This is a genomic window from Streptomyces sp. NPDC050263 (genome assembly GCF_040655955.1).
Lineage (GTDB): Bacteria > Actinomycetota > Actinomycetes > Streptomycetales > Streptomycetaceae > Streptomyces.
This window is the reverse complement of sequence record NZ_JBFAKW010000035.1, coordinates 1-43771: the sequence shown is the minus strand read 5'-3', so window position 1 is coordinate 43771 and position 43771 is coordinate 1. Positions and strand designations below refer to the sequence as shown.

37 protein-coding genes and 2 pseudogenes are annotated in these 43771 nt (G+C 71.2%); 16 read left to right on the top strand and 23 right to left on the bottom strand.

The genetic code is table 11. The features are described from left to right. Positions 1-93 precede the first annotated feature (93 nt). From AB0J04_RS18290 to glgX, 3 genes are all read right to left on the bottom strand, one after another. Positions 94-1344 (bottom strand): M14 family zinc carboxypeptidase, encoded by a 1251-nt coding sequence (locus AB0J04_RS18290; RefSeq protein WP_363169485.1) that lies wholly within the window; start codon positions 1342-1344, stop codon positions 94-96. A 167-nt stretch (positions 1345-1511) separates the two neighbouring features. Then, positions 1512-3941 carry a malto-oligosyltrehalose synthase gene (gene treY, locus AB0J04_RS18285; RefSeq protein ID WP_363169484.1) on the bottom strand — a complete coding sequence of 810 codons (2430 nt, stop codon included), beginning with the start codon at positions 3939-3941 and terminating at the stop codon, positions 1512-1514. Positions 3942-4012: 71 nt separating this feature from the next. Continuing rightward, positions 4013-6121 carry a glycogen debranching protein GlgX gene (glgX, locus tag AB0J04_RS18280; RefSeq protein ID WP_363169483.1) on the bottom strand — a complete coding sequence of 703 codons (2109 nt, stop codon included), beginning with the start codon at positions 6119-6121 and terminating at the stop codon, positions 4013-4015. Positions 6122-6325: 204 nt separating this feature from the next. Here glgX and AB0J04_RS18275 point away from each other — a divergent pair, with 204 nt between their 5' ends. From AB0J04_RS18275 to AB0J04_RS18260, 4 genes are all read left to right on the top strand, one after another. Next, positions 6326-7144, top strand: coding sequence for a Tat pathway signal sequence domain protein (locus tag AB0J04_RS18275; RefSeq protein WP_363169482.1), 819 nt, complete (start codon positions 6326-6328; stop codon positions 7142-7144). Between the two features lie 76 nt (positions 7145-7220). Further along, positions 7221-8552, top strand: a complete 1332-nt coding sequence (locus AB0J04_RS18270) for a copper amine oxidase (protein WP_363169481.1) — start codon at positions 7221-7223, stop codon at positions 8550-8552. A 102-nt stretch (positions 8553-8654) separates the two neighbouring features. After that, positions 8655-9893 (top strand): SAV2148 family HEPN domain-containing protein, encoded by a 1239-nt coding sequence (locus AB0J04_RS18265; RefSeq protein ID WP_363169480.1) that lies wholly within the window; start codon positions 8655-8657, stop codon positions 9891-9893. Between the two features lie 190 nt (positions 9894-10083). Next, the gene (locus tag AB0J04_RS18260) at positions 10084-10806 is read left to right on the top strand and encodes a 3'-5' exonuclease (RefSeq protein ID WP_363169479.1); all 723 of its coding nucleotides are present in this window, start codon (positions 10084-10086) and stop codon (positions 10804-10806) included. A gap of 100 nt (positions 10807-10906) precedes the next feature. Here AB0J04_RS18260 and AB0J04_RS18255 read toward each other — a convergent pair whose 3' ends face one another. Continuing rightward, complete coding sequence (locus tag AB0J04_RS18255; RefSeq protein ID WP_363169478.1) at positions 10907-11770, bottom strand: aminoglycoside phosphotransferase family protein; 864 nt, start codon at positions 11768-11770, stop codon at positions 10907-10909. A gap of 176 nt (positions 11771-11946) precedes the next feature. Between AB0J04_RS18255 and AB0J04_RS18250 the strand changes: the two genes are divergently transcribed. From AB0J04_RS18250 to AB0J04_RS18240, 3 genes are read left to right on the top strand one after another with little or no spacing between them, the layout of a single operon-like run. Then, positions 11947-12882, top strand: a complete 936-nt coding sequence (locus AB0J04_RS18250) for a sugar ABC transporter permease (protein WP_363169477.1) — start codon at positions 11947-11949, stop codon at positions 12880-12882. Next, entirely contained in the window at positions 12879-13712 is an 834-nt protein-coding gene (locus AB0J04_RS18245) for a carbohydrate ABC transporter permease (protein ID WP_363169476.1), read from the top strand. Before AB0J04_RS18250 ends, AB0J04_RS18245 begins: the two co-directional genes overlap by 4 nt. After that, on the top strand, positions 13712-14986 hold the full coding sequence (locus AB0J04_RS18240; RefSeq protein WP_363169475.1) for a sugar ABC transporter substrate-binding protein: 1275 nt from the start codon (positions 13712-13714) through the stop codon (positions 14984-14986). Before AB0J04_RS18245 ends, AB0J04_RS18240 begins: the two co-directional genes overlap by 1 nt. A 103-nt stretch (positions 14987-15089) precedes the next feature. Here the strand turns inward: AB0J04_RS18240 and AB0J04_RS18235 are convergent, their stop codons facing one another. Continuing rightward, positions 15090-16061, bottom strand: coding sequence for a DUF3152 domain-containing protein (locus tag AB0J04_RS18235; RefSeq protein ID WP_363169474.1), 972 nt, complete (start codon positions 16059-16061; stop codon positions 15090-15092). 140 nt (positions 16062-16201) lie between these two features. On the opposite strand from AB0J04_RS18235, the gene AB0J04_RS18230 reads away from it, so the two are divergent. From AB0J04_RS18230 to mgt, 4 genes and pseudogenes are all read left to right on the top strand, one after another. Then, entirely contained in the window at positions 16202-16894 is a 693-nt protein-coding gene (locus AB0J04_RS18230) for a response regulator transcription factor (protein ID WP_363169473.1), read from the top strand. Between the two features lie 47 nt (positions 16895-16941). Continuing rightward, positions 16942-18390, top strand: coding sequence for an ATP-binding protein (locus tag AB0J04_RS18225; RefSeq protein WP_363169472.1), 1449 nt, complete (start codon positions 16942-16944; stop codon positions 18388-18390). A gap of 89 nt (positions 18391-18479) precedes the next feature. After that, the gene (locus AB0J04_RS18220) at positions 18480-19103 is read left to right on the top strand and encodes a hypothetical protein (RefSeq protein ID WP_363169470.1); all 624 of its coding nucleotides are present in this window, start codon (positions 18480-18482) and stop codon (positions 19101-19103) included. A gap of 10 nt (positions 19104-19113) precedes the next feature. After that, a pseudogene (gene mgt / locus AB0J04_RS18215) lies at positions 19114-20353 on the top strand (macrolide-inactivating glycosyltransferase). 152 nt (positions 20354-20505) lie between these two features. Here mgt and AB0J04_RS18210 read toward each other — a convergent pair. Beyond that, a complete protein-coding gene (locus AB0J04_RS18210; protein WP_363169469.1) occupies positions 20506-22797 on the bottom strand; it encodes an MMPL family transporter in 2292 nt (763 codons plus the stop codon). A 338-nt stretch (positions 22798-23135) separates the two neighbouring features. On the opposite strand from AB0J04_RS18210, the gene AB0J04_RS18205 reads away from it, so the two are divergent. The 3 genes from AB0J04_RS18205 to AB0J04_RS18195 all read left to right on the top strand — a co-directional run bounded on the left by AB0J04_RS18205 (position 23136) and on the right by AB0J04_RS18195 (position 25423). Then, entirely contained in the window at positions 23136-23684 is a 549-nt protein-coding gene (locus AB0J04_RS18205; RefSeq protein ID WP_363169468.1) for a DUF1697 domain-containing protein, read from the top strand. A 72-nt stretch (positions 23685-23756) separates the two neighbouring features. Further along, the gene (locus AB0J04_RS18200; RefSeq protein ID WP_363169467.1) at positions 23757-24788 is read left to right on the top strand and encodes a 2-dehydropantoate 2-reductase N-terminal domain-containing protein; all 1032 of its coding nucleotides are present in this window, start codon (positions 23757-23759) and stop codon (positions 24786-24788) included. A gap of 26 nt (positions 24789-24814) precedes the next feature. Beyond that, complete coding sequence (locus AB0J04_RS18195) at positions 24815-25423, top strand: TIGR03086 family metal-binding protein (protein WP_363169466.1); 609 nt, start codon at positions 24815-24817, stop codon at positions 25421-25423. A gap of 267 nt (positions 25424-25690) precedes the next feature. On the opposite strand, the gene AB0J04_RS18190 is transcribed toward AB0J04_RS18195, so the two are convergent. From AB0J04_RS18190 to AB0J04_RS18115, 16 genes are all read right to left on the bottom strand, one after another. Next, positions 25691-26443: a sirohydrochlorin chelatase gene (locus AB0J04_RS18190; protein ID WP_363169465.1), complete on the bottom strand. Its 753-nt coding sequence runs from the start codon at positions 26441-26443 to the stop codon at positions 25691-25693. Positions 26444-26450: 7 nt separating this feature from the next. Then, a complete protein-coding gene (locus tag AB0J04_RS18185; RefSeq protein WP_363169464.1) occupies positions 26451-27365 on the bottom strand; it encodes an ABC transporter permease in 915 nt (304 codons plus the stop codon). Next, positions 27352-28164, bottom strand: coding sequence for an ABC transporter ATP-binding protein (locus AB0J04_RS18180; protein WP_363169463.1), 813 nt, complete (start codon positions 28162-28164; stop codon positions 27352-27354). The genes AB0J04_RS18185 and AB0J04_RS18180 overlap by 14 nt, the downstream gene beginning before the upstream one ends. 11 nt (positions 28165-28175) lie before the next feature. Then, entirely contained in the window at positions 28176-29297 is a 1122-nt protein-coding gene (locus AB0J04_RS18175) for an aliphatic sulfonate ABC transporter substrate-binding protein (RefSeq protein WP_363169462.1), read from the bottom strand. Between the two features lie 235 nt (positions 29298-29532). Beyond that, a complete protein-coding gene (locus AB0J04_RS18170; RefSeq protein WP_363169461.1) occupies positions 29533-30867 on the bottom strand; it encodes a GTP-binding protein in 1335 nt (444 codons plus the stop codon). Between the two features lie 2 nt (positions 30868-30869). Beyond that, positions 30870-31811: a sulfate adenylyltransferase subunit CysD gene (gene cysD, locus AB0J04_RS18165; RefSeq protein ID WP_363169460.1), complete on the bottom strand. Its 942-nt coding sequence runs from the start codon at positions 31809-31811 to the stop codon at positions 30870-30872. Further along, the gene (gene cysC / locus AB0J04_RS18160; RefSeq protein ID WP_363169517.1) at positions 31808-32344 is read right to left on the bottom strand and encodes an adenylyl-sulfate kinase; all 537 of its coding nucleotides are present in this window, start codon (positions 32342-32344) and stop codon (positions 31808-31810) included. Before cysC ends, cysD begins: the two co-directional genes overlap by 4 nt. Before the next feature lie 68 nt (positions 32345-32412). Continuing rightward, entirely contained in the window at positions 32413-33123 is a 711-nt protein-coding gene (locus AB0J04_RS18155) for a phosphoadenylyl-sulfate reductase (protein WP_363169459.1), read from the bottom strand. Beyond that, complete coding sequence (locus tag AB0J04_RS18150; protein ID WP_351909278.1) at positions 33120-33299, bottom strand: hypothetical protein; 180 nt, start codon at positions 33297-33299, stop codon at positions 33120-33122. The genes AB0J04_RS18155 and AB0J04_RS18150 overlap by 4 nt, the downstream gene beginning before the upstream one ends. Continuing rightward, positions 33296-34993: a nitrite/sulfite reductase gene (locus AB0J04_RS18145; RefSeq protein ID WP_363169458.1), complete on the bottom strand. Its 1698-nt coding sequence runs from the start codon at positions 34991-34993 to the stop codon at positions 33296-33298. Before AB0J04_RS18145 ends, AB0J04_RS18150 begins: the two co-directional genes overlap by 4 nt. 127 nt (positions 34994-35120) lie before the next feature. After that, on the bottom strand, positions 35121-35204 hold the full coding sequence (locus tag AB0J04_RS18140) for a putative leader peptide (protein ID WP_309486338.1): 84 nt from the start codon (positions 35202-35204) through the stop codon (positions 35121-35123). A 149-nt stretch (positions 35205-35353) separates the two neighbouring features. After that, on the bottom strand, positions 35354-35926 hold the full coding sequence (locus AB0J04_RS18135) for a GNAT family N-acetyltransferase (protein WP_363169457.1): 573 nt from the start codon (positions 35924-35926) through the stop codon (positions 35354-35356). A gap of 17 nt (positions 35927-35943) precedes the next feature. Next, positions 35944-37272: a hypothetical protein gene (locus AB0J04_RS18130; protein WP_363169456.1), complete on the bottom strand. Its 1329-nt coding sequence runs from the start codon at positions 37270-37272 to the stop codon at positions 35944-35946. A gap of 166 nt (positions 37273-37438) precedes the next feature. Then, positions 37439-38731 carry a GAF domain-containing protein gene (locus tag AB0J04_RS18125; RefSeq protein ID WP_363169455.1) on the bottom strand — a complete coding sequence of 431 codons (1293 nt, stop codon included), beginning with the start codon at positions 38729-38731 and terminating at the stop codon, positions 37439-37441. Next, positions 38725-38850, bottom strand: a complete 126-nt coding sequence (locus AB0J04_RS18120; RefSeq protein WP_363169454.1) for a hypothetical protein — start codon at positions 38848-38850, stop codon at positions 38725-38727. The genes AB0J04_RS18125 and AB0J04_RS18120 overlap by 7 nt, the downstream gene beginning before the upstream one ends. 211 nt (positions 38851-39061) lie before the next feature. After that, positions 39062-40711 carry an acyl-CoA dehydrogenase family protein gene (locus tag AB0J04_RS18115; RefSeq protein WP_363169453.1) on the bottom strand — a complete coding sequence of 550 codons (1650 nt, stop codon included), beginning with the start codon at positions 40709-40711 and terminating at the stop codon, positions 39062-39064. Between the two features lie 123 nt (positions 40712-40834). On the opposite strand from AB0J04_RS18115, the gene AB0J04_RS18110 reads away from it, so the two are divergent. Next, positions 40835-42007: a YihY/virulence factor BrkB family protein gene (locus AB0J04_RS18110; RefSeq protein WP_363169452.1), complete on the top strand. Its 1173-nt coding sequence runs from the start codon at positions 40835-40837 to the stop codon at positions 42005-42007. A 109-nt stretch (positions 42008-42116) separates the two neighbouring features. On the opposite strand, the pseudogene AB0J04_RS18105 reads toward AB0J04_RS18110, so the two are convergent. Beyond that, positions 42117-42861, bottom strand: a pseudogene (locus tag AB0J04_RS18105) (NmrA family transcriptional regulator); the annotation flags it as partial. Positions 42862-42995: 134 nt separating this feature from the next. Here AB0J04_RS18105 and AB0J04_RS18100 point away from each other — a divergent pair. After that, on the top strand, positions 42996-43682 hold the full coding sequence (locus tag AB0J04_RS18100) for a helix-turn-helix domain-containing protein (RefSeq protein ID WP_363169451.1): 687 nt from the start codon (positions 42996-42998) through the stop codon (positions 43680-43682). The last annotated feature ends 89 nt before the right edge of the window (positions 43683-43771 follow it).

Genomic DNA, 43771 nt, shown 5'->3' with positions numbered 1-43771 from the left:
CCTCGGCCCGGGGGCCGGTGTCCGGCCGGCCCCCGGGGCCGGGGGCCCCGCGCGGGGCCCCGCAGCCGCCGTCCCGGTGGTCGCCGTCCGGCGTCACGCCGCCCGTTCGCGGGCGTGCAGGGCCGCCGCCACGACCGTGCGGGACTGGTGCTCGACCTGGTGCTCCAGGGGCACCCAGCGGGCCCGGAAACGGTCGGCGAAGGCGTCGCTCCAGGTCTCCACGAGCTGCTCCAGGCGCGGGGCCGCGTGGTCGTCGCTCTCCTGGAGGACCCGCCACAGCATCGCGGCCGCCCGCAGCGGCAGCCGGCGCGCGAAGGCGTCCACACTGCCGACGTACGCCATCGTGGTGCCGGCCGGGGGAGTGTGGGTCCAGTCCGAGGCCAGCCCCGGCACCAGCTCCAGCGCCCATCTGGCCGCCCGCAGCAGAGGACCGTCGACGCCCTCCAGCCGCGGCAGCGCCTCGACGAGCACCCGCTCCACCTCCGTGGTGTCCCGCAACAGCCGCCGCGCCAGCCGCTGGATCGCCGCGGCCGGCGCGGGATGCGGGGCGGGGTCGTCCACCATGTCGCTCGCCCACATCGGCACCTCCACGACGGCCGTCAGACCGCCGTAGCGATGGGCGTGGTACCAGGTGCTGTGCCGCGCGTCGTCCGGCATGCTCGGGTAGGCCGCGTCCGCTCCGGCGGCCGGCATCACGTGCACGCCGGGCCCGGAGGCCGGCCAGCCCGCCGCGTCGGAGGCGCCCGTCTCCACCGGGATGTGCAACTGGGCCGCGGACTTGGCGAACGGCTCGGCGAGACCCGGGATGTCCTTCGTCAACTGCACCCAGCTGCCGCCGAGGTCGGTGCCGTGCAGGGTCACCTGGAGGTAGGGCCGCAGCTCGTCGATGACCCGGGTCAGCGCGCGCGTCTCGGGCGGCAGCCGGTCCGGCGGCAGCACGGCGGGGGACCACTCGGGCTGCTCCGGACCGGCGGGCCGGAAGAAGCCGAGGTGGTACTCCAGCAGGCTGCGCGGCGCCGGGGTCACGTGCAGACTCGCCCCGTCGGGGTCCGCGCACAGCAGGAAGTGCCAGGATGTGCCGTCGCGCAACTCCCGCTCGTACAGCACCCGTTCGGCGAGGGCCAGCAGTGTGGAGCCACCGGTCGGCTCGTTCGCGTGGGCTCCCGCGACGACGAGCACGGCCCGCGGGGCGTGTCCCACGGAGAGCAGGTGCAGGGGCCGGCCCGCACGGGAGACCCCTACCTGCCGCAGCGCGCACACGCCCGGTTGATGCGTGGCCAACGCCCGGGCAAAGGAGGTCAATTCGGTAACCGTCGGGTAGCGCAGCTCCGGCAGGAGACTCACCCCCGTATTCGTCCGCCCGGCCTTCGCATCCGCAGTACCCCACGGTCTCTGTGAACTGTCAAGGAGGCCTTGGGGGAGGCTCCCGGGGGCGCTCGGATGCGCGCGCCGGCGGTGGGGTAGGGCCGTTCACCCCTCGGTTCTTCAAGTCCTGCGGACAGCAACGGAGTTCAGCAGTCGGCGCCCTCGGTCCGCTCCAGCAGCGCCACCGGCAGGCGCGCGAAGAGTTCCGCCACGCGCGCGTGCCCCGTGAACTCCCGCTCCGGAGCCAGCACGTCGGTCCACCGCCCCGGCGGCAGCGCGAGCCGGGTCCCGCGCCAGCCGCCCGCCTCCGCCAGCCGCAGCGACAGCCGCGTCACAGCCGTCACGACCCGGCCCGAACGGGCGAACGCCAGACAGTGCTCCGCGGCCTCTCCCCCGGCGGGCAGCGGCTGGTACGTCGCCGCGTCCCCGAACACCTCCGGCAGCCGCCGGCGCAGTCGCAGCGCGGCCGCGGTCACCGTGTCCTTGGCGCCGGGGCGCTCCGGCGGGAACCGCACCGGGCGCCGGTTGTCGGGGTCCACCAGCACCCGGTACTCGCTCTCCGTGCCCTGGTAGAGGTCCGGCACCCCCGGCATCGTCAGCTGCGCCAGCGCCGCGCCCAGCACGTTCGCCCGGATGTACGGCTCCAGCTCGTCGCGCAGGGCGGCGATCCGCTCTCCCGGCGGCCCGCACGGCCCGGCCGCCACGAACGCTGCCACCGCCTCCTCGTACGGCGGCTCCTGCTCCGTCCAGCTCGTGTACAGCCCCGCCTCGCGCACGTGCTTGAGCAGCGCCTCCTGGACGCGCTCCGGGTCCGCCGGGCCGAGGCCGAAGACCGTCTGCCAGGCCGCCCACGCCAGCTGACCGTCCGGCACCTCCTGCTCGCCTTGGCCCTCGCCCTGGCCCTCGTCCTCGTACTCGTACTCGTTCTTCGCGCGCGTGACCTCCTCCAGGACGTCCGACCAGCGCTGCGGGCACTCGGTGAGCACGGCGAGCGCGGCGCGCACATCGGCGCTGCGCTTGGTGTCGTGCGTCGACAGGACCGTCCCGCCGGCCGGCCAGTCGCGCTGCACGCGCGCGCAGTACGCGTGGAAGTCGGCCGGGGACCCGCCCGGGGCGCCCGGGTCGCCGCCCACCTCGTTCGCCGCCAGCAGCGGCACGTACCGGTAGAACGCCGTGTCCTCCACGGACTTGGCCCGCAGCGCGGACGCCGTCTGCGCGAACCGCGCGCGGAACTCCGCCCCCGCCGCGCCCTCCCCGCCGAGCACCAGGCCCCGCACCACGTCGACCGCGCCCGCCTCCTCGGGCACGACGAACGCCTGCCGCGCCTCCAGGGCCGCCGCCTCGGTGACGACGGCCGCCGGGTCGCCCGAGGTGTACGGCCGGTAGACCTCCAGCCGGACGAGCAGCTCCTCCAGGGCCGTGCGCAGCGCCCAGGGCGCCCGGTCGCGCAGCGCGGGATCGGCCGACGCGGCGCACACCCGGGACGCGACCCGGGTCAGCCGGTCCGTCTCGGCCGCCAGCTCGTGGCCGAGCACCCCGTAGGCCGCCCGCCGCACGGTCGCCGCCCAGTCGCCGCCCCGGTCCGTCTGCGGGGCCGCGAAGCGCCGGTAGCGGGCCCGGAGCTCCCCGGCCCCCGAGGGGTCCGTGAAGAGGCCGTCGACGCGGCGCAGGGCGTCGTAGCCGGTGGTGCCGGCGACCGGCCAGGAGTCCGGCAGCCGCTCCCGGTCCGCCAGGATCTTCTCGACGACCGTCCAGCGGCCGCCGCTCGCCTCGTGCAGCCGCTCCAGGTAGCCGTCGGGGTCGGCGAGGCCGTCGGGGTGGTCGACGCGCAGCCCGTCGACCACGCCCTCGTGCAGCAGCCGCAGGATCGTGCCGTGGGTGGCCTCGAACACCTCCGGGTCCTCCACCCGCACCCCGATGAGCTCCGAGATGCTGAAGAAGCGCCGGTAGTTCAGCTCGGTGCGGGCCAGCCGCCACCACACCGGCCGGTACCACTGGGCGTCCAGCAGCTGCGGCAGCGGCAGCCCCTCGGTGCCTTCGCGCAGCGGAAAGGCGTGGTCGTGGTAGCGCAGAACGTCGCCGTCCACCCGCAGGTGCGCCAGCTCCGACCCGACGGGTCCGCCGAGCACCGGGAGCAGCAGTCGTCCGCCCTGCGCCGCCCAGTCGATGTCGAACCAGCGCGCGTACGGCGACTCCGGGCCCTCCTTCAGCACGTCCCACAGGGCGCGGTTGTGGCGCGGGGCCATCGCCATGTGGTTGGGCACGATGTCCACGACCAGCCCGAGCCCGTGCTCCCGCGCGGTGCGCGCCAGCGCCCGAAGACCCTCCTCCCCGCCCAGCTCCCCGCGTACGCGCGTGGGGTCCACGACGTCATACCCGTGCAGGGAGCCGGGGACGGCCTCCAGGACCGGGGACAGGTGCAGATGCGAGACGCCGAGCGAGTCCAGGTACGGCACGGCCGCCGCCGCGGCCCGGAACGGGAACGCCGGCTGCAGCTGCAGCCGGTAGGTCGCCGTGGGCGTCACGGGGACAGGGGCGTCACGTCGCTCGGGGCCGTCATGTCGCGCAGAGGTCATGACCACCTACGTACCCGCCCGGCCGCGTTTCGTGTCATACCTCCCTCCGCCGCCCCGGTGCCCGCTCCCGGCTAGGTGGGCCGTTGCAGCACGGTCATGCTCCGGTCCACCAACGTGAGCCGGGCTCCGGCCTGCACCTTCGTGTCCGCGCCCGGCGCCACCGCTGCCGGGTTCGCCGTGTCCACGACCACCTGCCACTGCCGCCCGTGGTCGACCGGGACCACGAACTCCAGGGTCTTGGCGGAGGCGTTGAACATCAGCAGGAACGAGTCGTCCCTGATCCGCTCGCCGCGCGAGCCCGGCTCGGAGATCGCGTTGCCGTTGAGGAACACCGACAGCGCGGACGCCTGCGCGCGATCCCAGTCCCGCTGGGCCATCTCCGTCCCCTCGGGCGTGAACCAGGCGATGTCCGACAGCTCGTCGTGGGTCCCCTCCACCGGCCGGCCGTGGAAGAAGCGCCGCCGCCGGAAGACGGGGTGCTCCTTGCGCAGCCACACCAACGCGCGCGTGAACTCCAGCAGCTCGTTGTCCTCCTCGGGCCACTCCACCCAGGCCAGCTCGCTGTCCTGGCAGTAGGCGTTGTTGTTGCCCTTCTGGGTGCGACCGAACTCATCCCCGTGGCTGATCATCGGCACGCCCTGGGACAGCATCAGCGTGGCGACGAAGTTCCGCATCTGGCGGGCGCGCAGCGCCAGCACCTCGGGGTCGTCGCTCTCGCCCTCCACGCCGCAGTTCCAGGACCGGTTGTGGCTCTCGCCGTCCCTGTTGTCCTCCCCGTTGGCCTGGTTGTGCTTCTGGTCGTAGGACACCAGGTCGTGCAGGGTGAACCCGTCGTGGCAGGTCACGAAGTTGATGGAGGCCAGCGGCCGGCGTCCGTCGTCCTGGTAGAGGTCCGAGGAGCCGGTCAGCCGGGAGGCGAACTCGCCGACCGCGCGCGGCTCGCCCCGCCACACGTCCCGCACGGTGTCGCGGTACTTGCCGTTCCACTCGGTCCACAGGGGAGGGAAGTTCCCCACCTGGTAGCCGCCCTCGCCCACGTCCCACGGCTCCGCGATCAGCTTCACCTGGGACACCACCGGATCCTGCTGCACCAGGTCGAAGAACGACGACAGCCGGTCCACCTCGTGGAACTGGCGGGCCAGGGTCGCCGCGAGGTCGAAGCGGAACCCGTCGACATGCATCTCCAGGACCCAGTACCGCAACGAGTCCATGATCATCTGTAGTACGTGCGGGGACCGCATGAGCAGCGAGTTCCCGGTCCCCGTGGTGTCCATGTAGTACCGGCGGTCGTTCGTCAGCCGGTAGTAGGACCGGTTGTCGATGCCCCGGAAGGACAGCGTCGGCCCCAGGTGGTTGCCCTCGGCGGTGTGGTTGTAGACCACGTCGAGGATGACCTCGATGCCCGCCTCGTGCAGCGCCCGCACCGCCGACTTGAACTCCAGCACCTGCTGGCCGCGGTCGCCCCAGGAGGCGTACGCGTTGTGCGGGGCGAAGAACCCGATCGTGTTGTAGCCCCAGTAGTTGTTCAGGCCCATGTCGACCAGCCGGTTGTCGTTGACGAACTGGTGCACCGGCATCAGCTCCAGGGCCGTCGCCCCGAGCTCCGTCAGATGTTCGAGGACCGCCGGGTGCGCCAGCGCCGCGTACGTCCCGCGGAGCTCCTCCGGCAGCCCCGGGTGGCGCATCGTGAGGCCCTTCACATGGGCCTCGTAGATCACCGTGTGGTGGTACTCGGTGCGCGGCCTGCGGTCGTCGCCCCAGTCGAAGTAGGGGTTCACCACCACCGACGTCATGGTGTGCGGCGCCGAGTCCAGGTCGTTGCGCCGCTCGGGGGCGTCGAAGTGGTAGCCGTACACCTCCTCGCCCCACCCGATCGAGCCGCTGATCGCCTTCGCGTACGGGTCGAGCAGCAGCTTCGCCGAGTTGCAGCGCAGCCCGCGCGCGGGGTCGTACGGGCCGTGCATCCGGAACCCGTAGCGCTGCCCCGGCATGATGCCGGGCACGTACGCGTGCCGGACGAAGGCGTCGCTCTCGCGCAGTTCCACCGCCGTCTCCGAGCCGTCGTCGTGCAGCAGACACAGCTCTACTCGGTCCGCGGCCTCCGTGAAGACCGCGAAGTTCGTGCCGGCGCCGTCGTACGTGGCACCGAGGGGATACGCCTCTCCAGGCCAGACCTGCATGGACACGACTCTTTCAGGTGTGCCGCCCCGCCGGGGGCGCCTTGGCTTCGAGTCTCCCGGAAAGTGAGGGAACCACCTGTGACTTACGCCCCTCTTACCAAATGACCAGTGCAGACGACGTCATGCGTCCTACGCCATGCGTCGTGTGCCGAATCTGTGGGGCAGACACGTACTCCCGGGCAACAGGGGGAGTAGGGGGAAGATGTGCGCACGACAGTGCGTCGCCACCTGGGCAAGGTGGTGGCGGGTACGGCCATCGCGGTGGCCGCGACGGCCATGATGGTCGGGATCACCCTGCCGGGCACGGCGGGGGCGGACGACACGGGAGGCGGCAAGGCCGGGCAGACCGGCCGACAGGCCGCCGGACAGCAGCAGGGGGACACGACGGCGGTGCAGCCCGGTGTCGTCGAGAAGGCGCCCGCCGAGGGCGAGAAGGGCGTGGGCCGCGATCCGCTGACCGACGACGAGATCGCGCGCGTGGAGCAGATCGCGCTCAGCCGGCAGCAGTTCAACGCGAGCGAGGACGTGGACGGCGACCGCGGCCCGCAGAGTCTCGGCGTCGACCTCGCCGAGCCCGCGGCCGACGAGGTGGACGACGCCCGGGCGCCCCGGCGCGCGGAGGTGTCGTTCTACGACTACAAGACCGACACGCTGCTCACGAAGACCGTCAACCTCGACACCGGCAAGGTCGAGGGCACCGGCGCCCAGAAGGGCGTCCAGCCGCCGCTCAGCTCGGCCGAACAGAGCGAGGCCGCGCGCCTGCTGATCGCCGACCCGCTGGGCGCGGACCTGAAGGCCGACTTCAAGGACGCCACCGGCAAGGCGCTCACCTCCCCGGACCAGCTGCAGCTCGCCGGCATGGTGTACCGGGCGGCGCCGGGCGCGCAGAGCGCCGTCCTCGACAAGTGCGGGGAACACCGCTGCGTCCGGCTGCTGACGAAGGTCAGGAACGGCCCCTGGATCGACACCCGGTCCTTGGTCGTCGACCTCAGCACCCGCAAGGTCGCCCGGCTCGCCGGCTGAACCGACCGCAGGCCCGTCCCTCCGTCCGTTTTCCAGCTTGCCTCCCGCACAGGGATGCAAAGGGAGTCATGTCGTCATGCGCGTTCCGAAACTGATCAGCGGCCACCGCGCCCGTACGGGGGCGGCCGTCGGCCTCTCCGTGGCAGCGCTGGCCACGGGTGCGGCCGCCGGAGCCGGCCCGGCCGCCGCCCAGCCCAAGGCGGCCCCCGCGGCGGCGGCCGCCGACTGCAGCGCCGCCTACCGCATCGAACAGAAGCTCTCCACCGGCACGACCTGGCGCATGTGCTGGCGCTTCGAGGCCAAGTCGGGCCTGATCCTGGAGAAGGTCTCCTACCAGCCGCCCGGCGAGACCAAGCCGATCCGCGTCCTCAACAGCGCCAAGATCGCCCAGATCCATGTGCCCTACGACGACGGCTCGAACGAGTACAACGACATCACCGACTACAACTTCGGCTCCGGCCTGGTGAACATGGGCCCCGCCGAGTGCCCCGGCGGCACCATCAAAACGGTGAAGGTCCCCGACCCGTTCAACGGCGAGAACGCGAACGTCAAGGGCCTGTGCACCACGACCCGTTCGCGCGGCCACGCCTACCGTCTGCAGTCCGACCCGACCAAGGCCTTCCAGGCGCAGGGCAAGGACCTGCTGATCTACACCGTCAACAAGGTCGGCTGGTACGAGTACATCACCGAGTGGCGCTTCTCCGACGACGGCGCGATCAACATGAACGTCGGCGCCACCGGCAGCCTCTCGCCCTTCGACTACGACGCAGGCGACGGCCGCGGCTGGCCCATCGGCAAGGGCGCCAAGTCCTACGCCACCAGCCACAGCCACAACGTGTTCTGGCGGCTCGACTTCGGCCTCGACGGCTCCTCCAACACCAAGGTGGAGCAGTACGACTCGGTGGTCAGCCCGCCCGTCGGCGGACAGCAGGGCCCGACCAACAAGACCACCCGCACCGCCGTCACCAAGGAACTCGCGGGCGACGCCGCGAACATGCGCTGGTGGCGCGTGGTCAGCGCGACCGGCAAGAACAAGGACGGCCACGCGCGCTCCTACGAGTTGGTCCCCGGCGCGACCACGAAGTACTCCGGGCGCCCCTTCACCAAGCACGACGTCTACTTCACGCAGTACAACAGCTGCGAGCAGTACGCCAGCAACAACGTCCGCATCTGCGGCAGTCCACTGCACGGCGCCTCCGTCGACAAGTGGGTGAACGGACAGACCCTCACCCACCCCGTGGCCTGGGTGAACGTGGGCTTCCACCACATCGCCCGGGACGAGGACCAGGAGCCCATGCCGGTCCACTGGCAGGGCTTCTCCCTGGCCCCCAGGGACGTCACCGCTATGAATCCGCTCACTCCGCCCGCCCTGGCCGGACAGAACGGACACTCGAACAGCGGTAGTTGAGAAACGACCTGTCCATCCGGCTGCACCGCCGACCGCTCCCGGAGTACCCTTCCTTGATCGTTGGGACGGGGAGTGCTCGGGGGAGCGGAAGGCGGTGCGCGGGTGGGCTCGGGAGGGCTGGAGCTGCCCCCTGGTGACGAGGGTCACGAGGGAGGCTCCACAGACGTCCCGCCCGGCACGGTGTCCCTGGCCCGGCCGATGGAGACGAACGCCATCGGGCCGGAGCTGGACTGGGACGCCGACGCCTGGCGGGAGGTGCGGACCCGCGCGCAGCGGGCCGGCCGGGCCTACATCTGGCTGAACCTCGTCGAACAGCGGCTGCGGGCCGTCGTGGCCGCCGTGCTGCGGCCCATCTACGAACCCGTCCACGGCGACGAGTGGGTGGTCGCCGCGGCCGGGCCGGCCGGCCAGGAGTGGGTGCAGCGCGCCGTCGCCGTCCGCGAAGTCAGCCGCCGCAAGGGCTACTTGCTCGATCCGGCCGACGACAACGTGATCTCCTTCCTCACCCTGCCGCAGCTGCGCGAGCTGATGGTGCAGCACTGGCCCTGCTTCGAGCCCTACTTCGACGACCGCCGGGACGTCGAACTCGCCCTGGACGAGCTGGAGGTGACCCGCAACGTCGTCTCCCGCAACCGAGCCCTGTCCGAGGCCGTCCTGAACCAGGCCGAACGGGCCTCCGCGCGACTGCTGGAGATGCTGGGCACCAGCGGCGACGTGCCCTCCGCCCGCCGGCTGCCCGTCGACGCCGTCGAGGACCTCGTCGGCGACCGGTACGCGGACGTCGTGGCCGTCCACACCGACCGGGTGCGGCTGCTGCGCCAGTTCCCCGCCGAGGACATCTTCGACGGCTCCCGCCGCATCGACGCCATCGGCATCGGCCTCAACCTGCTCGTGCAGAACTTCTCCGGCCGCCGCCTGGTCCGCCTCGCCGAGGCAGGCGCCCGGGTCCGGCTGCTCTTCCTCAACCCGGCCTCCAGCGCGGTCAAGCGCCGCGAGCGCGAACTCGGCATGAAACGCGGTGAGTTGAGCCGTGCCGTGGAGATGAACATCCTGCACATGCGCCGCGTCCGCGCCCGGCTGCGCGACCCGGGCGCCTTCCAGATCCAGGTGTACGACGAGACGCCCCGCTTCACCGCCTACCTCGTCGACGGCGACGGCACCGACGGCATCGCGGTGATCCAGTCCTACCTGCGGCGGATGCGCGGCATGGAGGCCCCGGTGCTGGTGCTGCGCAACGGCAACCGGGTGGTCAAGTCGGGCGAGGTGGACGAAGGGGGACTCTTCTCGGCCTACCGCGAGGAGTTCGAACTGGCCTGGGCGGACTCGCGCCCGGTGTCCTGATTCATCCGTAATCGGGCCGACTCGGACGGACTCGGACGGACTCGGGAAGATTCAGGCCGACTCGGGCGGGCTCGGGCGACTTCCGGGGCGTTCCTTCGCGGCGGTAAGCGGAACGCGATCCTCTGGTTGTCAGTGGCTCATGGCAGGGTGGAGACCACTGGGGGAAGCACCACCAAGAAGGGGGGCCGACATGGCCTGGTACCGGGAGCTGCTGATCGGCTTCGACCTGGAGACGACCGGGACGGACCCGCGCGAGGCGCGCATCGTCACGGGAGCCGTGATCGAGGTCAGGGACGGGCAGGTTCTGGGACGCCGCGAATGGCTGGCGGACCCGGGCGTGGAGATCCCGGCGGACGCGGTCGCGGTGCACGGGATCAGCAACGAGCGGGCCGCCACCGAAGGCGCCCCCGCCGACCGGGTCGCGGACGCGATCGCGGAGGTCCTCGTGGGGTACTGGCGCACGGGCGTCCCGGTCGTCGCCTACAACGCGGCCTTCGACCTCACCCTGCTCTCCGCCGAACTGCGCCGCCACGGGCTGCCCTCCCTGCGGGACCGCCTCGGCGGCCAGGATCCGGCGCCGGTGGTCGACCCGTACACCGTCGACCGCTCGGTCGACCGCTACCGGCGCGGCAAGCGCAACCTCGAAGCGGTCTGCGCCGAGTACGGCGTCCCGCTCGAATCCGCCCATGACGCCTCCGCCGACGCCCTCGCCGCGGCCCGCCTGGCCGGTGCGATAGCCGCCCGCCACCCCAAGGTGGCGTCCCTCGGCCCGGCGGAGCTGCACCGTCGGCAGATCGAGTGGTACGCCGAGTGGGCGGCGGACTTCCAGAGCTTCCTGCGCCGCAAGGGAGACGCGGACGCCGTGGTGGACGGCGTCTGGCCGATGCGGGAGCCGGCGGCGAAGCCCGTCTGACACAGGCTCCCGCCCGTCGGACGCGGTCGTGCGCGGCGGAGGGCCCGCTATCCCATCCTTCTGAGCCGGGCGGCGGCCCGCCACGCCCGCAGCACCTGGATCAGAACGGATACCACCGGACCGCCTCGTCCTCGTCCCGCAGCGATGCCACCCGGCGGCGGAACTCCACGAGCGCCTTGGGGTTCGTGGGCGCGTGCTGGGCGACCCACGCGCAGCTCGCGGTCTCGCGGGCGCCGCGCAGCACCGGGCAGCCCGCCCACTCCCGCACGTCCCAGCCGTACACCGCGGTGAAGGAGTCGTAGTCCGCGGCGGGCAGGCCGTACCGGTCGCGGGACAGCGCCATGACCACGAGGTCGTGCTCGCGCAGATCGGCGGAGACGGTCTCCAGGTCGACCAGGACCGGGCCTTCGGGACCGATGTGCACATTGCGGGGCAGCGCGTCGCCGTGGATCGGGCCGGGCGGCAGCTGCGGGGTGAGCGCGGCCGCCGCCGTGGCGAAGCCGTCGCGGCGCGCCCGCAGATACGTCGCGTCCGCCGGGTCGATCGCGTCGCTCGCGAGCCGCAGCCAGCGTTCGACCCCCGACAGCAGATCGCGCGGGGGCAGCCCGAAGGAGGGGGCGGGCAGCGCGTGCAGGAGACGTAGCAGTTCGGCCAGATCCCGCGGTTCCGCAGCGCGGACGGGGTCGGGCAGCCGGCGCCACAGGGTCACCGGGTGTCCCTCCACCAGCAGCGGCTTCGGCTCGGCCGCCCGCACCGCCGGGACGCCCGCCTCGGCCAGCCAGGCCGCGATGTCCAGCTCGCGCCGGGCCCGGTCGAGGAGTTCGGCGTCGCGACCCACCTTCACCACCAGGCCACCGGCGGCGAACACCGCGTTCTCGCCCAGGGCGAGGAGCCGCGCGTCCGCCGCCGGGCCGGGCAGTACGCCCGCCGTGGCCAGTACGTCCCGGGCCCGTGCCTCGTCCATCGTCCGCCTCCGTGTCGCTCTTCGCCCGGCCGCATCGGACGGCGTCGGGATCCGGCCATCCGACGGCCAGTGTCGCATTCGCACAGATCGGACCGCGCGCGTGGTGTCTTGACGGCGTACAGCACCTTCACGACCATGGCGGGGCCCGTCGGAGCCGCGGGAAGGGGGCCGTATCCGTGTCGCTTGCGACCGAGAACAGGCGGACCGTGCGCCGGGCGTCCGGCGCCGGACCGCCGCGCAGCGCCGCCGGCCACGGTGCCTGGTTCCTCGTTCTGCCGGCTCTGATCCCCATTCTGGTGCTGAGCGTCGGCCCGTTGCTCTACGGGATCCTGCTGGCGTTCACCGACGCCCAGTCGGGCCGCACCACGCCCACTCAGTGGATCGGCGCCCTGAACTTCTCGGACCTGCTGCACGACACCCTGTTCTGGGAGTCGTTCCGGATCGGCCTGCTCTGGGCGGTCGGGGTGACGGTCCCGCAGTTCCTGCTGGCCCTCGGGCTCGCCCTGCTCCTCGATCAGGACCTACGGTTGCGCTGGCTGGCCCGCGCCCTCGCGATCGTCCCCTGGGCGATGCCCGAGGTCGTGGTCGGCGTCATGTGGCGGCTCGTCTACAACCCGGACGCCGGCATCCTCAACGAGTCGCTGCGCGACCTGGGTCTGGGCGACGGACGGGACTGGCTCAGCGGCCTGGCCACCGCCCTGCCCGCGGTGATCGTCGTCGGCGTGTGGGCGGGCATGCCGCAGACCACGGTCGCCCTGCTCGCCGGTCTGCAGAACACCCCGCGCGAACTGCACGAGGCGGCCGCGGTGGACGGCGCGGGCGCCTGGCGCCGCTTCCGCACGGTCACCTGGCCCGCCCTCAGGCCCATCGCCCTCGCGATCACGGCGCTCAACTTCATCTGGAACTTCAACAGTTTCGCCCTGGTCTACGTGCTGACCAGCGGCGGGCCAGGCGGCCGGACCCGGCTGCCCATGCTCTTCGCCTACGAAGAGGCCTTCCGCTACGGCCAGTTCGGATACGCGGCCGCGATGGGCTGTGTGATGGTCGCCGTCGTCTCGGTGTTCCTGGCCCTGTTCCTGGTCGGCCGGATCAGGGGAGGCGACGACCGTTGAGGACCCGCCCCGCGGCCCGTGCCGGCCAGTACGCGGCACTGCTCGCCTACCTCGTCTTCCTCGCCTTCCCCCTCCTCTGGCTGATCTCCGTCGCGTTCAAGCCCGCCCGCGAGCTGGGCAGCCTGCACCCCACCTGGATCCCGAAGGACCCCACCCTCGCCAACTTCCGCCGGGCCTTCGACGAACAGCCCCTGCTGCACGCCGCGTTCAACTCCCTGCTCGCCGCGCTGAGCGCCGCCGTGATCGCCGTGTGCCTGGCCACGCCGCTGGCGTACGTCATGGCCCGGCAGCGCACCCGGCTCGCACGAGCCGCCTCCGGCTGGGTGGTCGTCAGCCAGGCGTTCCCGTTCGTGCTGGTGATCATCCCGCTGTTCCTGGTGCTGAAGAACCTGCGCCTGATCGACTCGGTGGCCGGGTTGGTCATGGTGTACGTCGTGTGGGCGCTGCCGTTCGCGCTGTGGATGCTCGTCGGATACGTCCGGGCCGTCCCCCTCGAACTGGAGGAGGCGGCGGCGATCGACGGAGCCGGGCGGCTGCGGACCCTGGTGTCGGTGACCGCGCCGCTGCTCGCGCCGGGCATCGTGGCGACCGCGCTGTTCGCGTTCATCACCGCGTGGAACGAGTTCTTCTTCGCGCTCGTGTTACTGAAAACGCCTGAGAAACAGACTCTGCCGGTCGTCCTGACCCACTTCATCGGGGCGGAAGGGGTGGCCGACCTGGGCCCGCTGGCCGCCGCCGCGTTCCTCGCCACCCTGCCCTCGCTGGTCGTCTTCGCGCTCATCCAGCGACGGATCACGGGCGGCATGCTCGCCGGGGCGGTGAAGAGCTGATGCGGACGAGACTGCTGCTCGTCGTGGTCCTGCTGCTCCTCGCGGGCTGCACCTCGGGCGGCGGACGCGACGACGGACCCGTCACCCTCCGCTTCCAGTCCCTGGCCTGGCAGGAGGAGTCCGTCACCGCCAACAAGGAGTTGGTCGAGGAGTGGAACGCCACCCACTCCGACGTCAAGGTCGAGTACGTACAGGGGAGTTGGGACAGCGTCCACGACCAGCTCCTCACCTCCTTCGAGGGCGGCGAGGCCCCCGACGTCATCCACGACGCCTCCGACGACCTCGCCGACTTCGCCTACGGCGGCTACCTCGCCGATCTGACCGACCTCCTGCCCGCCCGCCTCAAGTCCGATATCCCGCAGCGCAGTTGGGAGACGACCACCTTCGGCGACGGCGTCTACGGCGTGCCGTTCCTCCAGGAGCCGCGCGTCCTCGTGGCCAACGCGACCTGGCTGCGGGAGTCCGGCGTCCGCGTCCCGACCCCCGAACATCCCTGGAGCTGGCCGGAGTTCCGGCAGATCACCGACGAACTCAGCGGCGACGGCAGATACGGCGTGGCCTGGCCGCTCAAGGAACCCGTCTCCGCCACCCTCAACCTGTCCCTGTCGGCGGGCGGGCAACTGTTCCACCGGGACGCCGACGGCAAGGTCACCGTCCGCTTCGAGGCCGGCGACGAGGTCGTACCGCGCACCGTCCACGACCAGGTCGGCGCCGACCGCAGCGCCTCGCCCACGACGCTGGGCAGCGGCGGCTCGGACACCCTGCCGGGGTTCTTCGGTGGCCGGTACGCGATGGTCCCGCTCGGCTTCTCCTACCGCCAGCAGATCGTGCAGCAGGCGCCGAAGGGCTTCGACTGGCAGGTGCTGCCCGCCCCGGCGGGCGCCGACGGGCTCGCCCAGGGCGTCAGCCCGCAGACGCTCTCCGTCGCAGAGGACAGCCCGCACCGAGAGGAGGCCGTCGAGTTCATCGACTTCCTGCTGCGGCCGAAGAACATGGTGCGCCTCGCACTGGGGGACTGGATGCTGCCGACCGGCGCCCAGGCCCTCGCCGACCCCGCCCTGCACACGACGAAGGACGACTGGGCGACCGGCACCGCCCTCGCCGCCCACCTGCGCCCGGCGCCCGCCCAGTCCGTCCGGGGCTACCCCGAGTGGAAGGACAAGGTCGCGACCCCCGCGTTCCAGGAGTACTACAGCGGGGCGATCACCCTCGGCGAACTGCGTGAACGGCTCGAGAAGGACGGCAACCTGGTGCTGGCGCGCTACCAGCGATGACCGGGCGGGTCGGGCCCGGGGCACCGGCCGTACGGCGAACGGCCGGTTCAGGGAGGCCGGTTCACGGAGGCGGGTTCAGGGAGCCGGGTTCGGGCAGGCGCGTTCAGGGCACGGCGGGGCCGGTGATGAGCTTCCCCTGTTCGTCGTAGGGCCAGACGTTGGGGACACAGCCCTTCATGCCCTTGATCTGCTGCATCATCGCCGGGGCCGGCCGGCCCGCACCGGGGCAGGTGACATGGTTGTGGCCGAGGAAGTGGCCGACCTCGTGGTTGATGATCAGCGCACGGTACGCCGTGACGTCCTTGGCGTAGACGGGGGTGGCCAGCAGCCAGCGCTCGAGGTTGACCATGACGTTCTGGTTCACGCTGCAGTTGTACTCGCCCCCGGTGTTCAGCCCCCCTCGGAGGCAGATCTTGTCCACCGTGCCGGGGGTCGCGACCCGTACGACGAAGTCGACGGCGCCGCTGGAGACCCGCTGGAACGCCGAGTCGCCGTCCGCCGTCCAGCCGCGCGGGTCGGCCAGGATGCCCTCCACCTGCCGGGCGACGTCCGCGGTGGACAGGTCGAGGCTGTCCTCGACGTCGACCCGGTAGCGCAGCGGCGTGCCCGTGCCCACGCGGGAGCCGGAGCCGGACGCGGTGGTGAACGTGCCCGACCCGGTGGCCGGGATGTCGTCCTCGGTGAGGCCGCCCGACGAACCCTCGGACGAGCCGGCGGACGAACCGCTGGTGGCGGAACCGCCGGAGGAGGAACCACCGGACTTCCCGGTCGACGCACTCGTGGACGGGCTCGTGGACGGACCGGCCGGGGCCTCGGACTGCGGGCTCTGCGTCGTTCGGGTGGGGCCGGGGCTCGACGCCGAGGACTTCGAGGGCTCGGCCCCGGCGTCGGCGTCGCCCTTGCCCGTGCCGGGTAACGTCCAGCCGACGGCCGCGAACCCGGTGACGCCCAGAACGGTCAGCGCGGCGATCCCGGCCCACAGCGGTCCTTTCCGGCCGCGCTTGACGGAGGAGGCGTGCGCGGGGCCGCTCCGACGGCGACGGTTGTGGGAAGGAGTTGCTTTGTGCGCGCTCATGGTTGTTCAGATTGTGATTGCCATGTGATCGGATCACGCCCGAACGGTAACGAAAGGATAACGAACGGGCGGGCGTGGTTTCATGTGATCATCCGGTAACAATGCCCCGACCGCGTGAACGGCGCACGGATACTGAGCCCATGCCACGAGTTCTGCTGATCGAGGACGACCGCGCCGTGCGGGACGGCGTCGTCCTCGCGCTGCGCCGTCAGGGCCACGAGGTCGCCGCCGCCGAGACCGGAGAGGACGGCCTGGACCGGCTGCGCTCCTTCAGGCCGGACGTCGTGGTGCTGGACCTGATGCTCCCCGGCATGACCGGCCTGGACGTGTGCCGCAGGATCCGCGATCTGGACCAGACCCTGCCGATCGTCATCGCGACCGCGCGGGGCGATGACGAGGACGTCGTTGTCGGTCTCGAGGCGGGAGCCGACGACTACGTGGTCAAGCCCGTACAGGCCAGGGTGCTCCAGGCCCGCATCCGCGCCGTCCTGCGCCGGGCGGCCGGCGCGCCCGCCGACGGCGGCATACCGAAGATCGACACGTACGGGGACCTGACCGTCGACCGGGCCGGGCTCTCGGTCACCTGGCAGGGGGATCCCGTCGCCCTCGCCCCGTCCGAACTGCGGCTGCTGCTGACCCTGTCCGCCTCGCCCGGCCAGGTGTTCAGCCGGCAGCAACTCCTCGAGGCGGTCTGGCAGCACAGCTACCACGGCGACGCGCGTCTGGTGGACGCCTGCGTCAAACGACTGCGCGCCAAGCTCGGCGAGCCCCCGCGCGAACCCCGCCACATCCAGACCGTCCGCGGCTTCGGCTACCGGTTCGCCGCCCGGTGAGGCCCCTGAGAATCCGTTTTCGAGCACCCCAACTACGCGGCTTGCGCATGCGGTTGGTGGTGGCGTTCGCGCTGGTCGCCGCGGTGACCGCCACCACCACCGGCGCCCTCACCTTCCGCGAGGCGCGCATCGGAGTGCTCCAGCAGAGCCAGGACGCCGTGATCGAACTGCTGCGCACCCAGGTGACCCGGCTCGCTCCCGGCCTGGCCTTCCCGCCGGGCCGGGCCGAACTGGGCCGATTCGCCGCCGAGGTGGCCGGCGCCCAGCCGTCGGGCGCCTGGCGGGTACTGGTCGCCTTCCGCGGGCTGGAGGCCACGTCCCGGCCCGGCGACCCGTTCGAGGAGCTGACGCCCGCCCTGCGCGAGGCCGTCGACGCCAAGTCCGCCACCGTCTTCCAACGGGTGCACCGCGCGGACCACACCGCACTCGTCGTCGGCATGTCGGTCGCCTTCACCTCCGCGGAGTCCTTCGCCTGGCCCCTCTCCGGCCTCCAGGTGTTCCTGACGGTCCCACAGACCACCGAACAGGCCTACGTCGACGCCCTGGTCACCGCCGTGCAGCGGGCCGCCGTCCCCGCCCTGGCCCTCGCCGTGCTGCTCGCGCTGCTCGCCGCCCGCGGAGTGCTGCGACCGGTGCGCGCGCTGCGCCACGCCACCCGCAGCATCGCCGAGGGCCGGCTGGACACCCGGCTCGCCGTCGACGGCTCCGACGAACTCGCCGATCTGTCCCACACGTTCAACGAGACGGCCGCCGCCCTGGAGGAGTCGGTGGCCGAACTGCGCGGCATGGAGGCCCGGGCCCGTCGCTTCGCCGCGGACGTCTCGCACGAGCTGCGCACCCCGCTGGCCGCGATGTCGGCCGTCACCGACGTCCTCGACGAGGACGCCGCCGGCCTCGACCCCGACACCGCCACCGCGGTCCGGCTGATCAGCGAGGAGACCGTGAAACTCGCCCGACTCGTGGACGACCTGATGGAGATCTCCCGCTTCGACGCGGGCGCGGCCGTGCTGCACCTGGACGAGATCGACCTCGCCGAGTCCCTCCGACGCACCCTCGCCTCCCGCGGCTGGACCGACACGGTCGACGCCCTGCTGCCGAGGCCGGACGCGCTGCGCGGCCGCGTCGACCCGCGCCGCCTCGACGTCGTCGTCGCCAACCTGGTCGGCAACGCCCTGCGGCACGGCGCCCGCCCGGTGCGACTGCGCCTGTACGAGGGCGATCGGCCCGGCGCCGGGCGGTGGGCCGTCATCGAGGTGCTGGACGGCGGGCCCGGCATCCCCGACAGCGTGCTGCCCCATGTCTTCGAGCGTTTCTACAAGTCGGACGCCGCCCGGTCCCGGACCGAGGGCAGCGGCCTGGGGCTGGCGATCACCGAGGAGAACGTCCGGATGCACGGCGGCACCGTCCGGGCGGCGAACCGGCCGGAGGGCGGGGCCGTCTTCACCGTGGAACTCCCGCTGCGGTGGGCCGAGTCGGGGCAGGAGGCACAAGCGTGAGAGAACTGCGCCGAGCGCCACGCCGAGCCCCGCGTCAAGCATCGCGCCGGGCCCCGCGGCCGGCCGTGCGCCGAGTCGCGTGCCGAGTCGTGCTGCTGTGCGTCCCGGCCCTGTGCGCGCTGGTCTCCTGCGGCATTCCCACGACCGGAGTGGTGGAGGCGGGCGGACCCGCGCGCGGGATGGTGCCGACGCTACGGCTCTACTTCGTCCTCGACGGCGCCCTGATCGCAGTCCCTCGCAGCACCGGCGCGGTGGTGGACGTCGAGCCGGCCGTGCTGAGCCTTCTCGCGGGTCCGACGGAAGCGGAGCGGTCGGAGCGGCTGACCACATTGCTGCCCCCGATGGAGCTCACCCCGGTACCTGTCTCGACCGGCGCCTCGAGCACTCCTCCCGACACCGGTCCGACCGAGGATCCCGCCACTGCGGCCACCGAGCCCACCGCGGCCACCGAGCCCACCGCGGCCACCGAGCCCACCGAGGCCGCGAAGCCGACGGCCGTGTCCGTGTCGGTGAACGCGCAGAACGGCGACGTGTCGATCCAACTGCCGTATGTCATCGCGAAGTTGGACGACCTCGCGATGGCGCAGCTGATCTGCACGGCCGTGGAGGCGCAGCGCACCTTCGACACTGCGGCCGACGCGGTGACCGTGACGGTGAAGGACCTGGTCGGCCGGAGTGTCGAGGGATCCGAGGAGCTCTGCCCCGGTCCGTGAGCCGCGTTTATTGAAGTTGCACGAGACGTATCGTCTCGTCTACCGTCGAGGGCATGACCAGTCGCCCCGCTCACATCGCCATGTTCTCCATCGCCGCCCACGGTCACGTGAACCCGAGCCTCGAGGTGATCCGCGAGCTCGTCGCACGCGGGCACCGGGTGACGTACGCGATCCCGCCCGTCTTCGCCGAGAAGGTCGCCGGCACCGGTGCCGAGGTCAAGCCGTGGCACTCGACGCTGCCCTCGCCCGACGACGACCCCAGCGCCTGGGGGAGCACGCTCCTGGACAACGTGGAACCCTTCCTGGCCGACGCCGTCCAGGCGCTGCCCCAGCTGATCGACGCCTACGACGGGGACGAGCCGGACCTGGTGCTGCACGACATCACCTCCTACCCGGCCCGCGTCCTCGCCCATCGCTGGGGCGTCCCCGCGATCTCCCTCTCGCCCAACCTCGTGGCCTGGGAGGGATACGAGGAGGAGGTCGCCGAACCGATGTGGGCCGAGCCGCGTAAGACGGAACGCGGAAAGGCTTACTACGCCCGTTTCCACGCCTGGCTGGAGGAGAACGGGATCACCGAGCACCCCGACCCCTTCACCGGCCGCCCCGCCCGCTCCCTCGTGCTGATCCCCAGGGTGCTGCAGCCGCACGCCGACCGGGTGGACGAAAGCGTTTACACGTTCGTCGGCGCCTGCCAGGGCGACCGCTCCGCCGAGGGCGACTGGACGCGGCCCGCCGACGCGGAGAAGGTCGTACTCGTCTCGCTGGGCTCCGCCTTCACCGACCGGCCGGAGTTCTACCGGGAGTGCGTGAAGGCCTTCGGCGAGCTGCCCGGCTGGCACCTCGTGCTGCAGATCGGCCGGCACATCGACGCGGCCGTGCTGGGCGCAGTACCCGACAACGTCGAAGTACGGTCCTGGGTACCGCAGTTGACGATCCTGAAGCAGGCCGACCTGTTCGTCACACACGCAGGCGCGGGCGGCAGCCAGGAGGGGCTGGCCACGGCTACGCCGATGATCGCCGTACCGCAGGCCGTGGACCAGTTCGGCAACGCGGACGTGCTGGAGGGGCTCGGCGTGGCCCGGCACATCCCCACCCCGGAGGCAACCGCCGAGGCCCTGCGGAAGACCGCCCTCGCGCTCGTCGACGACCCGGAGGTCGCCCGTCGGCTCAAGGACATCCAGGCCGACATGGCGCACGAGGGCGGCACCCGCCGGGCCGCGGACCTGATCGAGGCCGAACTTCCCGGCTGACTCGCGACGAGGGTGCGCCGAGGGCCCGTTGACTCCCTCAGGAGTCAACGGGCCCTCGGGTCAGCCGGGTTGAGAGGCCTCTGCGGGCCGGGTGGGCCGGGTGGGCTCCTACGGTTCCGAGAGGGACGTCGTGGGCGTGGGGCGTGAGGGCGTCAGACCGGCAGCCGCTCGCCGTCGTCGTCCCGCGTCGCCGACGCCGTCGACGTCGCGATCGCCTCCGACGACTCGTCGTGCGTGAGGTCGGGCAGCCAGTGCAGCCACTTCGGCAGATACCAGTTGCGCTCGCCGAGCAGCGCCATCACGGCCGGGAGCAGCACACCCCGGATGATCGTCGCGTCGATCAGGACCGCGGCCGCGAGGCCCACGCCCATCTGCTTCATGGACTGCATGGACAGCGTTCCGAAGATCGCGAACACGGCGACCATGATGACGGCGGCGCTGGTGACCACACCCGCCGTGGTGACCACACCGTGCTGGATGGCCTCGTTCGTGCTGCGCCCCCGCAGCCGCGCCTCGCGGATCCGCGAGACGACGAACACGTGGTAGTCCATCGACAGGCCGAACAGGATCACGAAGAGGAACAGCGGCAGCCAGGTGATGATCGCGCCGACGCCCTCCGCGCCGACCAGCGACGCCCCCCAGCCGTGCTGGAACACGGCGACGAGGATGCCGTAGGCCGCGCCCACCGACAGCAGGTTGAGCACGATCGAGGTGATCGCGATCGTCAGCGAGCGGAACGACAGCAGCATCAGCAGGAAGGCGAAGACCACGACGAACGCGAAGACCGGGGTGACGGCTCCGGCCAACTGGTCGTTGAAGTCCTTCGAACCGGCCACCTGTCCGGTGATCGGCGCCTGGAGGCCGTCGACCTTGCCGAGCGTGGCCGGCCGCACCTCGTCGCGCAGCTTGTCCAGGCTCACGCCCGCCTTGTCCAGATCGGAGCCGCCGACCAGCGGGACGTACACGTAGGCGATGTTCTGCGCGTCGTGCAGTTTGATCTCGACCGGGCCGCGGGAGGCGCCCGAACTGACCGCCTGCTCCTTGAACGCCTGGAGCGCGGACTTCACTTCGGCGGCGTTGATGTCGTCCGCCTTGACGATCACCTCGGCCGGCTCGGAGCCGCCCGGGAAGGCATCGTTGACCCGGTTGTACGTCTGCACGATGGGCAGCGAGTCCCCGAACTCCTGGTCCAGGGTGAGGTTCTGGGTCTTCATCCCCACCGCCGGCGCGGCGATGGCGAGCAGCGCGCCGGCCGCGACGACCAGCGAGATCGCGGGCTTCGCGAGGACGACCTTCAGGACGGCGGTCCAGAACCGGCTGCCCTCGTCGGTAGACCGGCCGCCTCCGTTTCCGACTCCGTTCTTACGGCGCTTGTCCGGGTGGAGGAACGGGATCCGCCCCTTCTCCACCCGATGGCCGAGCAGCGACAGCAACGCCGGGAGAACGGTTACCGAGCCGACCATGGCGACCGCGACCACCATCAGCGAGGCCAGGCCCATCGCCTCGAACGTGGCGAGCCCGGTGAACAGCATGCCCGCCATCGCCACGCACACGGTGACACCGGAGACGATCACGGCCCGGCCGCTGGTGGCGGCGGCGATCCTGAGGGCGGTTTCCGGATCCCGTCCGGCCGCCCGCTCCTCGCGCTCGCGCCGCAGGTAGAACAGGCAGTAGTCGACGCCCACGGCCAGACCGACCAGCAGCATCACGGAGCTCGCGGTGTCGTCCATCGGCTGGAAGTGGCTGACGATGCTCATCAGGCCCATCGTGGCCATGATCGCGGTGATCGCGAGCGCCACCGGCACCAACGCCGCCACCAGCGCGCCGAAGGCGATCAGCAGAATGCCCAGTGCCACCGGCACCGCGGAGTACTCGGCCTGCTGGAAGTCGTCGCCGAACGCGTCGTCGAACGTCTTCATCATGCTGGCGCCGCCGATCTCCTCGATCCGCAGCGAGGAGTGTTCCTTCTGGACGCCTTCGACGGCATCGAGCACCGGCTCGACCCGCTCGCCCGCGGTCTCGGAGTCGCCCCGCATGTCGAACTGGACGAGCGCGCTGCGGCCGTCCTTCGAGATCGTGTCCGTGTCGTACGGCGACGTCACGTCGGTGACCGCGCCGGTCCTGCCGACGGCCGTGACGACCGCGGTGACGGCCGCCCGGAACTCCGCGTCGGTGGCCTTGAGCGAGCCGTTCCTCGACTGGATGAGGACGGTCTCACCGGCCGGCTCGTCGATGCCGGCGTCCTCGACGATCCGGGCGGCCGTGTGGGTCTCGCCCCCGAGCTGGTCGCTCTCCTTGACCTCGACCGTGCCCGCCGCCGAGCCGATCCCCATGGCCAGGACGACGAACAGCAGCCAGATGCCCACGGCCGCCCATCGGTGCCGGACGCTCCAGCCGCCGGCCCGCGCGGCGATGCCCCGCACCCGTATGTCTCCGTTCCCCATGACGGGCCTGCCCCCTTGTGCGCGGTGACAGCCCCCTGCCGTCACCTTCCGCTTCGAAGGTATGGGCTGGATAAAGCCGTCTCGTCGTGCTGCCCGGTGAAGTGTGAGGCCCTCGACTCCTCCCGTCGGACCCCGTCGTCTCACCGCTGGGGAGGACGGTGGCCCCTTACATCTATCCCGGGGTCTCGGGGGCGGCGATCAGGGTGAGGCCGACGGCTGCCGATCCGCGCCCCGCCGCCCTCCCCTCGCTCGATCGGTGTTCCTGGCCGCCTGCCCGCCCCGACGGGCGGCCGTCGAGTCCACCCCCATGGGGCACGACGGCGGCTTAGGGTGTGCGGATGACGACGACGTACGCGGCACTGCTGCGCGGCATCAACGTGGGCGGCAGCAGGAAGGTCCCGATGGCCGAGCTGCGCACCGTGTTGGAGGGGCTCGGCCTCGGCGACGTGCGCACCTACCTCCAGAGCGGCCAGGCCGTCTTCTCCTGCGCACACGGCGACGAGGAGATTCTCGCCGCCGAGCTCACGGCGGCGATCGAGAAACACTTCGGCTTCGTCGTCGACGTGATCGTGCGCGATCACGCGTTTCTGAAAGCGGTTGCCGAAGCCTGTCCGTACCCGGCTGCCGAGCTGGAGGCCAAGCAACTCCACGTCACCTACTTCTCCGTCCCCGTCGACGAGGAGCGTTACGCCGGGATCGACCGCGCCGCCTTCCTTCCCGAGGAGTTCCGCCTCGGCGACCGCGTCCTGTACCTGTACACCCCCGACGGCCTCGGCCGTTCCAAGCTCGCCGAGCAACTGTCCAGGCCCCGCGTGCACAAGGGCCTCGTCGCCACGACCCGGAACTGGAACACCGTCGTCAAGCTGGTGGAGCTGACGGCGCCCTGAGCGGCCGATCCGGCCGGAGGCTTCTCCCACGTGGGTGAGAGGGCGAGCACACGGCTGTGCGAGGCTCGTCCCATGCGTTACATCATCATCGGGGCAGGGGCGGTCGGGGGCACGGTCGGAGGACGGCTGGCCGAAGCGGGGCAGGAGGTCGTGCTGGTCGCGCGGGGCGCGCACCGGGCGGCACTCGCGGAGGGCGGACTGCGGCTCAGGGTTCCGGACGGCGAGCTGACCCACCGCCTCCCCGTGGTCGACGGACCGGGCGAGCTCGGCACACTGCGCGCCGACGACGTCCTCGTCCTCGCCGTCAAGACCCAGGACGGCGAGGCGGCACTCCAGGCCTGGGGCCCGGCCCCGGTCGAAGGTGGGGGCACGGCGGCCGAGCGGCTGCCGCTGGTCTGCGCGCAGAACGGAGTCGAGGGCCCGCGGCTGGCCCTGCGCCGCTTCCGGCACGTCTACGGCGTCTGCGTCTGGCTGCCCTCGACCCACGTCGAACCCGGCGTCGTCTCCGCCGCCGGCGCCCCGCTGACCGGCATCCTCCACCTCGGCCGGTACCCGCACGGCACCGACGACACCGCCCGCCGGATCGCGGCCGACCTGGAGAAGGCGCACTTCGAGGCGCCGGTCGTACCGGACGTCTCCCGCTGGCAGTACGCGAAACTGCTGTCCAACCTGGGAAACGCCCTGGAAGCGGTTACCGGACCGATCGGCGACCCAGCGGCCGTGGCGCTGTTCGAACGGGTCCGGGCTGAAGGCGCGACCGTGCTCGAGGCGGCCGGGATCGTCTGTGTGGGCGCCGAGGAACAGCGGGCGGCACGCGGCGACAAGGTCACCCTCGTCCCGCTCGACGACGCCCCGCGCGGCGGCGGCTCCTCCTGGCAGTCCCTCAGCCGCGGCGCCGGCAGCATCGAGGCCGACTACCTCAACGGAGAGATCGCGCTTCTCGGCCGTCTGCACGGCGTGCCGACCCCGCTGAACGAACTGCTGCAGCGCCTGGCGAACGAGTTCGCCCAGGAGCGGAGGGCGCCCGGATCCCTGCCGCTGCCGGAGCTGATCCGCCTGGCCGACGACGCTGTCGGCGCTGTCGCGTTTGTTCAAGAGCCCTGAGGGCGGCACTGCCTAGCGTGCGGTGCATGACGTACGACGAGATGCGCGAGACGCATCAGTACATGTCCGAATGCGCCGCCGAGGCGTCGCGCCTCGCGCGCGGTGTCCCGGCGGCACGGCTGAACGCCCCGACGCACTGCCCCGACTGGGATCTCCGGGCCCTGGTCAACCACTGGGTCCTCTACACCTCCCACGGCCTCGAGCACCGGGCCCTGCGCCGACAGCTCCCCGACGACCTGAGCGCCCGCGATTTCACCGCAGACCCGCAGTGGGCGAAGGCGTACGCCGACCAGCTCGACCGCGCGGTGACTGCCTGGGCGGACCCGGCCGTGTGGGAGGGCGAGGTCTCGCTGGGGACGGCCGCGGTGCCCGCCGCAGACATCGCCTCGATGCTCGTCAAGGAGCTGGCGGTGCACGGGTGGGACGTGGCCGTCGCGACCGGCCAGGAGCTGCGTGTCTCGGACGACGCGGCCGGCTTCGTCCTCGACGTCGTCGAACGGCACGCCGACCTCTACCGCCGGTACGACGGCTTCGCGGCTGCTCTGCCGGTCCCGGAGAACGCCCCGGTGTTCGAACGGGCGTTGGGCGCGAGCGGCCGGGATCCACGGCAGGGCGCTGTCCGAGGGCACGGTTGATCCGCCCTGCTCGCGACATGCGGGTCGGCCGACGTCAGTCGGGTCGCTCCATCGTCCGCGTAGACGGCGCGAGCCTTCCGGGAGACGGTTCCCGGCGATGATGTGACCGGCCGGTGCCGGAAGCTTCGTCGTGGGCCTGGGGAACCAGCGCGGCAAAGGAGCGATCTGACGTCGCCGTTGCCTCGTTGCCTCGTTGCCTCGTTGCCTCGTTGCCTCGTTGCCTCGTTGCCGCCCCGCCGTCGCGCCCCGCCAGCGCCCCGTCGTCGCTCAGGCGCCGACAGCCGCCAGCGCCGGTGTTCGCGCCGAGTCGTACCGCTCCAGCAGCGCCCGCGCCACCTCCGGCGCCGGTCCCAGCACGTCCGCGAGCACGTCCGCCTCGGCCGCGCCCCGCGCGATGCGGTCCGGCAGGAAACCGGGGGCCAGGACGTACGGGGCGACGGCGACCCGCGAGCACCCCAGCGCCCGCAGTTCGCGGACCGCGTCCTCGGTGCGCGGAAGAGATGCGGAGGCGAACGCGGGCCGCACGGCACACCAACCGGTGCGCCGCCACTCCCGCGCGATTTCTGCGATCACCGCGATCGCCTCCGGGTCCGTGGACCCCGCCGAGGCCAGCACGACCCCGGTCGAGGACTTGTCGGCGGGCGTCAACCCCGCCTCGTACAACCGTCGTTCGAGCGCGGCGAGCAACAGCGGCGACGGGCCGAGGACCTCGGCCTGTCGGATCCGCAGCTGCGGCGGCGCGTCCCGCAGGACCGCCGGGATGTCCGCCTTCGCGTGGAACGCGCGCGTCAGCAGCAGCGGCAGGGCCACGACGTCACGGACACCGCCCTCCGCCGCCAGCGACTCCAACACCCCGTGCACGGAAGGGATGTTGAAGTCGAGGAAACCGGTCTCCACGCGCAGCCCCGGCCGCAGCGACCGTACCCGCCGCACCAGGGCGTGGACGGTCGCCGCGTGTCGCGGATCGCGGCTGCCGTGGGCGATGACCACGAGCACGGGAGGAACCGGTTTCATGTGCATGGGACCGTCAGCTCTTCACCAGCAGACCACGGCTGCGCAGCACCCACCGCTCCAGCGGACTGAAGATCAGCAGGTCGATGGCGATGCCGACGAACAGGATCAGCAGGATCGCCTCGAACACCATCGACATGTCACTGGCGTTGCGGCCGTTCTCCAGCAGCTGACCGAGACCGACGCCGAGATCGGGGAAGGACGCGATGATCTCCGCCGCCATCAGCGAACGCCAGGAGAACGCCCAGCCCTGCTTCAGACCCGCCACGTACCCCGGCAGCGCGGCCGGCAACGTGATGTGAACGGTTCCCTTCAGACCCGTGGCACCCATCGTGCGGCCCGCCCGCAGAAACAGCGGCGGTACCTGGTCGACGCCGGACACCAGTCCGTTGGCGATGGACGGCACCGCGCCGAGCAGGATCACCGCGTACATCATCGAGTTGTTCAGACCCAGCCACAGCACGGCCGGCGGCACCCACGCCACCGACGGCAGCGACTGCAGTCCGGACAGGATCGGGCCGATCGCCGCCCGCACGAACTTCACCCGCGCCACCAGCAGACCCAGCGGCGTGCCGATCGCCAGGGCGAAGAGGAAGCCGAGCAGACCGCGCGACACGCTGGTCCAGATGTAACCGAGCAGCTTGCCCTCGAGCCAGGCGGCCTGGATCGTCCGCCCGACGTCCAGGGGCGAGACCAGCTTGGTCGGGTCGTCGACCGTCTTGAAGGTGATCTGCCAGACGACCAGCAGCAGCGCGGTCGCGATGATCGGCGGCAGGATCTTGTCGACGAAGGTCCGCCGGAACGGGGTACGGCCGACGGGCGTGACCACGTCCAGCGCGTCGAGCCCCGCCTCCACCCCGGCCAGCTCGGTGGTAACCGCCTTCGTCACGGTTGTCTTCGACTCCGTCGTCTTCGTCTCAGTGCTGGCCATGACGGCGGATCTCCCCACGCAGGACTTCGGTGATCTCGATGGACAGTTCCGCCACGGGGGCGTCTTCGATCCGGCGCGGCTGCGGGATGTCGACCGTCCACTCACGCGCCACCCGGCCGGGCCGGGAGGACAGCAGGACCACGCGCTGCGCGAGCCGCACCGCCTCGCGCACGTTGTGCGTGACGAAGAGGACGGACAGCCCCGTCTCCTCCCAGATCCGGGTCAGCTCGTCGTGCAGCACGTCCCGCGTGATGGCGTCCAGCGCCGCGAACGGCTCGTCCATCAGCAGGATGTTGCTCTCCTGTGCCAGCGCGCGGGCCATCGCCACGCGCTGCCGCATACCGCCGGAAAGCTCATGCACACGCTTTCCGTACGCGCCCTTCAGCCGCACCAGCTCGAGGAGTTCCTCGGCCTTGGCACGCCGCTCGGGCTTCGCGACTCCCCTGAGCTTCAGAGCGAGTTCGATGTTCTTGCCCGCGGTCAGCCACGGGAAGAGGGCGTGCTCCTGGAACATCAGCGCCGGACGGCCGTCCGTCGTGATGGAGCCGGAGGAGGGCTGGTCGAGCCCCGCCACCAGGTTCAGCAGCGTGGACTTGCCGCAGCCCGAGGCCCCCAGGAGGGTGACGAACTCGCCGGGAGCGACATCGAGGGTGATGTCGTCCAGGACGAGTTGCTGCCCGCCCGGTCCCGCGAAGGACTTCGAGACGTGGTCAAGGCGCGCCGCGTACTCCACGGACTCGGTGGGCTCGGCGGCCTTGGCGAGGGTCGTGCTCATGGTCGTCACCTCCTGGGAACTCATCGGGACTTCGGTCAGCCGACGCCGAGGCCGGCGTCGTCGACCGTGGACTCGCCCTCGGCCTTGAGGACCTTGTTCAGGATCGTCAGGTCGTAGATGCCCTTGAGGTCGGGCTTCTCCAGCAGGCCGGCCTTGACCGCGTGATCGGCCTCGGTGTTGAGGGTGGCGGCCAGCGGGTCGTCGATGAACTGGATCGACGTCCACGCCGGGTCCAGCACCTCGGTCGGCAGCGCCTTGCCGGAGTCGACCGCCAGCTGCCTGTTCGCCGCGGCCTTGGCCTCCGCCGGGTTGGCGTTGATCCACTTGTTGGTCTCGACCGAGCCCTTCAGCACGGCCTCGACGACCTTCGGGTGCTCCGTGAGGAACTTCTGCGACACGATGATGTTCGTGATCACGAACTTCTTGTCGGGCCACAGCGACGCCTCGTCGAGCAGCACCTTGCCGCCCTCGGCGACCAGCTTCGACGCGGTGGGCTCCGGCACCCAGGCGCCGTCGAGGGAACCGGCCTTGAACGCGTCGGGCGTCACCTTGTTGTCACTGCGGACGACGGTGACGTCGCCCTTGCCGCTCTGCGCGTCGACCTTCCAGCCCTGTTCCGCGATCCAGTTCAGAAACGCCACATCCTGTGTGTTTCCGAGCTGAGGCGTGGCGATCTTCTTGCCCTTGACGTCCTTGAGGGACTTGATCTTGTCCGGGTTGACGACGAGCTTCACGCCGCCGGACGCCGAACCGCCGATGATGCGCAGGCTCTTGCCGTCGGACTTGGTGTAGCCGTTGATCGCCGGGGAGGGGCCGATCCAGCCGATGTCGATGGAACCGGCGTTCAGCGCCTCGATCTCGGACGGCCCCGCGTTGAAGGTCGCGTACGACGCCTTGGTGGCGCCCAGTGCCTTCTGGAAGATGCCCTGCTCACGACCGACCAGCGCGGTTCCGTGCGTCAGGTTGCCGAAGTAGCCGATCTTGACGGTGTCGAGTCCGTCGATCTTCTGCGATCCGGCGGCGACCTGTTCGTCGGCGTTGTCGTCCTTGGCCTCGGAGCCGTAACCGCAGGCGGCGAGGGCGAGCAGCGGAAGGGCCGCTGCGGCGGCCATGCCGCGGCGAAGAAGAGCGGAGCGGGCGGGGCGATTGGCAGGCACGGGAGGGGTTCCTCTCGTTGGCCCGGCGGTCACGGTCTTTCAGGTCGTGGCCGGGAAATCGGCAAAGGGTTTTCGTCGCTTCCGGGACGTCGGGTGGGGGGAGAGGGCGCGCATGCAGTGCGCGTACGTCAGAGTGCACATCGCGCCACCCCGCCCTGCCCGCTGCCGAGGGCGCCGCTGCCGACACGGCCGCCCTCTTTCGCGAACGTCGAGTAGAAATCGGTTGTGGTCATGTTCAGAAATCCCAACCGTCCTCGTCGGAATCGTCCTTGACCGGCTCCGGCGACGCGAACGACTCGCCGACCATGCCCGCGGTGAGCGTCGTGCCGTCGGCCGGATCGATCAGGATGAACGATCCTGTGCGCCGCGAGTCTGCGTAGGAATCGACCGGAAGCGGCTGCGCGGTACGGATCTTCACGCGGCCGATGTCGTTGGCGACGAGCTGTCCCGGGTGCGGGTGCAGGGACAGGTCGTCGAGCGTGAGACGGGACGGGATGTCCTTGACGATCGCCTTGACCGTGCGCGTGCCGTGCTTGATCAGCACCCGGTGTCCGACGGTCAGCGGCTGGTCGGCGACGTGGCACACGGTCGCCTCGACGTCCTGGGTGGTGGCCGGCGCGTCCTTGGTGGGCACGATCAGGTCGCCGCGCGAGATGTCGACGTCGTCCGCCAGCAGCACGGTGACCGACTGGGTCGTCCACGCCACGTCCACCGGCTCGCCCAGCAGGTCGATGCCGGAGATCGTCGAGGTACGGCCGGACGGCAGCACCGTCACCGGGTCGCCCACCCGGAACGTGCCGGCCGCGATCTGACCCGCGTACCCCCGGTAGTCCGGGTGCTCGGCGGTCTGCGGCCGGATCACGTACTGCACGGGAAGACGCGCGTGGCAGTGCGCCAGGTCGTGACTTACCGGAACCGTTTCCAGGTGTTCCAGGAAGGTCGGGCCGCCGTACCAGTCCATGACCGCGGACGGCTCGACGACATTGTCCCCGGCGAGCGCGGAGATGGGGATCGCGGTGATCTCCGGGACGCCCAGCTCGCTCGCGTACGCCGTGAACTCCTCGGCGATCGCCGCGAACACCGACTCCTGATAGTCGACCAGGTCCATCTTGTTGACGGCCAGGACGACGTGCGGAACCCGGAGCAGAGCCGCGATCGCCGCGTGCCGACGGGTCTGTTCCACCACACCGTTGCGCGCGTCCACCAGGATCACGGTCAGTTCGGCGGTGGAGGCGCCGGTGACCATGTTGCGCGTGTACTGCACGTGTCCGGGGGTGTCGGCGAGGATGAAACGGCGGCGCGGGGTGGCGAAGTAGCGGTAGGCGACGTCGATCGTGATGCCCTGCTCGCGCTCGGCCCGCAGACCGTCGGTGAGCAGCGCGAGGTCGGGCGCCTCCTGGCCGCGGCTGGCCGAAGCGCGTTCCACGGCCTCCAACTGGTCGGTGAGGATCGACTTGGAGTCGTGCAGCAACCGGCCGACGAGGGTGGACTTGCCGTCGTCGACGGAGCCGGCGGTGGCGAAGCGCAGCAGGGTGGTGGCCGAGAGCTCCTCGGCGGTGATCGTGGTCATGGTTAGAAGTACCCCTCGCGCTTGCGGTCTTCCATCGCGGCCTCGGACATCTTGTCGTCGGCGCGGGTGGCGCCGCGCTCGGTGAGGCGGGAGGCGGCGATCTCGGCGATGACGTCGTCGAGCGTGACGGCGTCGGAGTCGACGGCGCCGGTGCAGGACATGTCGCCGACGGTCCGGTAACGCACGAGGCGCTTCTCCACGGTCTCGCCGTCCTTGGGGCCGCCCCACTCGCCGGCGGTCAGCCACATGCCGGCGCGCTGGAACACCTCCCGCTCGTGCGCGAAGTAGATCTCCGGCAGCTCGATGCCCTCGCGGTCGATGTACTGCCACACGTCGAGCTCGGTCCAGTTGGACAGCGGGAAGACGCGGACGTGCTCACCGGGTGCGTGGCGTCCGTTGTAGAGGTTCCACAGCTCCGGGCGCTGGCGGCGCGGGTCCCACTGGGAGAACTCGTCGCGCAGCGAGAAGACGCGTTCCTTCGCGCGTGCCTTTTCCTCGTCGCGACGGCCGCCGCCGAAGACCGCGTCGAACTTCTCCGACTGGATCTTCTCGGTGAGGGGAAGCGTTTGCAGCGGGTTTCTGGTGCCGTCGGGACGCTCGCGCAGGGCGCCGCGGTCGATGTACTCCTGCACGGAGGCGACGTGCAGGCGCAGCCCGTGGGCGGTGATCACCCGGTCGCGGTAGTCGAGGACCTCGGGGAAATTGTGTCCGGTGTCCACGTGCAGCAGCGAGAAGGGGATCGCCGCGGGGGCGAACGCCTTCAGCGCCAGGTGCAGCATGACGATGGAGTCCTTGCCGCCGGAGAACAGGATCACCGGGTTCTCGAACTCGCCCGCCACCTCGCGGAAGATGTGCACCGCCTCGGACTCCAGCGAGTCCAGGTGGCTCAGGGCGTACGGGCTGGCCGTGCTGCCCTCCTCGGCCTTGGCGACGGTCGTCGTCATGCCAGTCCCCTCTCGCTGAGCAGCGCGTACACCGACGCCGCGGACTCCTGCACGGTCTGGTCCTGGGACTGGATCCGCAGATCGGGCGACTCGGGCGACTCGTAGGGGTCGTCGACCCCGGTGAGCCCGGTCAGCTCGCCCGCCGCCTGCTTGGCGTACAGACCCTTCACATCGCGGACGGAGCACACCTCGACCGGGGTCGCCACGTGCACCTCCAGGTAAGCGGTTCCGCTCTCCTGATGCCGCTTGCGCACGGCCTCCCGGCTGTCGGCGTAGGGCGCGATCACCGGGACGAGCGCCGTGACGCCGTTGCGGGCGAGAAGTTCGGCGAGGAAACCGATGCGCTGCACGTTGGTGTGCCGGTCCTCGCGGCTGAAACCGAGACCGGCGGAGATGAACTCGCGGATCTCGTCGCCGTCGAGCACCTCGACGCGGTGGCCCTCCTCACGCAGCCGGCCGGCCAGCTCGTACGCGATGGTGGTCTTGCCGGCACTCGGCAGACCCGTGAGCCAGACGGTGGCTCCGGTCGTCACGTGGTTCTCCCGGTTCGTAGAAGTGGGGATGGGGACGCGGGTGTTCGGGGAAGTCGCGGTCATGGCGGTCAGCCGTGCAGCCCGCACTCGGTCTTCGCGCGCCCCGCCCAGCGGCCGGCGCGCGCGTCCTCGCCATCGAGGACCCGACGGGTGCAGGGGGCGCAGCCGACGGACGCGTAACCGTCCATCAACAGGGGGTTGGACAGTACGCCGTGCTCGGTGATGTAGGCATCGACGTCGTCCTGGGTCCAGCGGGCGATTGGCGAGATCTTGACCTTCTGCCGCTTCTCGTCCCAGCCGACGACCGCTGTGTCGGCCCGGGTGGGCGACTCGTCGCGCCGCAGGCCGGTGGCCCAGGCGCGGTAGCCCCGCAGCCCCTCCTCCAACGGCTGCACCTTGCGCAACTTGCAGCACAGGTCCGGGTCGCGGTCGTGCAACTTCGGCCCGTACTCGGCGTCCTGCTCGGCGACCGTCTGACGCGGGGTGAGCGTGATGACGTTGACGTCCATCACGGCCTCGACCGCGTCCCGGGTGCCGATGGTCTCGGGGAAGTGGTAACCGGTGTCGAGGAACACGACGTCCACGCCCTTCAGGACACGGGACGCCAGATGCGCGACCACGGCGTCCTCCATGGAGGACGTCACGCAGAACTGCTTGCCGAAGGTGTCCACCGCCCACTGGAGGATCTCCAGGGCGGAGGCCTCCTCCAGGTCGCGGCCCGCCTGCTCGGCCAGCGCCTTCAACTCGTCGGTCGTACGGCCTTCCTGAACGGTGGTCATATCGCGTCCCCTCCCGGTTCGGTGCGCTGAACGCCCCGGGCGAGCAGCCCGAGGAACTTCAGCTGGAATGCGCGGTTGCATGCCGCGCATTCCCAGGCGCCGTGACCCTGCTCGTTCGGACGCAGGTCCTCGTCGCCGCAGTAGGGGCAGTAGAAAGGGGCGGCCCGCTCGCTCATGAGAGGGCCTCCTCGCTGGCACGCGAAGCCCAGACGGCGAACCGCTCGCCGTCCTCGCGCTCGTCCTGGAACCGCTTCAGCACACGTTCCACGTAGTCCGGCAGCTCGTCCGAGGTGACCTTCAGACCACGGACCTTGCGGCCGAAACCGGCTTCCAGACCGAGCGCTCCGCCCAGGTGGACCTGGTAGCCCTCGACCTGCTCGCCCTGGTCGTCGAGGACCAGCTGGCCCTTGAGACCGATGTCCGCGACCTGGATCCGGGCGCAGGCGTTCGGGCAGCCGTTGATGTTGATGGTGATCGGCTCGTCGAACTCCGGGATGCGGCGCTCCAGTTCGTCGATCAGGGAGGAACCGCGCTGCTTGGTCTCGACGATGGCGAGCTTGCAGTACTCGATGCCGGTGCAGGCCATCGTGCCGCGCCGGAACGGGGAGGGCTTGGCGGTCAGGTCCAGCGCCTCGAGCGCCTCGACCAGCGACTCGACCTGCGCCTCCTCGACATCGAGGACGATCATCTTCTGCTCGACGGTGGTACGGACCCGGCCCGAGCCGTGCGCCTCCGCGAGCTCCGCGATCTTCGTCAGGGTCGCGCCGTCCACCCGGCCGACACGCGGAGCGAAACCGATGTAGAAACGGCCGTCCTTCTGGCGGTGCACCCCGACGTGGTCGCGCCAGCGGGCGATCGGCTGGTCAGGGGCCGGACCGTCGGCCAGCTCGCGCTTGAGGTACTCGTCCTGAAGCACCTGGCGGAACTTCTCCGGACCCCAGTCCGCGACCAGGAACTTCAACCGGGCGCGGGTGCGCAGCCGCCGGTAACCGTAATCACGGAAGATCGAGATGACGCCCTCGTAGACGTCCGGGACCTCGTCCAGCCCGACCCAGGCGCCGAGCCGGACACCGATCTTGGGGTTGGTGGACAGACCGCCGCCGACCCAGACGTCGAACCCGGGGCCGTGCTCGGGGTGGTTCACGCCGACGAACGCGATGTCGTTGATCTCGTGCGCCACGTCGAGCAGCGGCGAGCCGGAGATCGCGGACTTGAACTTGCGCGGCAGGTTCGAGAAGGCCTTGTTGCCGATGATCCGCCGCTGGATCTCCTCGATGGCGGGGGAGCCGTCGATGATCTCGTCCTCGGCGATGCCGGCCACGGGCGAGCCGATGACCACGCGAGGGGTGTCACCGCAGGCCTCGGTCGTGGACAGGCCGACCGCCTCGAGGCGGTTCCAGATCTCGGGCACGTCCTCGATGCGGATCCAGTGGTACTGGATGTTCTGCCGGTCGGTGATGTCGGCGGTGCCGCGGGCGAACTCCTGCGAGATCTCGCCGATCACCCTCAGCTGCTCGGTGGTGAGCCGGCCGCCGTCGATGCGCACGCGCAGCATGAAGTACTTGTCGTCCAGCTCCTCCGGCTCCAGGATCGCGGTCTTGCCGCCGTCGATCCCGGGCTTGCGCTGGGTGTACAGGCCCCACCAGCGCATACGGCCGCGCAGGTCGTTGGGGTCGATCGAGTCGAAGCCCCGCTTGGAGTAGATCGTCTCAATGCGTGTCCGCACGTTGAGACCGTCGTCGTCCTTCTTGAACTGCTCGTTGCCGTTGAGCGGGGTGAAGTGTCCCGCTGCCCACTGGCCCTCACCACGGTGACGGCTCACCTTGCGGCGGGGAGTCGCGGCGGCAGGGTTCTGCGGGGTGGCGGCCATGGTTGATACGTCCTTCGGGACAGACGGGAAGCGGCTCTGACCTGCGCGTGCGAGTGCGCATGGGAGAACAGGTGCGCGTCATTGCGCAGCGGGGGATCTGCGGGGATGTCGGCGGTGCTGGGGCTCGTCAGCTCGCCGGACAGATGGCGCTGGACATGCGGCCGAGGTCGACGTGCCGCCGACTCACCAAGGCAATTCCAGTTCCGGACATGACGAAAGCGTGTCAGGCGATCTGGACACAGTCCAGCTTCGTCCGCGATGCGGACACCCTTGTCCCGGTATGTGAGACGAGCGTGTCCTCGATCACATGCTCCGCGCTGCCTCTTGTCCGCGCAGGTCAGAACGGCTAGGAGCGCCGGGTCAGACGGGGAACGCGCCCGGCCAGGGGCCCGGCGCGGACACCTCGCGCTGTTCCTCGACCTCGGTGTCGAACAGCTTGAAACCGCGTCGCCGGTAGTTGTCCATCGCGTGTTCGCCGTCCAGGCTGCAGGTGTGCAGCCACACCCGCTTGGTCCCCGGCAGCCCGGGCCAGCGGTCCGTGAGGTCCCAGGCTCGCGCTGCGCCGTACGACAGCAGGTGCCCGCCGATGCGCCGCCCGCGGAAGGCCGGGAGCAGACCGAAGTAGACGATCTCTACGGCACCGTCGTCCTGCGGCTCCAGCTCCACGTACCCGGCCGGTGTCCCCCGGTCGTATGCGACCCAGGTCTCGACCCCGGGGCGTTCCAGGTGCTCCTGCCACTGCGCGTACGTCCAGCGCAGCCGGTCGATCCAACGGATGTCCCCGCCGACGGACGCGTACAGGAAACGACTGAACTCCGGGGAGGGGACCTCGGAGCGTACGATCCGGACGTCTCCCTCGGGCGCGGCGGCCGGAAGGAGGTCGGTCGGGTCGGTCTGCTCCAGGGACCAGGTGGTCACGGGGATGTTGGTCATGCCCGCCAGGGAATCATCTACTTCGTCGTTCTGTCGATCGAGGCCAGCGGCAGCGCGAAGAGCACCCGTCCCGACTGGGTCCAGACCTCGCCGGTCGCCGCCCAGTAGGAAAGGGACTCGGTCTGCGTACTCCAGCAGCTGTGTGTTTCCTCGCTGCCGCACACCGCGGCGCTCGAACCGTCGGCCTTGCCGTTCTCGTCGCCGTCCGTCGTGCCGACGGTCTGCCGCCACAGCGTCCCGTGCTCGTCCTTCGGGCCGGCGGCGCGGGTCACGTACCAGGCCGAGCCGTAGGACAGCACGCCGCGTACGCCGGTCACGCTCGTCTCGTACGCCTCCGAGGCAGCCACCTGCCCGGTCGTGCCCGCGGCGAGCAGCCCCTCGCGCCCGGGCAGGGTGCTGAAGGGGTAGCTCCACAGACGGGCGCCCCGGTCGCCCTCGTCGAGGGTCCACTCCCCGGCCACCAGGCTGTCCGGCACCGTGCTTCGGTCCAGGGAAACGGTTGCGGGATGGGGGGCGTCGGATTCGTCGCTCAGCTCGTAGGAGCCGATGGCCGGCAGTACGAAGCGGTAACCGTTTGCCGACCAGCCGCCCGGCACCCGGCCGACCGCGTCGTCGGTGACCGTGGCGCGCTGGATGCGGTTCATGTCGTACACATAGAGCGCGGACCGGTCCCCGTCGTCGGCGGTGACCAGCAGCTTGTCCTGGTACCAGACCATCCCGGAGACATGGGAGACCAGCCCCCGGTAGTCCCGGCCGTCGCCGACCGGGACGGCGAGCAGCGCCCAGGTGTAGGAGAGACGGTCCGGATCGCCCGCGTTCACGAAGCCGACCCGGGCCAGCCCGCGGTCGGCCACCGTGCCGCCGCTGCGCGACCAGCCGGAGAGAATCACCCGGTTCGCGCCCCAGACTCCGTCGTCGTCCGCGTCTCCCGACGTGGTGACCGCGCCCGGCTGCCAGCCCTCGGTGTCGTCCGTGTTCCAGCAGTACGCACGCGTGGCCACGGGGGAGAGGGGCAGGGCCTTGCGTTCGGCTGCCGAGCAGTCGATCGCGTCCCGCAGGGTGCGGTCGGCGCTCTCCAGCACAGCGCCGACGCCGACCGGTTGCCCCATCCCCGTGGCGAGCCGGTCCAGGGAGGCCTGCGGCACCAGGTTTTCCGTCAGCCGCAGTTTCCCGGTCTCGGACGATGTCGTAAGCGGTTTCAGACCCCCGGGCCCGTCGTCGGTCACCGTCGCCTGGGAAACGCTGACCACGGTGGCGGCAGCGGTGAGCGCGAGAGCGGTTCCGGACAGGAACGCCCGCAGTGCCCTGCCTCTCCTGCGCCGGCGATGTCGGCCGCGTTGCTTCATTTGTCCTCCCGAGGCGGGCCAACTGCGCCTGTTGATCCGTACGTTGACCGAGGAGCAGGTGGGGTGACCCGTAGGGGGATGCTACGGCAGTCGACTGCCGCAGAGGGCGAAGACCCCGCAAATATGCGGAAGACACCGAGGGAAGAACTCGGATGAAGCATTGTTGCTAGGGTGTCGACATCCGGTTTCGCACCACCGCGGGCGCGGTCGAATGGGGCAACAGACCCTTCGGATCGGCCGGAAGGAGCACCTCGACCTCGGCATCCTCGCAGAAACGATACGGCCGGTGCTCCAGGAAACCCCCGAGATACCGCCGCACCCGGGACACCTCCGCTCGCACCGTCACCGTACGGCCCGAGTCGCCGAACATGTCCTCGGCCAGGCCCGCCGCGCTGCGGCCGCCTTGGTGCGCCGCCAGCAGATACAGCAACTCGGCGTGCCGCGGACTGAGTTCGCGCGACCAGGATCCCGCGTCCCCCGACACGGTCACCGACCAGCGTCTGGGCCGGGTCAGGTCCAGCACGATCCGGGTCGCGCCGCGCGCCGGCGGCTCGGCGGCCTCGTCCACCGACCGCACCAGCCAGCCACCGGCCAGCGGCTCGATCACGCACAGCCCCAGCGTCGGCAGCCACCGGCGGCCCGCGGACGGCGACTTGGGCAGCGCGATCCGGCTCGCGTACGGCATCCCGGTCACCGCCGCCGTCCAGCCGTCCCCGTCCACCGCCGCCGCCCGGCCGCCGAGCCGGGCCAGCACCGGCGCCGCCACCGCACGGAGCCGCTCCAGCGAACTCACGTGCTTCTCGCGCAGCCTGGACTCCGCGAGCTTCGACACCGAGTCGACCCAGGCCAGCGTGGCCGGATGCATCGTCTCCAGCGGCCCGCTGACGTCGACCACACCGAGCAGCCGACCGTTGCGCGGGTCGGTGATCGGTGCGCCCGCGCAGGTCCAGGTCGCGTGCGAACGCACGAAGTGCTCGGCGGCGAACACCTGCACGGGGCGGCGCACCACCGCCGGAGTGCCCACGCCGTTGGTGCCGACCACGGCCTCACCCCAGTCCGCGCCCAGCTCGAAACCGAGCCCGTCGGCCTTGCGCAGCACAGGGTTGCAGCCCTCGCGCCACAGCACCCGGCCCTCGTCGTCGGCGACGACCATGATGTGGTGGGCGACGTCCGCGACCGACAGCAGCCCCTCGCGCAACACCGGCAGCACCTCGCGCAGCGGCGACTCCTCCCGCCGTCGCCGCACCTCGTCGGAGCTGAGCAGGCCCGCTCTGAAATCGTGCTCGGGGTCGACGCCGCTGCGCAGCATCCGCTCCCAGGACTGCTCGATCACGGGCCGCGGGGCGACGCGCGCCCGCTGCCCGGCCAGCCGGGCGTCGCGCACCTCGTTGAGCACCCGCGCCGCCCGCGCGGCGTCGACGGCCGCCAACTGCGGCACGTTCATCGCTTGCATCACCACTGGGCCTCCCGGGGAGCACCGGCGGACAACCGGATGTCAAGCTCCTGCGCCAATTGTTTCCGGTCGTATCCGAAGGTCTTGCCGAAGGTCTTGTTGAAGGCCCCCATCTTGCCGTCCACGTATGCCGGAGGGGCACAGTCCCGTCACAACCGCCGACAAGTTGCAACCCCCTGCAACCCTGGTGAACATCCACAGGCTGTTTGAAACTTGAGTCAAGCCGTCCCGAGCGGCGATTCTGGCCTCGCAGGGCCATTGCGGCGGGGGTGGTGCCGTGTCGGCGCAGCACCACCCCCGCTTCCTGCCGCCGCAGGTTTCTCCAGGTCACAGCGGTCACGGCCGAGGTTCGGCCCGTTCGACGATCGCCGCCAGGTCAAGACTGTGGGGCAACGTCCCGAAGGCCAGCCCCCCGTCCCCGCCCAGCCGCGAGGCGCAGAACGCGTCGGCGACCTCGGGCGGCGCGAATCGTACGAGCAGCGCACCCTGGAGCACCAGGGCGAACCGCTCCGCCAGCCGCCGGGCCCGTCCCTCGACGCCGTCCAGATCGGCCAGCTCCGTCAGCAGGCCCTTGATCGCCCCGTCCAGCCGGTGGTCCGCCCCGCGCGCCCGGCCCACCTCCTGGAGATAGGCGTTCAGCGCCTGCGGCTCCCGCTGAAGCGCCCGCAGCACGTCCAGCGCCTGGACGTTGCCGGCGCCCTCCCAGACCGAGTTCAGCGGCGACTCCCGCACCAGCCGGGGCATCCCCGACTCCTCCACGTAACCGTTTCCCCCCAGGCACTCCGACGCCTCCACCGCCACTGGCGCACAGCGCTTGGTCACCCAGTACTTGGCCGCCGGAACCGCGATCCGCAGCAGCGCCCGCTCCTGCTCGCTCCCGTCGTCGTAGGCCGCCGCGAGCCGCAGCGCGAGCGTGGTCGCCGCCTCCGACTCCAGTGCGAGATCGGCCAGAACATTGCGCATCAACGGCTTGTCGACGAGCTTTCCGCCGAACGCCGCACGGTAGGTGCAGTGGTGGATCGCCTGCGCCACCGCCTGCCGCATCAGCCCCGCCGATCCGATCACGCAGTCCAGCCGGGTCGCCGCGACCATGTCGATGATGGTGCGCACCCCGCGCCCCTCCGCACCGACCGGGCGCGCCCACGTCCCGTCGAACTCGACCTCGCCGGAGGCGTTGGACCGGTTTCCCAGCTTTTCCTTCAGCCGCTGGAGACGGAAGACGTTACGGGTACCGTCTTCGAGAACGCGCGGCACGAGGAAACACGTGAGCCCGCCGGCGCCCTTCGACGGGGCCGCCTGCGCCAGCACCAGGAAACCGTCCGACATGGGCGCCGAACAGAACCACTTGTGCCCGGTCAGCTCGTACGCGCCGTCCTCGGCCAGCGGAGTGGCGACCGTCGTGTTCGCCCGTACGTCGCTGCCGCCCTGTTTCTCCGTCATCGCCATCCCGAACAACGCCCCGGCCTTCAGCCGGGCCGGCCGCAGCACACGGTCGTAGACCGTGGACGTCAGCCGGGGCTCCCACTCCGCGGCCAGCTCCGGATCGGCGCGCAGCGCGGGCACCGCCGCGTGGGTCATCGACAGCGGACAGCAGTTGCCCGCATCGACCTGCGTCCACACGAGGAAACCCGCCGCGCGCCGCACATGCCCGCCCGGCCGTGCCCAGGCATCCGTCAGATGCGCCCCGACGCCCTTGCCGAGCAGCCGGTGCCACGCCGGATGGAAGTCGACCTCGTCGACGCGATGCCCGTAACGGTCGTGCGTGCGCAGTCTCGGCGGGTGCTCGTCGGCCTGCACCGCCCACTCCTGCACCTGCGCGGACCCGGCCGCCGACCCGAGCACCGACAGCTCGTCGCGCGCCCCGGCGAGCAGCGCCGGATCCAAGTGCCGTTCCACGGCATCCACCAGCGCCCGGTCGGCGCCGTAGACGTCGTACCCGGTCAGGGGCGGGGGCTGGTTGGTCACGGTGTGCGTGCTGCCTGCCATGGCCCGAACCTACCCCTGGGTACGGCGGTCATGGCCACCCGGAGCCCGCGCGCCGCTCCCCGGCCCGGAGAAGCAGCCTCGCCGAAGGTGAGTGCAGCCCCGAACGGCGGATACCTTTAAGGCGTGCAGCCAGCAAGTCAGTCACCCGAGCAACCCGGGAGCCCCACCGGGCGTCTCCACCGGGCGCGTGCCCTTTACCGGAACGTCTCCAAGCGCCGGACCGCCTGGTTGCTGTTGAAGGACACCGTCAACTCCTGCATCGAGTACCGCATCCTCGGACTCGCCGCAGAAGCCGCTTTCTTCACGTTGCTGTCCGTGCCTCCGCTCCTGCTCAGCCTCATCGGCCTGCTCGGCTACGTAGACGACTGGACCGGCACCGACACCATCACCAGCCTGGAGTCCAACCTCCTGGACGCCTCGCGCAGGGTCCTCTCCGACAAAGGCGTGAGCCAGATCGCCCAGCCGATCCTCGACGACGTCATGAAGGGCGGCCGCCCCGATGTCATCTCCATAGGTTTCCTGTTCGCGCTGTGGTCCGGATCGCGCGCGGTGAACGTTTTCATCGACACCATCACCGTGATGTACGGCCTCGACGGCGTGCGTGGCATCGTCAAGACCCGGTTGGTGGCGTTCCTGCTGTTCGTCGCGGCACTGCTGATCGGCTCGGTGGCGCTGCCGCTGATGGTCGCCGGGCCGGACGCGGTGGTGCGGATCCTGCCCTGGTCGACGACCGTGGTGCAGGTCCTGTACTGGCCGGTCGTGATCATCCTCTCCATCGCGTTTCTGACCACGCTCTACCACGTTTCCGTTCCCGTGCGCTCTCCGTGGATCGAGGACGTGCCCGGCGCGCTCGTCGCCCTCGCCATGTGGGTGCTCGGCAGTTTCCTGCTGCGCATCTACCTGACGAACACGATCGAGGGCGCATCCATCTACGGCTCGCTCGCGGCCGCCGTCGCCGTGATGCTGTGGATCGGCGTGTCCGCCTTCGCCGTGCTGGTCGGCGCCGCCGTCAACGCCGCGATCGACCGGGTCTGGCCGGCCGCCGCGACGGCCGCGGCCCGCGCCGCCAACGAACGGCTGCGGGAGGAGGAGGCCGCGGAGTACGTCGCCCGTATGGCAGCGGCCCGCTCCTACGAGGACGACGATCCGGACGACCCCGACATGCCCTCCGAGTTCCCCGAGCGGTGGTCCCGGTTTCTTCCGCCGGAGGATGTGACGGGGCGGTTCCGGACGCAGGTGAAGAGCTCTCCGAAGGGGAACGGCGCGAACGGGGAGGAACACCCGCGCGAGCAGTGAGCATCGAGGGGCAGTGAGCGGGGACTGGGCTCGACGCGGGTGAGCCCTTGCGACGGGACCTCGGAGCGGGAATCCCGGAGGGCGCGTGCCCGGGACGCCGGCGCTGTGCCTTCCGGACGCCCGCCCCCGCCGCCTCCCTCGCGAACTCCGCGAAGTCACGCGCCTCGCGTCCGAGCACCTCTTGGACGCCTTCGGAGAGATGGGCGTTGCGCCCGTCGAGGGGCGAGTCGAACAGATCCACCAGGAACGCGACTTCCTCCCCAGGCACCCCGAACCCCGTCGGTCGCTCGCCGTACTGACGTGCCGCCACCGGCGTGTACCTCAGCTCGCGCCCGGTCGCCCGTCCGACTTCCGTAACCGCTTCCCCAAACGTCAGCAGCCGCGGCCCGGACACGTCCAGCGCCTTCCCCGCGTACCGATCACCTGGAGTAAGCGTCTTCACCACCACATCTGCCGAATTCCCTCCACCAACGGCCCCTCACTGAAGTTCTGTGCGAACCACGAGGCCCGGACGACCGTCCAGTCCGCGCCCGACGCCCGCAGCGCCTCCTCGGTCGGCAGCGCCCGCTCCTCGCCCCGGGACGACAGCAGCACCAGCCGCCGCACCCCGAGCGCGACCGCCTCCGGGCCGGCCGCCCGACGGCGTCCGCCGCGTCCGGGGCGCCCACGTCGATCGGATACACCGGGTACGCCGCGTCGGCGCCGCGCAGGACGTCCGCCCACGTCGAACTGTCGTACCAGTCGAAGCCCTGGGCGCGCGAGGCCGCTCGCACTGTGAGCCCGGCCGCCTCGGCGGCCCGCGGCACGCGGCCGCCCGTACGACCGGACGCGCCGGTCACCACCACGGTCGTCAGGGTGGAAACCGGTTTCCGGCCGCAGGGCGGATGCTGTCGCTTCGCCGGGTGCGCCGGGCACCCGTCCCCGGAGAGCGGGGCCGGGTGCGGCTCCGTACCGGTGCCCCGGTTTCCGGCGGCGTAGCGTGGCATACGTGTATCAGGAGAAAGCCTCCTCCCGACTGGCCGGGGCGGTGCTGTGGACGAACACGCCGTCGTCGGCGCCCGGCGAGCGCGCCGCGCTTCCCGTGTTGCCCGACGGCTGCATGGACCTGCTGTGGAGTGAGGGCAGGCTGTTGGTCGCCGGACCCGACACCCGGCCCTACGTTCCCGCCGGGCCGCCCGTGTCCTGGGCGGGCATCCGCCTCTTCCCCGGCGCCGCGCCCGCTCTCCTCGGCGTGCCGGCTCATGAACTGCGCGACCGCCGCGTCGAGTTGGCAGATCTGTGGCCGGTGTCGGAGGTACGGCGACTGAGCGCTCGAATCGCCTCGGTGGCCCACCCGACGACGGCGCTGGAGTCGCTGGCGCTGGAGCGCGCACCCCGTCCCGACCCCGCGCTGCGTCGACTTGTCACCGCCCTCGCCGCCGGCCGAGCGGTGGCCGCCACCGCCGATGAACTCGGGCTAGGGGCACGTCAGTTGCAGCGCCGCTCGTTGGCCGCCTTCGGCTACGGCCCCAAGACGCTGGCCCGGATCCTGCGCCTGCAACGTGCTCTCGCGCTGGCCAGGGCCGGCGTGCCGTACGCGGACACGGCGGCCCGTGCCGGCTACGCCGATCAGGCCCATCTCTCCCGGGACGTAAGGGAGTTCACGGGTCTGACACTGAGCGAACTGCTGACCTAGTGCCGCGGCAGGCAACGTTCGCCCCGTCGCGACGCCCGGCACGCACTCTCGCCGCACCGGCCGAAAGCCCAAGTACGTCCAGTACGAGG

Excerpts from the sequence above, each read along its gene's own strand:
- treY (WP_363169484.1), bottom strand. The coding sequence starts at position 3,941 with ATGACCTCTGCGCGACATGACGGCCCCGAGCGACGTGACGCCCCTGTC.
- glgX (WP_363169483.1), bottom strand. The coding sequence starts at position 6,121 with ATGCAGGTCTGGCCTGGAGAGGCGTATCCCCTCGGTGCCACGTACGAC.
- AB0J04_RS18270 (WP_363169481.1), top strand. The coding sequence starts at position 7,221 with ATGCGCGTTCCGAAACTGATCAGCGGCCACCGCGCCCGTACGGGGGCG.
- AB0J04_RS18260 (WP_363169479.1), top strand. The coding sequence starts at position 10,084 with ATGGCCTGGTACCGGGAGCTGCTGATCGGCTTCGACCTGGAGACGACC.
- AB0J04_RS18255 (WP_363169478.1), bottom strand. The coding sequence starts at position 11,770 with ATGGACGAGGCACGGGCCCGGGACGTACTGGCCACGGCGGGCGTACTG.
- AB0J04_RS18240 (WP_363169475.1), top strand. The coding sequence starts at position 13,712 with ATGCGGACGAGACTGCTGCTCGTCGTGGTCCTGCTGCTCCTCGCGGGC.
- AB0J04_RS18235 (WP_363169474.1), bottom strand. The coding sequence starts at position 16,061 with ATGAGCGCGCACAAAGCAACTCCTTCCCACAACCGTCGCCGTCGGAGC.
- AB0J04_RS18230 (WP_363169473.1), top strand. The coding sequence starts at position 16,202 with ATGCCACGAGTTCTGCTGATCGAGGACGACCGCGCCGTGCGGGACGGC.
- AB0J04_RS18225 (WP_363169472.1), top strand. The coding sequence starts at position 16,942 with ATGCGGTTGGTGGTGGCGTTCGCGCTGGTCGCCGCGGTGACCGCCACC.
- AB0J04_RS18210 (WP_363169469.1), bottom strand. The coding sequence starts at position 22,797 with ATGGGGAACGGAGACATACGGGTGCGGGGCATCGCCGCGCGGGCCGGC.
- AB0J04_RS18205 (WP_363169468.1), top strand. The coding sequence starts at position 23,136 with ATGACGACGACGTACGCGGCACTGCTGCGCGGCATCAACGTGGGCGGC.
- AB0J04_RS18200 (WP_363169467.1), top strand. The coding sequence starts at position 23,757 with ATGCGTTACATCATCATCGGGGCAGGGGCGGTCGGGGGCACGGTCGGA.
- AB0J04_RS18195 (WP_363169466.1), top strand. The coding sequence starts at position 24,815 with ATGACGTACGACGAGATGCGCGAGACGCATCAGTACATGTCCGAATGC.
- AB0J04_RS18190 (WP_363169465.1), bottom strand. The coding sequence starts at position 26,443 with ATGCACATGAAACCGGTTCCTCCCGTGCTCGTGGTCATCGCCCACGGC.
- AB0J04_RS18185 (WP_363169464.1), bottom strand. The coding sequence starts at position 27,365 with ATGGCCAGCACTGAGACGAAGACGACGGAGTCGAAGACAACCGTGACG.
- AB0J04_RS18180 (WP_363169463.1), bottom strand. The coding sequence starts at position 28,164 with ATGAGTTCCCAGGAGGTGACGACCATGAGCACGACCCTCGCCAAGGCC.
- AB0J04_RS18170 (WP_363169461.1), bottom strand. The coding sequence starts at position 30,867 with ATGACCACGATCACCGCCGAGGAGCTCTCGGCCACCACCCTGCTGCGC.
- cysD (WP_363169460.1), bottom strand. The coding sequence starts at position 31,811 with ATGACGACGACCGTCGCCAAGGCCGAGGAGGGCAGCACGGCCAGCCCG.
- AB0J04_RS18155 (WP_363169459.1), bottom strand. The coding sequence starts at position 33,123 with ATGACCACCGTTCAGGAAGGCCGTACGACCGACGAGTTGAAGGCGCTG.
- AB0J04_RS18150 (WP_351909278.1), bottom strand. The coding sequence starts at position 33,299 with ATGAGCGAGCGGGCCGCCCCTTTCTACTGCCCCTACTGCGGCGACGAG.
- AB0J04_RS18145 (WP_363169458.1), bottom strand. The coding sequence starts at position 34,993 with ATGGCCGCCACCCCGCAGAACCCTGCCGCCGCGACTCCCCGCCGCAAG.
- AB0J04_RS18140 (WP_309486338.1), bottom strand. The coding sequence starts at position 35,204 with ATGTCCGGAACTGGAATTGCCTTGGTGAGTCGGCGGCACGTCGACCTC.
- AB0J04_RS18135 (WP_363169457.1), bottom strand. The coding sequence starts at position 35,926 with ATGACCAACATCCCCGTGACCACCTGGTCCCTGGAGCAGACCGACCCG.
- AB0J04_RS18130 (WP_363169456.1), bottom strand. The coding sequence starts at position 37,272 with ATGAAGCAACGCGGCCGACATCGCCGGCGCAGGAGAGGCAGGGCACTG.
- AB0J04_RS18115 (WP_363169453.1), bottom strand. The coding sequence starts at position 40,711 with ATGGCAGGCAGCACGCACACCGTGACCAACCAGCCCCCGCCCCTGACC.